The organism is Streptomyces sp. NPDC048417 (genome assembly GCF_040651615.1).
Taxonomy (GTDB): Bacteria; Actinomycetota; Actinomycetes; order Streptomycetales; family Streptomycetaceae; genus Streptomyces.
In genome coordinates, this window is the sequence record NZ_JBEZKI010000033.1 from 56717 (window position 1) to 113654 (window position 56938).

General features: G+C 72.0%; 49 protein-coding genes and 2 pseudogenes (2 of these 51 cut by a window edge). 28 read left to right on the top strand and 23 right to left on the bottom strand.

Features of this window, described 5'->3' with window-relative positions:
- Nucleotides 1-1807, top strand: the 3' portion of a protein-coding gene (locus AB0D59_RS40220; RefSeq protein ID WP_362576141.1) for an excinuclease ABC subunit UvrA. It extends 596 nt beyond the left edge of the window; 1807 of the gene's 2403 nt are visible here — the last part of the coding sequence; its start codon lies off the left edge, out of view; the stop codon is at nt 1805-1807.
- 7 nt (nt 1808-1814) lie between these two features.
- Here AB0D59_RS40220 and AB0D59_RS40225 read toward each other — a convergent pair whose 3' ends face one another.
- Nucleotides 1815-3596, bottom strand: a complete 1782-nt coding sequence (locus AB0D59_RS40225; RefSeq protein WP_362576142.1) for a helix-turn-helix domain-containing protein — start codon at nt 3594-3596, stop codon at nt 1815-1817.
- A gap of 292 nt (nt 3597-3888) precedes the next feature.
- Between AB0D59_RS40225 and dnaK the strand changes: the two genes are divergently transcribed.
- The 10 genes from dnaK to AB0D59_RS40275 are packed head-to-tail and all read left to right on the top strand — an operon-like array spanning nt 3889 to nt 13591.
- Nucleotides 3889-5787, top strand: coding sequence for a molecular chaperone DnaK (gene dnaK, locus AB0D59_RS40230; RefSeq protein ID WP_362576144.1), 1899 nt, complete (start codon nt 3889-3891; stop codon nt 5785-5787).
- An 8-nt stretch (nt 5788-5795) separates the two neighbouring features.
- A complete protein-coding gene (locus AB0D59_RS40235; RefSeq protein WP_362576145.1) occupies nt 5796-6407 on the top strand; it encodes a nucleotide exchange factor GrpE in 612 nt (203 codons plus the stop codon).
- 6 nt (nt 6408-6413) lie between these two features.
- Nucleotides 6414-7367, top strand: coding sequence for a J domain-containing protein (locus AB0D59_RS40240; protein ID WP_362576147.1), 954 nt, complete (start codon nt 6414-6416; stop codon nt 7365-7367).
- A complete protein-coding gene (locus tag AB0D59_RS40245) occupies nt 7364-7771 on the top strand; it encodes a chaperone modulator CbpM (RefSeq protein WP_362576149.1) in 408 nt (135 codons plus the stop codon). The genes AB0D59_RS40240 and AB0D59_RS40245 overlap by 4 nt, the downstream gene beginning before the upstream one ends.
- A complete protein-coding gene (gene clpB, locus AB0D59_RS40250; RefSeq protein ID WP_362576151.1) occupies nt 7762-10401 on the top strand; it encodes an ATP-dependent chaperone ClpB in 2640 nt (879 codons plus the stop codon). The genes AB0D59_RS40245 and clpB overlap by 10 nt, the downstream gene beginning before the upstream one ends.
- Entirely contained in the window at nt 10398-10844 is a 447-nt protein-coding gene (trxA, locus tag AB0D59_RS40255; protein WP_362576153.1) for a thioredoxin, read from the top strand. Before clpB ends, trxA begins: the two co-directional genes overlap by 4 nt.
- A gap of 5 nt (nt 10845-10849) precedes the next feature.
- Nucleotides 10850-11113: a UBP-type zinc finger domain-containing protein gene (locus AB0D59_RS40260; protein ID WP_362576155.1), complete on the top strand. Its 264-nt coding sequence runs from the start codon at nt 10850-10852 to the stop codon at nt 11111-11113.
- Entirely contained in the window at nt 11113-12927 is a 1815-nt protein-coding gene (locus AB0D59_RS40265) for an FAD-dependent oxidoreductase (protein WP_362576157.1), read from the top strand. The genes AB0D59_RS40260 and AB0D59_RS40265 overlap by 1 nt, the downstream gene beginning before the upstream one ends.
- Entirely contained in the window at nt 12915-13190 is a 276-nt protein-coding gene (locus tag AB0D59_RS40270; protein ID WP_362576159.1) for a hypothetical protein, read from the top strand. The genes AB0D59_RS40265 and AB0D59_RS40270 overlap by 13 nt, the downstream gene beginning before the upstream one ends.
- A gap of 41 nt (nt 13191-13231) precedes the next feature.
- Nucleotides 13232-13591, top strand: coding sequence for an Hsp20 family protein (locus tag AB0D59_RS40275; RefSeq protein WP_362576265.1), 360 nt, complete (start codon nt 13232-13234; stop codon nt 13589-13591).
- On the opposite strand, the gene AB0D59_RS40280 is transcribed toward AB0D59_RS40275, so the two are convergent.
- The gene (locus tag AB0D59_RS40280) at nt 13489-13977 is read right to left on the bottom strand and encodes a GNAT family N-acetyltransferase (protein ID WP_362576161.1); all 489 of its coding nucleotides are present in this window, start codon (nt 13975-13977) and stop codon (nt 13489-13491) included. The genes AB0D59_RS40275 and AB0D59_RS40280 overlap by 103 nt on opposite strands.
- Before the next feature lie 87 nt (nt 13978-14064).
- Between AB0D59_RS40280 and AB0D59_RS40285 the strand changes: the two are divergent.
- Together AB0D59_RS40285 and AB0D59_RS40290 are read left to right on the top strand one after the other, a co-directional pair.
- A pseudogene (locus AB0D59_RS40285) lies at nt 14065-14277 on the top strand (zinc-binding dehydrogenase); the annotation flags it as partial.
- Between the two features lie 1342 nt (nt 14278-15619).
- Nucleotides 15620-16990 carry an MFS transporter gene (locus AB0D59_RS40290; protein WP_362576163.1) on the top strand — a complete coding sequence of 457 codons (1371 nt, stop codon included), beginning with the start codon at nt 15620-15622 and terminating at the stop codon, nt 16988-16990.
- A gap of 24 nt (nt 16991-17014) precedes the next feature.
- On the opposite strand, the gene AB0D59_RS40295 is transcribed toward AB0D59_RS40290, so the two are convergent.
- From AB0D59_RS40295 to lnt, 4 genes are all read right to left on the bottom strand, one after another.
- Complete coding sequence (locus AB0D59_RS40295; protein WP_362576165.1) at nt 17015-18982, bottom strand: GAF domain-containing protein; 1968 nt, start codon at nt 18980-18982, stop codon at nt 17015-17017.
- A gap of 76 nt (nt 18983-19058) precedes the next feature.
- Nucleotides 19059-19871, bottom strand: coding sequence for a 3-hydroxybutyrate dehydrogenase (locus tag AB0D59_RS40300; protein ID WP_362576167.1), 813 nt, complete (start codon nt 19869-19871; stop codon nt 19059-19061).
- A gap of 54 nt (nt 19872-19925) precedes the next feature.
- Nucleotides 19926-20405 carry an NUDIX domain-containing protein gene (locus tag AB0D59_RS40305; protein ID WP_362576169.1) on the bottom strand — a complete coding sequence of 160 codons (480 nt, stop codon included), beginning with the start codon at nt 20403-20405 and terminating at the stop codon, nt 19926-19928.
- A 67-nt stretch (nt 20406-20472) separates the two neighbouring features.
- Nucleotides 20473-22086, bottom strand: a complete 1614-nt coding sequence (gene lnt, locus AB0D59_RS40310; protein WP_362576171.1) for an apolipoprotein N-acyltransferase — start codon at nt 22084-22086, stop codon at nt 20473-20475.
- 183 nt (nt 22087-22269) lie between these two features.
- Between lnt and AB0D59_RS40315 the strand changes: the two genes are divergently transcribed.
- Nucleotides 22270-23298, top strand: a complete 1029-nt coding sequence (locus tag AB0D59_RS40315; RefSeq protein ID WP_362576173.1) for an O-antigen ligase family protein — start codon at nt 22270-22272, stop codon at nt 23296-23298.
- 97 nt (nt 23299-23395) lie between these two features.
- On the opposite strand, the gene AB0D59_RS40320 is transcribed toward AB0D59_RS40315, so the two are convergent.
- On the bottom strand, nt 23396-23956 hold the full coding sequence (locus AB0D59_RS40320) for a hypothetical protein (protein ID WP_362576175.1): 561 nt from the start codon (nt 23954-23956) through the stop codon (nt 23396-23398).
- Nucleotides 23957-24055: 99 nt separating this feature from the next.
- Entirely contained in the window at nt 24056-24847 is a 792-nt protein-coding gene (locus AB0D59_RS40325) for an aspartate/glutamate racemase family protein (protein ID WP_362576177.1), read from the bottom strand.
- Nucleotides 24848-24886: 39 nt separating this feature from the next.
- On the opposite strand from AB0D59_RS40325, the gene AB0D59_RS40330 reads away from it, so the two are divergent.
- Entirely contained in the window at nt 24887-26080 is a 1194-nt protein-coding gene (locus AB0D59_RS40330; RefSeq protein ID WP_362576179.1) for a glycosyltransferase, read from the top strand.
- 15 nt (nt 26081-26095) lie between these two features.
- On the opposite strand, the gene AB0D59_RS40335 is transcribed toward AB0D59_RS40330, so the two are convergent.
- The gene (locus AB0D59_RS40335; protein WP_362576181.1) at nt 26096-27433 is read right to left on the bottom strand and encodes a TerD family protein; all 1338 of its coding nucleotides are present in this window, start codon (nt 27431-27433) and stop codon (nt 26096-26098) included.
- 276 nt (nt 27434-27709) lie between these two features.
- Between AB0D59_RS40335 and AB0D59_RS40340 the strand changes: the two genes are divergently transcribed.
- The 4 genes from AB0D59_RS40340 to AB0D59_RS40355 all read left to right on the top strand — a co-directional run bounded on the left by AB0D59_RS40340 (nt 27710) and on the right by AB0D59_RS40355 (nt 32149).
- Nucleotides 27710-28165 carry a DUF6643 family protein gene (locus tag AB0D59_RS40340; protein ID WP_362576182.1) on the top strand — a complete coding sequence of 152 codons (456 nt, stop codon included), beginning with the start codon at nt 27710-27712 and terminating at the stop codon, nt 28163-28165.
- Nucleotides 28166-28207: 42 nt separating this feature from the next.
- Entirely contained in the window at nt 28208-28633 is a 426-nt protein-coding gene (locus tag AB0D59_RS40345) for an MOSC N-terminal beta barrel domain-containing protein (RefSeq protein ID WP_362576184.1), read from the top strand.
- A gap of 295 nt (nt 28634-28928) precedes the next feature.
- Nucleotides 28929-29534: a hypothetical protein gene (locus tag AB0D59_RS40350; RefSeq protein WP_362576186.1), complete on the top strand. Its 606-nt coding sequence runs from the start codon at nt 28929-28931 to the stop codon at nt 29532-29534.
- Between the two features lie 176 nt (nt 29535-29710).
- Nucleotides 29711-32149 (top strand): right-handed parallel beta-helix repeat-containing protein, encoded by a 2439-nt coding sequence (locus AB0D59_RS40355; protein ID WP_362576187.1) that lies wholly within the window; start codon nt 29711-29713, stop codon nt 32147-32149.
- Here AB0D59_RS40355 and AB0D59_RS40360 read toward each other — a convergent pair whose 3' ends face one another.
- Nucleotides 32150-34414, bottom strand: a complete 2265-nt coding sequence (locus AB0D59_RS40360) for a hypothetical protein (protein ID WP_362576267.1) — start codon at nt 34412-34414, stop codon at nt 32150-32152. It abuts the gene before it with no gap.
- 518 nt (nt 34415-34932) lie between these two features.
- On the opposite strand from AB0D59_RS40360, the gene AB0D59_RS40365 reads away from it, so the two are divergent.
- Both AB0D59_RS40365 and AB0D59_RS40370 read left to right on the top strand, forming a co-directional pair.
- Entirely contained in the window at nt 34933-35748 is an 816-nt protein-coding gene (locus tag AB0D59_RS40365; protein WP_351712876.1) for a DeoR/GlpR family DNA-binding transcription regulator, read from the top strand.
- A gap of 67 nt (nt 35749-35815) precedes the next feature.
- Nucleotides 35816-36274 carry an SRPBCC family protein gene (locus AB0D59_RS40370; RefSeq protein ID WP_362576189.1) on the top strand — a complete coding sequence of 153 codons (459 nt, stop codon included), beginning with the start codon at nt 35816-35818 and terminating at the stop codon, nt 36272-36274.
- Nucleotides 36275-36323: 49 nt separating this feature from the next.
- Here AB0D59_RS40370 and AB0D59_RS40375 read toward each other — a convergent pair whose 3' ends face one another.
- Nucleotides 36324-37448 (bottom strand): PLP-dependent cysteine synthase family protein, encoded by a 1125-nt coding sequence (locus AB0D59_RS40375; protein WP_362576191.1) that lies wholly within the window; start codon nt 37446-37448, stop codon nt 36324-36326.
- A gap of 359 nt (nt 37449-37807) precedes the next feature.
- On the opposite strand from AB0D59_RS40375, the gene AB0D59_RS40380 reads away from it, so the two are divergent.
- A complete protein-coding gene (locus tag AB0D59_RS40380) occupies nt 37808-38131 on the top strand; it encodes a hypothetical protein (RefSeq protein WP_362576193.1) in 324 nt (107 codons plus the stop codon).
- 183 nt (nt 38132-38314) lie between these two features.
- A pseudogene (locus AB0D59_RS40385) lies at nt 38315-38716 on the top strand (ATP-binding protein); the annotation flags it as partial.
- Between the two features lie 312 nt (nt 38717-39028).
- On the opposite strand, the gene AB0D59_RS40390 reads toward AB0D59_RS40385, so the two are convergent.
- From AB0D59_RS40390 to AB0D59_RS40405, 4 genes are all read right to left on the bottom strand, one after another.
- On the bottom strand, nt 39029-41590 hold the full coding sequence (locus tag AB0D59_RS40390) for an FtsX-like permease family protein (protein ID WP_362576195.1): 2562 nt from the start codon (nt 41588-41590) through the stop codon (nt 39029-39031).
- Nucleotides 41587-42336 (bottom strand): ABC transporter ATP-binding protein, encoded by a 750-nt coding sequence (locus AB0D59_RS40395; protein ID WP_362576197.1) that lies wholly within the window; start codon nt 42334-42336, stop codon nt 41587-41589. Before AB0D59_RS40395 ends, AB0D59_RS40390 begins: the two co-directional genes overlap by 4 nt.
- Entirely contained in the window at nt 42333-42623 is a 291-nt protein-coding gene (locus AB0D59_RS40400; RefSeq protein WP_362576199.1) for an SHOCT domain-containing protein, read from the bottom strand. The genes AB0D59_RS40395 and AB0D59_RS40400 overlap by 4 nt, the downstream gene beginning before the upstream one ends.
- Before the next feature lie 183 nt (nt 42624-42806).
- Entirely contained in the window at nt 42807-44279 is a 1473-nt protein-coding gene (locus AB0D59_RS40405; protein ID WP_362576201.1) for a ketol-acid reductoisomerase, read from the bottom strand.
- 89 nt (nt 44280-44368) lie between these two features.
- Here AB0D59_RS40405 and ilvY point away from each other — a divergent pair, with 89 nt between their 5' ends.
- Complete coding sequence (ilvY, locus tag AB0D59_RS40410) at nt 44369-45223, top strand: HTH-type transcriptional activator IlvY (protein ID WP_362576203.1); 855 nt, start codon at nt 44369-44371, stop codon at nt 45221-45223.
- Between the two features lie 4 nt (nt 45224-45227).
- Here the strand turns inward: ilvY and AB0D59_RS40415 are convergent, their stop codons facing one another.
- Both AB0D59_RS40415 and AB0D59_RS40420 read right to left on the bottom strand, forming a co-directional pair.
- Entirely contained in the window at nt 45228-46463 is a 1236-nt protein-coding gene (locus AB0D59_RS40415; RefSeq protein ID WP_362576205.1) for an ROK family protein, read from the bottom strand.
- A 149-nt stretch (nt 46464-46612) separates the two neighbouring features.
- On the bottom strand, nt 46613-47263 hold the full coding sequence (locus AB0D59_RS40420; RefSeq protein ID WP_362576207.1) for an alpha-ketoglutarate-dependent dioxygenase AlkB: 651 nt from the start codon (nt 47261-47263) through the stop codon (nt 46613-46615).
- 68 nt (nt 47264-47331) lie between these two features.
- Between AB0D59_RS40420 and AB0D59_RS40425 the strand changes: the two genes are divergently transcribed.
- Entirely contained in the window at nt 47332-48462 is a 1131-nt protein-coding gene (locus AB0D59_RS40425; protein WP_362576209.1) for a methyltransferase, read from the top strand.
- Nucleotides 48463-48576: 114 nt separating this feature from the next.
- Here the strand turns inward: AB0D59_RS40425 and AB0D59_RS40430 are convergent, their stop codons facing one another.
- Together AB0D59_RS40430 and AB0D59_RS40435 are read right to left on the bottom strand one after the other, a co-directional pair.
- Nucleotides 48577-49455: a class II fructose-bisphosphate aldolase gene (locus AB0D59_RS40430; RefSeq protein ID WP_362576211.1), complete on the bottom strand. Its 879-nt coding sequence runs from the start codon at nt 49453-49455 to the stop codon at nt 48577-48579.
- 2 nt (nt 49456-49457) lie between these two features.
- A complete protein-coding gene (locus AB0D59_RS40435; protein ID WP_362576213.1) occupies nt 49458-50351 on the bottom strand; it encodes an SIS domain-containing protein in 894 nt (297 codons plus the stop codon).
- Between the two features lie 123 nt (nt 50352-50474).
- Between AB0D59_RS40435 and AB0D59_RS40440 the strand changes: the two genes are divergently transcribed.
- Nucleotides 50475-51254: a DeoR/GlpR family DNA-binding transcription regulator gene (locus tag AB0D59_RS40440; protein WP_362576215.1), complete on the top strand. Its 780-nt coding sequence runs from the start codon at nt 50475-50477 to the stop codon at nt 51252-51254.
- A gap of 17 nt (nt 51255-51271) precedes the next feature.
- Here AB0D59_RS40440 and AB0D59_RS40445 read toward each other — a convergent pair whose 3' ends face one another.
- The 3 genes from AB0D59_RS40445 to AB0D59_RS40455 all read right to left on the bottom strand — a co-directional run bounded on the left by AB0D59_RS40445 (nt 51272) and on the right by AB0D59_RS40455 (nt 53453).
- Nucleotides 51272-51667, bottom strand: a complete 396-nt coding sequence (locus AB0D59_RS40445; protein WP_362576217.1) for a luciferase family protein — start codon at nt 51665-51667, stop codon at nt 51272-51274.
- A gap of 182 nt (nt 51668-51849) precedes the next feature.
- Nucleotides 51850-52779, bottom strand: coding sequence for a carbohydrate kinase family protein (locus tag AB0D59_RS40450; protein ID WP_362576219.1), 930 nt, complete (start codon nt 52777-52779; stop codon nt 51850-51852).
- Nucleotides 52776-53453 (bottom strand): class II aldolase/adducin family protein, encoded by a 678-nt coding sequence (locus AB0D59_RS40455; protein WP_362576221.1) that lies wholly within the window; start codon nt 53451-53453, stop codon nt 52776-52778. The genes AB0D59_RS40450 and AB0D59_RS40455 overlap by 4 nt, the downstream gene beginning before the upstream one ends.
- Before the next feature lie 57 nt (nt 53454-53510).
- On the opposite strand from AB0D59_RS40455, the gene AB0D59_RS40460 reads away from it, so the two are divergent.
- Together AB0D59_RS40460 and AB0D59_RS40465 are read left to right on the top strand one after the other, a co-directional pair.
- Entirely contained in the window at nt 53511-54158 is a 648-nt protein-coding gene (locus tag AB0D59_RS40460; RefSeq protein ID WP_362576223.1) for a TetR/AcrR family transcriptional regulator, read from the top strand.
- Nucleotides 54159-54319: 161 nt separating this feature from the next.
- Complete coding sequence (locus AB0D59_RS40465) at nt 54320-55474, top strand: MFS transporter (RefSeq protein WP_362576225.1); 1155 nt, start codon at nt 54320-54322, stop codon at nt 55472-55474.
- 42 nt (nt 55475-55516) lie between these two features.
- Here AB0D59_RS40465 and AB0D59_RS40470 read toward each other — a convergent pair whose 3' ends face one another.
- A protein-coding gene (locus AB0D59_RS40470; RefSeq protein ID WP_362576227.1) for an alpha/beta-hydrolase family protein crosses the window boundary here: on the bottom strand, nt 55517-56938 show its 3' portion. The gene runs 198 nt beyond the window's last position; the window shows 1422 of its 1620 coding nt (coding positions 199-1620); its start codon lies off the right edge, out of view; its stop codon occupies nt 55517-55519.

The following is a 56938-nucleotide window of genomic DNA, read 5'->3' on the forward strand; positions in this document are numbered from 1 at the left end:
CCGACCGTGGCGCAGGCTCAGGAAGAAGGACCGGGACTGGCTGCTGTACACGGACGAGCAGCCCTCCGTCTACATCGAGCCGGAGGAGGACCGCGTCGACTACGGCTACCAGGGCAAGTTCTGGAGCGCCCGCAAGCACGTCATGCACGTCCTCGCCGACTCCAAGAGCGAGAAGATGCGCGAACGGGCGCTCCGGTTCGTCAGGAGTGTGCCCTGCCCGGAGTGTCACGGCAGCGGACTGCGGCCCGAGGCGCTCGCCGTGACCTTCGTCGGACGTTCCATCGCCGAGATCAACGCGATGCCGCTCACCGAGGTCGTGGCGCTGCTGCGGCCCGTCGGGGGGCGGTCCGAGGCCGACGCCACCACGTCGACCGCCCGATCCGGGGAGACGACCGAGGTCGCGGTCCGGATCTGCGGCGATCTGGTCGCGCGGGTCGACGTACTGCTCCACCTGGGCCTCGGATATCTCAGCCTCGGGCGCCGCTCGACGACCCTGTCGCCCGGCGAGGCGCAGCGCCTGCGGATCGCCACCCAGCTGCGCTCGGGGCTGTTCGGCGTCGTCTACGTCCTCGACGAACCCTCCGCGGGCCTGCACCCGGCTGACGCCGAACCGCTGCTGGACGTGCTGGACCGCCTCAAGGCGGCGGGCAACTCGCTGTTCGTCGTGGAGCACGACATGGACGTCGTACGGCGGGCGGACTGGGTGGTCGACATCGGCCCCGGCGCGGGCGAGGGCGGCGGACGCGTGCTGTACAGCGGCCCGGTCGCCGGTCTTGAGCGGGTCGGCGAGTCGGCCACGAGCCAGTACCTGTTCGGGCACGCCCAGCCGCTCGGTCACCGCCCGCGCACACCGCACGGCTGGCTGCACCTGAGCGGCGTCTCCCGCCACAATCTGCACGACGTGTCCGTCGACGTACCGCTCTGCGTACTGACGGCGGTGACGGGCGTGTCCGGTTCCGGAAAGTCGACGCTGGTGACGCAGGTGCTCGCCGAGGTCGTCCGCGGCCACCTCGGACTCGCACCCGAGGAGCCCGACGAGGCGCAGCTGGAGGTCGACGTCCAGGACGCGTCGGGGGTCGAGTCGTTCGACCGGCTGGTCCGGGTCGACCAACGGCCCATCGGCCGAACTCCCCGGTCCAACCTGGCCACGTACACGGGGATGTTCGACGCGGTGCGCAAGCTGTACGCGGCGACGGACGAGGCCAGGGCGCGCGGCTACTCGGCCGGACGGTTCTCCTTCAACGTGCCCGAAGGGCGGTGCGAGACCTGCCAGGGCGAAGGATTCGTCGCGGTGGAACTGCTGTTCCTGCCCGGCACCTACGCGCCGTGCCCGACCTGCGAGGGCGCCCGGTACAACGCCGAAACGCTGGAAGTCGCCTACCGCGGCAAGAACATCGCGGAAGTGCTGGCGCTGTCCGTCGACTCCGCCGCCGAGTTCCTGTCCGCCGTCCCGGCCGCCTCCCGCAGTCTGGAGACGTTGCGCGAGGTGGGACTTGGGTACCTGCGGCTGGGCCAGCCCGCGACGGAACTCAGCGGTGGTGAGGCACAACGCATCAAACTGGCCACCGAACTGCAGCGAGCCCGCCGCGGGCACGCGCTCTACCTGCTCGACGAGCCAACGGCGGGGCTGCACCCCTCGGACGCCCCGCCGATCATCGCGATGGCGGTGATGAACCACAAGGCCCCCATCTTCTGGCGCGACGCGACCTCGCTGGATCAAACCGAGGAAGGGCGACCCACCCACTGCAGCGCTGTAGCAGGGCGGCCCGCCCAACTGCTGCTGACGCCGATCGCACGAAAGTTCTAGTGAGGTATCAGCCGGGGCCGCCCAGCACGATCTTCCACACTCGGGTCGCCACCTGGAGGTTCAGCCGGTCCTCGACGTTCGCGAGGTCGCTGCCGCTGATGTCGCGGATGCGCTGGAGCCGATAGCGCAACGTGCTGCGGTGGATCGCGAGGGATTCGGCGGTCTCGTCGTAGTTGCCGCCGCAGTCGAAGTACCGGGACAGGGTCTCCACCATGGCCGCGTGGTGCCGGGAGTCGTAGTCGATGAGCTGCCCGAGCCACTCGTGGACGAACGTCTCCAGTTCCCGGTAATCGTTGCCAGGTCCCAGGATGCGGTAGAGGCCGAGCTCGTCGAAGAACGTCGTGCCGTAGCGCTCGCGGGAGTGGCGGCGCACTTCCAGGGCACGCTGCGCCTCCTCGTAGTGGTGGGGGATCTCGTCCAGAGAGTCGCAAGGGGCGCTCACCCCGATCGTCCCGGACCGTGTCCCGGTCTCCCGGGCGAGCGCCTCGTACAGCGCGCGGGGGTGCGGCCTGTCGTCGGCGACCAGGACCACGTGGTCGGAACGTCGGGTCAGCAGCGAGCGCATACCCACGGCAGACGCCGCCCGTCCCACGGTCTGCGCGAAGGAATCGTCCGCAGTCCGGTTCGGCCACTGCACCACGACGATGTAGTGGCTGCGGTGCAGGTCGTGTCCGACTGCCTCGGACCGGGCGTAGGCGCTCGCCTCGTCCGTCCCTGCCAGGAGGTCGTCGACCAGCTCGCGGTGCAGCCTCAGCTCCACTTCGGCCAGATTACGCAGGTGCGCCAGCTCCGGGGCGAGCGACGCGGCGGCGTGTTCCAGCGCCAGCACGGTGTGCTCGTCGGCCTCGTCCCGGGCATCGACCAGGGCCAGCACGCCCAGGATCTCGCCGTGCGGGCGGACCAGAGTGATCAGCCGGTCCTTTATCCGCACCGGCCCGACCTCCCGGGCGACGGCGTGCAGCATTTCGTCCTGGCGCACGGGGTCCGGTTCGGGATAGGGGTCGGGGCGGCTGGGGCCGGACCAGGACCTCAGCCGACCGAAGCGGTCCTCGACCAGCGCGGGGAGTCCGGTGAGCCTGTGCAGTGCGCGGGTGACGGCTTCCTCGCCGCCGCTCGAGGCAGCGACGTCGGCCATGAGCGCGTGAACGGCCCGCTGGTACCCGAGCTCAGCCACGACGGAGATCAGCTGCCGCTGGAGGGCTGTGCGTTCGTCCCTGAGTCGGTACAGCTCCAGCGCGTCCTCGCGTTGGTGGCGGTGCGCGAAGGCGACTGACAGTGCAGCAGCGGTGTGCCGGACGATCGTGGCGAGCCGGAATAGCTCGGCCTCGGATGGCCGGGAGCAGGACGTCACCACGAGGTAGCCGTGGGGTCCCTCCGGTCCGCGTAGCCCCAGGGCCCGGCCCCAGGGCCTGCCGGGTACGGTCACAGGGCCGTCCTGCCCGGCCAGCTCCCGCACCCTCCGGCCCAAAGCCAAAGCATGCGTCTGCCCGTTTTTCGGGCTGGGGACCAGGTCGTCGTCCATCTTCAGGTATCCGGCCTCGGCGCGGTATGGCCCCGCGGCGGCTATGTGGTCCATGGCCAGTCGCAGGATCTCGTCTTCGTCCGGGGTGTCGAACAGGGTGCGGGAGAGCACCATCAGGTCGCGGGGGTCATGGTCGGCTGGGGTGCGAGCGGGTGGGCGGGGCTGTCTGCGCGCGGCCGTGGGGTGCCACCGGGCGCTGCCCCGCGAAAGGCTGCCCGCCCGGTCGGGGCAGCGGTGGTACGGGCTGTGCGCCCGACTGCCGGCCATGGGATCACTCCGTTCTCCCCGAGCCTTCAGGGAGGCGAGCGGTATTTCGTATACCCGCTTCCGGCCCGGCTTATCCGAGATGTCCGGATGCTTTCTCTCGTCCTCGTGGGGCGACCGGACCCGGGCATTCCTGACTCGCCAGGCGCAGGCGTGGAGCCACCCGGTTCGCCACCCTGGGGAGTGCTCGAGACCCTCCGCGCGCACCGGCAGGAAACCGGCGGAGATCCCGCCTCTACCTGAGCGAACGTGATCCGGAGAGTCGACGCAGGCGTCGTACCGGGAGGAGTTCCTCATGGCCAAGGCAGTGGGCATCGACCTGGGCACCACCAACTCGGTGATCGCCGTGTGGGAGGGCGGCGAGCCGTCAGTCGTGCCCAACAGCGAGGGCAACCGCACGACACCGTCCGTGGTGGCCTTCACCGACACCGGGGAACGTCTGGTGGGCCAGCTGGCCCGGCGCCAGGCGATCCTCAACCCGAAGGGCACCATCTACTCGGCCAAGCGGTTCATCGGCCGGCACTTCGACGAGATCTCCGAGGAGGCCAGGGCGGTCGCGTACGACGTCGTCGAAGGCGACGGCGGGGCGGCTCGCTTCAAGGTGCGCGACAAGCTCTATGCGCCTGAGGAGATCAGCGCGCAGGTGCTGCGCAAACTCGCCGACGACGCCTCCAAGCAACTCGGGGAGCGGGTCACGGAGGCGGTCATCACGGTGCCCGCCTACTTCAACGACGCTCAGCGCACCGCCACCAAGGACGCCGGACGGATCGCGGGACTGGAGGTGCTGCGGATCATCAACGAGCCGACGGCGGCCGCCCTCGCCTACGGCATGGACAAGAAGGAGCACGAGACCGTCCTCGTGTTCGACCTGGGCGGCGGCACCTTCGACGTGAGCATCCTCGACGTCGGCGACGGCGTGGTGGAGGTGCGCTCCACCGCCGGCGACAGCCACCTGGGCGGCGACGACTTCGACCGGCGTCTGGTGGATTACCTCGCGGACGACTTCCAGAAGGAGAACGGCATCGACCTGCGCAAGGACCCGCAGGCGCTGCAACGACTGTTCGAGGCGGCGGAGAAGGCCAAGACCGAGCTCAGTTCGGTGACGCAGACGCAGGTCAGCCTGCCGTTCATCACCGCCGACGCCTCGGGCCCCAAGCACCTCACCGACTCGATCATGCGGTCCACGTTCGAGCAGATCACCGGCGACCTGGTGGAGCGCTGCCTCGGACCGGTCCAGCAGGCGATGGCCGACGCCAAGGTCGGCGAGAGCGACATCGACGAGGTCATCCTCGTCGGCGGTTCCACGCGTATCCCGGCGGTCCAGTCCCTGGTCCGCCGACTGACCGGCGGTAAGGAACCCAACATGAGCGTCAACCCCGACGAGGTCGTGGCCCTGGGCGCCGCGATCCAGGCCGGGGTGCTCAAGGGCGAGGTCAAGGACGTCCTGCTGCTCGACGTCACACCCTTGTCGCTGGGCGTGGAGACGCGCGGCGGAGTGATGACGAAGATCGTCGAGCGGAACACCACCATCCCGGTACGCCGCAGCGAGACCTTCTCCACTGCGGAGGACAACCAACCGGCCGTCGATGTGGTGGTGCTGCAGGGCGAGCGTGAGTCCGCGGCCGACAACCGCGTGCTCGGCCGGTTCCAGCTCACCGACATCCGGCCGGCACCGCGGGGCGAACCACAGATCGAGGTCACCTTCGACATCGACGCCAACGGCATCCTCAACGTCAAGGCCCGCGACCGGGACACCGGCAAGGAACAGGGCATCACCATCAGCGAGAGCTCCAACCTGGACCGCAGTGAGGTCGAACGCATGGTCCAGGAGGCCGAGCGCAACCAGGGCCAGGACCATGCACTCCGCGAGGCCGTCGACGCCCGCAACGAACTCGACGCCATCGCGTACCAGGTCGAGAAGCGCCTCGCCGAACTGGGCGACGCAGCGCCGGCGCACGAGAAGGCACGCGCCGAGATGCTCGTGTCCGACGCCCGGGCGGCGGTCAAGGAAGAGGCGGGCGTGGAGCGTGTGCGGCCCCTGACCTCCGAACTCCAGCAGGTGCTCGCCGGGCTGGCGGCCCATCAGGGCGCCGCTGCCACGGGCGGTCCCGGCCAGGACGCCGCAACCGGTGGTCCCACCGGCGGTGGTGGCGGTGACGACGACATCATCGACGCCGAATTCGACAAGGGCTGAGGCGCGCCATGCCCACCCACCCCCAGGAACCCGACCGGGCAGCGTCGGATCGGGTCGAACCGGTCCCGGAAGGCGGCGTACGCCCTCCGCGCGCGGATTTGCCCCAACCGGGCCCGCCGACCCGGCCGGAAGCGGCGAACGGCGAACCGGGACCCGACGCCGCCGGCCCCGTGACTGCCGAGGACGAGTACACGACCGCGATCCAGGAACTGGAGGACCGCTGGCGGCGCGCACTCGCCGACCTCGACAACCTTCGCAAGCGCCACGCCAGGGAACTGGAGCGCGAACGGGCGGTCGAGCGGTCCCGCACGGCGGCCGCCTTCCTGCCCGTCCTCGACAACCTCGAACTCGCCCTGACCCACGCCGGCGCCGATCCGGGCGCGATCATGGAGGGCATCCGGGCCGTACGCGACCAGGCGGTGAACGTCCTCGAACTGCTCGGCTACCCGCGGCACGCGGAGACCGGCGTCGCCTTCGACCCGGCCCGGCACGAGGTGGTCGGCGTCGTCCAGGACCCCGACGCCCCACCGGGCACGGTCGTCGAGGTGTTGCGCCCCGGCTACGGGAACGGCGAGAGGCAACTCAGGCCGGCCGCGGTGACCGTCGCGAAGCGGGAGTGACCGGTCATGGCACGGGACTACTACGAGGTTCTGGGCGTGTCGCGGAGCGCGAGCCAGGACGAGATCCAGCAGGCGTATCGCAAACTCGCCCGCAGGTACCACCCCGACGTCAACAAGGACCCCGGGGCGGAGGAGCGTTTCAAGGACCTCAACGAGGCACACAGCGTACTGTCCGATCCCAAGACCCGGTCCCGCTACGACCGCTTCGGCGAGGACTTCCGCAAGATCCCCGAGGACTTCGACGAACGGGTCGCGGCCGGAGCGGGCGGCGGCTTCCGCGGTCGGAGGACCGCGGGCGCGGGCGGTCCTCGCGTCCGGTACGCCACCGGCCTCGGCGACGACTTCGGCGCGGAGGGCATTGACATCGAGGACCTGTTCGGCTCCATGTTCGGAGCCGGCGCCACCCGAGGCGGCGTCCCCGGAGCGGACCAGGAGGCCGAGCTGCCGCTCACCGTCGAGGAGGCATACAGGGGCGGCCGTCGCACCGTCACGCTCGCCGGTCCCACCGGGCAGCCGCGGCGGTACGAGGTCGACGTGCCGCCGGGCGTCACCGACGGGCAGCGCATCCGGCTGGCGGGCGAGGGCGGCCGGGGCAGTGGTGACGCCGCCGCGGGCGACCTGTACCTGCGGGTGCGTGTCCAGCCCCACCCCCGGTTCCGGCTGGACGGCCGCGACGTGCACATCCAGGTCCCGGTCGCCCCCTGGGAGGCGGCCCTGGGTGCGACCGTGCCGGTGCCCACGCCCGGCGGCGGCACGGCCAAGGTCACGGTGCCCGCGGGTTCGTCCAGCGGCCGGCGGCTGCGGCTGCGTGGCGAGGGCATGCCGAACTCGCGCGGCGCGAACGGCGACCTGTACGCCGAACTCCGCATCATGGTGCCGCCCACCCTCGGCGACCGGGAGCGCGAACTGTTCGAGGAGCTCGCCGCCACTTCCTCGTTCGACCCCAGGAGGACGCGATGAACGACCGACCCGCGGGAACCGCAGGCATCGGCCGGGCCGGCGGGGGCGCCCGTCCGGTACGAACGGGCGTCGACATCACCGCCTCGACGGCTGTCCGGTACGCGCTCGTGCCCGCCCCCAGGCTCTCCCTCGACACCGTGGCCCGTCGCTCGGGCCTCCACCCCGATCTGATCCGCCGGTTCGTCGCCCTCGGCCTTGTCGACGCCGAGCGCGACGCCGCGGGGCACCTGGTGTTCGACCCCACGGCCCCGGCCGTTCTCGCCCGCATCCAGCGGCTGCGCACCGGACTCTGCCTCAACTACGCATCCATCGGCCTGGTGCTCGACCTGCTCGACCGCATCAGCCTGCTCGAAGCCGCCCTGCGCGGCCGCGGCACGAGGAGTGAAACACCCCCATGGACATGAACCGTCTCACCCAGAAGTCCCAGGAAGCCCTCCAGGAGGCCCAGACCGCGGCCGTCGGCATGGGGCACACCGAGGTCGACGGTGAACACCTGCTGCTCGCACTTCTCGATCAGGAGGACGGTCTGATCCCGCGGTTGCTGCAGCAGGCCGGCACCGAGCCGAAGGAACTGCGCGCGGCCGTGCGTGAGGAACTCTCCCGCCGCCCGAGGGTCACCGGCCCCGGCGCGGCACCCGGCCAGGTCTTCGTCACCCAGCGCCTCGGCCGCCTGCTCGACGCCGCCGAACGGGAGGCCAAACGCCTCAAGGACGAGTACGTGTCCGTGGAGCACCTCCTGCTCGCCCTGGCCGAGGAGAGCTCTTCGACCGCCGCCGGACGCCTGCTCAAACAGGCCGGCATCACCAGGGACTCGTTCCTGAGCTCGCTCACCCAGGTCCGCGGCAACCAGCGCGTCACCTCCGCCAACCCCGAAGTGGCCTACGAGGCTCTGGAGAAGTACGGCCGCGACCTGGTCCTCGAGGCTCGGTCCGGGCGGCTGGACCCGGTCATCGGCCGTGACGCGGAGATCCGCCGCGTCACCCAGATCCTCAGCCGCAAGACCAAGAACAACCCCGTCCTCATCGGCGACCCCGGCGTCGGCAAGACCGCCATCGTCGAGGGCCTGGCCCAGCGCGTCGTTCGGGGCGACGTCCCTGAGGGCCTGCGCGACAAAACGGTGTTCGCCCTCGACATGGGCTCCCTGGTCGCCGGCGCCAAGTACCGCGGCGAGTTCGAGGAACGCCTCAAGGCCGTGCTGTCCGAGGTGAAGGCCGCCCAGGGGCGCATCCTGCTCTTCGTCGACGAACTCCACACCGTCGTAGGAGCGGGCGCCGCCGAAGGGGCCATGGACGCGGGCAACATGCTCAAGCCGATGCTCGCCCGCGGCGAACTCCACATGATCGGCGCCACCACCCTCGACGAGTACCGCAAGCACATCGAGAAGGACGCCGCCCTCGAACGCCGCTTCCAGCAGGTCCTGGTCGACGAGCCGAGCGTGGAGGACACCATCTCCATCCTGCGCGGACTGCGCGAACGCCTGGAGGTGTTCCACGGCGTGAAGATCCAGGACAACGCGCTGGTCTCCGCGGCCACCCTCAGTCACCGCTACATCACCGACCGGTTCCTGCCCGACAAGGCCATCGACCTCGTCGACGAGGCGTGCGCCCGGCTGCGTACCGAGATCGACTCGATGCCCGCCGAACTCGACGAGATCACCCGCCGCGTCACCCGCCTGGAGATCGAGGAAGCGGCCCTGTCCAAGGAGACCGACCCCGCCAGCAAAACCCGCCTGGAGGAGCTGCGCAGGGAACTGGCCGACCTGCGCGGCGAGGCCGACGCCAAACACGCCCAGTGGGAGGCCGAACGGCAGGCGATCCGCCGCGTGCAGGAGCTGCGCCAGGAACTGGAGCAGGTCCGCCACGACGCAGAGGAGGCCGAACGCGCCTACGACCTCAACCGCGCCGCCGAACTCCGCTACGGCCGCCTCCAGGACCTGGAGCGCCGACTCGCCGCGGAAGAGGAGCAACTGGCCGCCAAACAAGGGCAGAACCGGCTGCTGCGCGAGGTCGTCACCGAGGAGGAGATCGCCGAGATCGTCGCCGCCTGGACCGGCATCCCAGTCGCCCGCCTCCAGGAGGGCGAACGGGAGAAACTGCTGCGCCTCGACGAGATCCTGCGCGAGCGCGTCATCGGCCAGGACGAAGCCGTCAAGCTCGTCGCCGACGCCGTCATCCGCGCCCGCTCCGGCATCCGCGACCCTCGCCGCCCCATCGGCTCGTTCATCTTCCTCGGCCCCACCGGCGTCGGGAAGACCGAGCTGGCCAAGACCCTCGCCCGGACCCTGTTCGACTCCGAGGAGAACATGGTCCGCCTCGACATGAGTGAGTACCAGGAGCGGCACACCGTCAGCCGGCTCATGGGCGCACCGCCCGGATACGTCGGCTACGAGGAAGGCGGCCAGCTCACCGAGGCCGTACGCCGCAAGCCGTACTCGGTCGTGCTGTTCGACGAGATCGAGAAGGCGCACACCGATGTCTTCAACACCCTGCTGCAGATCCTCGATGACGGCCGCATCACCGATGCGCAGGGCCGCACCGTCGACTTCCGCAACACCGTGATCATCATGACGTCCAACATCGGCTCCGAGCACCTCCTCGACGGCGCCACCGCCGAAGGTGAGATCAAGCCCGACGCCCGCGCCCTGGTGATGGGCGAGCTGCGCGGGCACTTCCGCCCGGAGTTCCTCAACCGCGTCGACGACATCGTGCTCTTCAAACCGCTCGGCGAGCGGCAGATCGAGCGGATCGTGGAGCTGCAGTTCGACGAACTGCGCCAGCGGCTCGCCGAACGCCGCATCACCGTCGAACTCACCGACGCCGCCCGGGAAGCGATCGCCCACCAGGGCTACGACCCGGTGTACGGGGCCCGACCACTGCGCCGCTACATCTCCCACGAGGTCGAGACACTGGTCGGACGCGCCCTGCTGCGCGGCGACGTCCAGGACGGCGCGACGGTCCGCGTCGACGCCGAGCACGGAGAACTGGTGGTCACCTACGACCAGCCCGAGGACGTGAAGGGAGCGCGGGCGGCATGAGCACGATGCAGGCGACGACCGTCAGTTGTCCCCACTGCGGACGCACCAACCGAGTGCCCGTGGCCGCGGAGGGCCGCCCCAAGTGCGGCCACTGCAAGCAGCCCCTACCGTGGATGGCGGACGCGGGCGACGACGACTTCACCGAGGTCGCCGAGCGAGCCGACGTCCCCGTCGTGGTCGACCTGTGGGCCACCTGGTGCGGCCCCTGCCGCATGGTCAGCCCCGCGCTGGAGAAGGTCGCCACCGATCTCGCCGGCCGCATCAAACTCGTCAAGGTCGATGTCGACAAGAACCCGCGGCTGTCGCAGCGTTTCGAGGTCCGGGCGGTACCGACACTTCTCGTCCTCGACCGGGGCGAGACGGTCGCCCGGCAGGCGGGGGCGGCGCCCGCCCCCGCTCTGCGCCGGTGGGTGGAACAGTCGATCACGGCCCGGGAAGGGTGATCCGGATGACCCTGCACGCGGACCCTCACCTCGCGCTTGTCCGGCCGGTCCAGCCGCTGACCCCAGAGGGGTGTCAGGAGTGTCTGCTGCTCGGCTCCTCGTGGGTCCACCTGAGGCTCTGTCTGACCTGCGGGCACGTCGGCTGCTGTGACTCCTCGCCGAACAAGCACGCGCGTAGGCACGCAGCTGCCGTCGTCCATCCGATCGTGCAGTCGTTCCAGCCCGGCGAGGATTGGCGCTGGTGCTACGTTCACGAGGCGTTCGTCTGATGTCCGGCGACCAGTCGCTGCCGGGCGGAGAACCGGTGCCTCAGGAAGCGAGCGAGGCTGTCTTCTGGGAGACCCCGGACATCTACGGCGCGTATCCGCGCCTTGCGGAGGACCAGACAGCACGTCTGGCGGAGCACGGGCAACGCCGGAGCATGGCTCCGAACGACGTGCTGATCCAGGAGGGGGAGCGCTGCGAGACGTTCTTCGTCGTCCTCAGCGGTACCGTCGCCGTCGTCGAGGACTACGGCACTCCCGAGGAGCACGTGCTGCGCGTGCACGGCCCCGGTCGCTTCGTCGGCGAACTCGGTCTGCTGCACGGACAGGTGGCCTTCTACACCGCTGTCGCCAGGGAGCCGGGCGAGGTCCTCGTCGTCTCCTTGGACCAGTTGCGCCACCTGGTGTCCAAGGACTCCGCCATCGGGGACGTCGTGCTGCGCGCCTGTCTGGGCCGTCGCGCGCTGCTCGTCGGACAGGGCGCCGGCTTCCGTATCATCGGCTCGCGCTACTCCCCCGACACCCGGCGGCTGCGCGAGTTCGCCATCCGCAACCGGCTGCCGCACCGTTGGATCGACCTGGAGACCGACGAGGAGGCCGAGGACCTGCTGCGCCGCTTCGGCGTCGGCCCGGAGGAGACACCGCTCGTCATCTGGCGGGACACCACCCTGTTGCGCAACCCCAGCAACGCGGAACTGGCCCGGCTCATCGGCCTGCCGTCACTACCCGCCGGAAACCGTCACGGCGATGTCCTCATCGTCGGCTCGGGACCCGCCGGCCTTGCTGCCGCGGTGTACGCCGCCTCCGAGGGCCTGAGCACCACGGTGGTGGAGGCGATGGCCACCGGCGGCCAGGCCGGCACGTCGTCCCGCATCGAGAATCTGCTCGGCTTCCCCGCCGGCATCTCCGGCGCCGAACTCACCGAACGCGCCGTGCTCCAGGCCGACAAGTTCGGCGCCAGGATCAGCATTCCGGTGGAGGCGACCGGTCTCCTTCTCAAGGGCGAGGACCACTACGTGGTGGCGTTCGCCGACGGCAGCGAGATCGCCGCCCGCGCCGTCGTCCTGGCCACGGGTGCCCGCTACCGCCGGCTTCAGGTGCCCGGCATCGAACGCCTGGAGGGAACGAGCGTCCACTACTCGGCGACCTTCTACGAGGCCCAGCAGTGCCGCACCGGCCCGGTTGCCGTCGTCGGCGGAGGCAACTCGGCGGGCCAGGCGGTGCTGTTCCTCGCCGGGTACGCGCCAAAGGTGCACCTGCTGGTCCGAGGACCCGGCCTTGAGGCCAGCATGTCCCGCTACCTGGTCGACCAGGTCGAGCGCCATCCGCGGGTGGAGGTCATGCTGCAGACCGAGGTCACCGAGGTCATCGGCCAGGAGGTGCTGGAGGAGCTCGACGTGGTCGACAACCGCACGGGCGGGCACCGCCGACTCGCGGTACGGGGCCTGTTCGTCTTCACCGGCGCCGACCCCCACACCGAGTGGCTCGCCGGCATCATCGCCCTCGACTCCCGCGGTTTCGTCATCACCGGCCCGGAGGCCCAGGAAGCCTGCGCCTACCCCGAGGTGTGGCACGGCCGCGGGCGCTCGTGCATGACCCTGGAGACCAGCCTGCCCGGGGTCTTCGCGGTAGGGGACGTCCGTAGCGGCTCGGTGAAGCGGGTGGCCTCGGCGGCCGGTGAGGGCGCGATGGCCATCCACTTCGTGCACCGGCACCTGGGGCACTCGGCCGCGCCCGGCACCACGGGCACGTCCGCTGCCGCGGGCGGCTCGGACGTCTCCCCTCGCCTACGTCACAAGGAGTCCGCATGGCTCGCATGACGAATGACGGACGCTGGGATCACGAGACGGAAGAAGGAGGCGATGACCATCCCCGTGCGGCGCTACCGCGGTGGCGGTCTGCAGGAAAGACCCGTCTGGGCACCCACCCCTCTCAATCCCCTGGTCGAGTCGACGAACTGCTCAACCAGATGAGCGGCCTGCTGGAGTCGACCGTGGGCGCAACACCCGCGGTTGCGTGGACGCCTCTCGCGGACGTGCCGGAGTCCGAGGACGCGTTCCACATAGAGATCTCCCCGGCGTGAAGAGCAAGGACATCGACGTCGAGGCCAACGGTCCCGAACTCGTGGTCACCGAAGAGATCAAGGAGCGGGAACGCAAGGGCGTCCTGCGCCGCAGCACCCGCCGCGTCGGAGCCTTCGAGTACCCTTTGCGGCTGCCCGGAGAGTTGGACACCCGCAAGATCAAGGCCGACATGCAGGACGGAGTGCTCAGCCTCACCGTCCCCAAGGCCGACGTCGCAAAACCGCGGCACGTCGAGATCAGCGAGACGAGGGAAAGCACCGAGAGCCCGGCCGGAATGACGCAGGAGACGGCAGGACCTTATTCCGAAGGAATGCGAAACTCGAATTCGGGACGGTCCCACGGCACGGCGGGCGGCTTCGCGAACGCGGTCCCGGTCCGCACCGCACCAACGCGGTGGTAGAAGTCCTCGGCAGGAAGATGCGACACGACCTTGACACGGTCGAGCCCGGCGGCACGGGCCTCGGACAGCATGTGCGCAACGAGCAGCCGTCCGATACCGCGTCCCTGCACTTCGTCGGCGACGAACAGCAGGTCGAGCTCCGGTGGAGCGAGGACGAGCGAGTAGAACCCGAGGACCCGGCCTCCATGCTCGTCGGCGCCGACGGCCACAAAGGCGCGGTGGGTCTCGATGTAATCAGGACCGACCCGGTAGCCCGCCACTGCGGCCGCGTACTTACCCTCGTAGGCGCCTGAGCCACGCACGAGCCGCGTGAGCCGTTTGGCATCCAGCGCGACGGCCCTCCGTATCGTGATCGGCCGGCTGATCGGAGAAGTGCGTGAACTCATCGGGAGAGTATTTCGCACCGGGGAGTGCCTTCGTGCGGCGGGTCGGCTGCTCGGGCAACGCGCCGGCCACCTTCAACACCGGCGGACGGCCAGATCGCCCGGCTCAAAGGAGCGGCCCGGGTGATCGGCAGCGCCGGTTCGCCGGAAAAGGTAGCCCACCTGACCGGGAAACTCGGCTTCAACGCGGCCTTCGACTACCACGACGGCCCTGTCCTCGATCGACTGCGCGAAGCCGCCCCCGACGGCATCGACGTCTACTTCGACAACGTAGGCGGCGAGCAGCTGCGAGCGGCCATCGAGGTCATGACGAGCCGCTCCTCCGGTTCCCGCGCGGCTTACTTCTCCTCATCCGATCGTCGCCGCGCTCAGAGACATGGAGCATCCAGAAGGTCCGCCTCCGGGCAAGTGGGTGGAAGCTATTCTCGCAGAGGGATCACACCCCAACTCGCGGAGCCGGAAGCCGGCGGGTGACGCCTTGGTGGTTCCGGAAACCGAGCGCCGCCAGAACTTGAGCGGCCACGTACATCCCTGCCACCTCGTGCCGCGTCCGCTCCACACCGATACGCCCCCGGTCCCCGCGCAGCGCCCCGCTCAGCCGCTCACGGGCCCGCCCGTCACACACAACTGGAACCCCGACAGCTTTCCCAGATCATGCAGCCCCGCACACAACGCGGCGAACCCCCGCGCGCGCCCGGCCAGGATCGTCCGCCAGCCCCAACCCCCGCGTAATACACCGACGCTGTCCCTCCGAGAGATACCGGTCCCACAGGAACCACGGCCGCCGCATCAAGCAAATGCCGAACCAGCGGATACGGCGGCAGCGCAGGATCCAGCCCCCGGACCTTCCCCCACGCCGATTCATCCACCCCACCCAACGGCCTTCCCCTCACCCCAGGACCTCCCACAGCCATACACCCAGTAGCCGATCACCCAACCACGCCCCACTGACAACCCCTCAAAACAAGGACAGCCGCTACGGTCGCTCCGTGCAACAGCACTTGACTCCCGCGGCACGACCGAGCCGGGCAAAGAAACGGCAAGCCGGCCACTGATGCGCAGGTCAGCAAGTGTCGTCCCCGCCGACGTGGGGGTGTTTCGATGGCGGTGCCCGCCCTCGTCGTCGTCCGTGGCGCTGTCCCTGCCGTGAGCCAGCGTCGTCCGGAGATCATGGAGAGGCAAGCAAAATGGGCTGGGACGAACGCGCACCGCGCCCAGGCGCAGCACCTTTCCCATGCCCACGGCGGCTGAGCGACAAGGCCGGGCTCGGTCTCTCAGCCCGGTCACCTACCACGCAACGACTCCGAGCCGATCAATCCCAGATGCCCGAGTTCAACGGAGCGTAGTCAGCACCAAACCAGCACGGGACAGGTGAAGACGGGTGATGACGTGGGTTTTTAGTCAGCACCAAACCAGCACGGGAGTCAGCACCGCACCGTCAAATCACCTCGAATTACGCGTCTCGGACAGCACTCGTTTCGACCATCTCCGAGCCTATGAACCGCCCTTCCGTGGACCGGCATGGTGGCCGCACGCATAGCCAACCCCCGAACTATGTTGCCCCACCACATGTGCCCCTGACCTGCATCTTCCTACCGTGTGCCGACACCTACCCGTCCCCACCGCACACAAGGAAGTGGCGCACATGGCCCCCGGAACCACCGCTCCCCCACCCTCCGCCAGCCTCCCCCGCATCGTCGCCGCGAGCCTCATCGGCACCACCATCGAGTGGTACGACTTCTTCCTGTACGGATCCGCGGCCGCCCTCGTCTTCAACAAGCTGTTCTTCCCCGGGTCCGACCCCCTCGTCGGCACACTGCTGTCGTTCCTGACCTACGCCGTCGGGTTCGCCGCCCGGCCGCTCGGGGCACTGGTGTTCGGGCACTACGGGGACCGCCTCGGGCGCAAGCGACTGCTGGTGCTGAGTCTGCTGCTGATGGGTGGTGCGACCTTCGCCATCGGACTGCTGCCGACGCACGCGACGGTCGGCGGCGCCGCGCCCGTGCTGCTGACCCTCCTGCGGCTGGTGCAGGGGTTCGCGCTCGGCGGTGAGTGGGGCGGCGCCGTCCTGCTGGTGTCCGAGCACGGGGACGCGCGCCGGCGCGGGTTCTGGGCGTCGTGGCCGCAAACCGGGGCGCCGGCCGGGCAGTTGCTCGCGACCGGTGTGCTCTCGCTGCTCACCGCCGTGCTGTCGGACGACGCCTTCGTGAGCTGGGGCTGGCGGATCCCGTTCCTGCTCTCCGGTGTCCTGGTCGCCGTCGGTCTGTGGGTCCGCCTCTCCGTCGACGAATCACCCGTGTTCCGGGAGGCGTTGGCACGGTCCGAGGCCCGGCGGAGTGCCGGCACACCCGAACAGCCGCCGCTCGTCTCGGTGTTGCGACACCACTGGCGTGATGTGCTGGTGGCGATGGGCGCGCGGATGGCGGAGAACATCAGCTACTACGTCATCACCGCCTTCATCCTCGTGTACGCCACCACGTCCGCCGACGTCTCCAAGCAGACCGCCCTGAACTCCGTGCTCATCGGTTCCGCCGTGCACTTCGCCGTGATCCCGGCGTGGGGCGCGCTGTCCGACCGGGTCGGACGGCGGCCCGTCTATCTGCTGGGCGCGGTCGGGATCGGGCTGTGGATGTTCCCGTTCTTCGCCCTGGTCGACACCGGGCGGTTCGGATACCTGGTGCTGGCGGTGACCGTCGGTCTGGTGCTGCACGGCGCCATGTACGCGCCCCAGGCCGCCTTCTTCGCCGAGATGTTCGCGACCCGGATGCGCTACTCCGGCGCTTCCGTCGGTGCCCAGTTCGCCTCCGTCGCCGCCGGGGCACCGGCCCCGCTGATCGCCACCGCGCTCCTGTCCGACTACGGCAGTTCGACCCCGATCGCGCTGTATGTGATCGCGGCCTGTCTGCTCACCCTGGTCGCGGTGGCCGCCGCCAAGGAGACCCGGCGGCGGGACCTGGCCGACGACGGCACCGGGACCGACGCGGCGAGCAGCAGGGCCGACGCACACACCGGGTGAGCGTGCGCCGCTGGTCCCCGGGGATCAGCGGCTCTCCGGTAGCGCCGCCAACCGGTGCAGGCGCAGGGCCAGTTGGATCTCCAGGACGCGTGCGGGGCTCTGCCAGTCGTCGCCGAGGAGGCGGGCCACGCGCTCCAGCCGCTGGGCCACCGTGTTCACATGGACATGGAGATCGTCCTTCGTACGGACCGGGCTCATCCCGGAGGCGAAGTAGGCGTCGAGGGTGCGCAGCAGTTCCGTACCGCGTCGTGTGTCGTACGCGACGACCGGGCCGATGGTGCGTTCGACGAATCCGGTGACGTCCCGTTCGCCGGCGAGGAGCAGGCCGAGGAAGCCGAAGTCCTCGGCGGCGGCGCCGTCCCCGCCCCGGCCGAGGAGGTGGAGCGCGTCGAGGCAGCGGCGGCCCTCGGCATACCCGGCGGCCACGGTGTCGGGCCGGAGGGTGAGGTCGGCGACGGGCGCGGAGGCGCCGACGGTCACCGGCTGGTGGACGGCGGTGCCGAGCTGGCGGGCGGTGCGCCTGGCCACGTCGGCGGCGGTGTCGCCGGGGTCCAGGGGCAGCAGCAGGACGGTGCCGCCGTCACGGGCCGCGGCCAGGCCGTGCCCGGTGGTGGCGAGGTGGGAGGCGGCCGACCAGAGCCGGCGGCGGGCAGCCGCCTCCTCCTCGGCACCGGCCGCCGGGCCGCCCAGCCGGGCGGCGAGCACGACATGGGTGGCGTCGAGGTCGGCGTGCAACCGGGCGGCTCGGTCGAGCAGTTGGCGCGGATCGCGGTCGCGCGCGTCGAGTAGGTCGTCCAACAGCTCGCCGCGCACCCGTTGTTCGGCCTCGGCGGCGGAGCGGCGGGCCAGCAGGAGCAGCGAGGTGACCATCGCGGCGCGTTCCAGGGTGCGCTGGTCGACGGGGTCGAGGCCGGGGTGGCCGCGCAGCACCAGCGCGCCGAGCAGTTCGCCGCCGGCGGCGACCGCGGCGATCCAGTCGTCGCCGTGCCGGACCGCGTGCCCTTCCGCGCGCGAGGTCGCCAGCGAGCGGGCGTCAGCGGTGTCGGTGAACTCGACGGTGCCGCCGAGGACCTGGGAGACGGCGGCGGCCACGTCATGAACTCCGCCGCCGCGCAGTACGAGTTCGGCGAGCCGGTCGTGGACCTCCGAGGCCCGTTCGATGACCGCGCTGCGGTCCTTGATGATTTCGTTGGCCCGCTCCAGGCCGGCCATGGCCGCACGGGTCTCCGTGAGCAGGTTCGCCCCGTCGATGGCGGCCGCGGCCAGCGCGGCGAAGGAGCCGAGCAGTGCGATCTGCTCCCGTTCGAAGACACGCGCCCGCCGGTCCGCCGCGAACAGCACGCCGATGACGTGCGGCCCCAGCATGAGCGGCACCCCGAGGATGGCGACCAGGCCCTCGTCGCGCACCCCCGTGTCGATGGTGAGGGTGTGCTGGAAGCGGTCGTCCCTGAAGTAGTCGTCGGTGACGTAGGGCCGCGCGGTCTGTGCGACGAGCCCGCCGAGCCCCTCCCCCATGCCGAGCCGCAGCTGCTGGAAGCGGGCCGCGACGGAGCCCTCGGTGACCCTCATGTAGGTGTCGCCGCGTGCCGGGTCGTTGAGGCTCAGGTAGGCGACGTCCGTGCCGAGCAGGGAGCGGGCGCGCTGGACGATCGCCTGGAGTACGGCGTCCACGTCCCGCAGTCCCGCCAGGTCGTGCGCGGTCTCGAAGAGCGCGGACAGCTCCGCCTCGCGCCGCCGTCTGCCCTCCAGTTCGGTGCGGACCCGCAGCGCGAGGAGTCTGGCCCGCTCCAGTTCGGCGATCAGCTCGGGCGGCCTGCCTTCGGCACGGGCGACCAGCAGCGGCTGCTCGTAGGCCTCCGCCGAGGCGCCCCTGGCCAGCAGTTCGAGGTACGCCGAATCGGCGCCGGAGACCAGCTCGGCACCCTCGCCGAGGGCGCCGGCCGCTTCTGCCGGGGCCGGCCACCTGGCGGACTGCACGTGATTGCGCGACATGGTCACAGGATTCCGCATCGCGACCGCGGCCCGTCGGGCCTGTGGAAAACTCGCGGACCGGTGGCAGCCCGGCGCTTCAGTGGGCTGTCCAGCCGCCGTCGAGCACCAGCGAGGTGCCCGTGACGAAGGACGCCTGGGGGCCGCAGAGATAGGCCACGGCCTCGGCGACCTCCTCCGGTTCGACGAGCCGTTTCACGGCGGTGTCCGTCAGGAGCACCTCGGACAGCACCCGTTCCTCGGGGATGCCGTGCGCCCGGGCCTGGTCGGCGAGCTGCTTCTCGACCAGTGGGGTGCGCACATAGCCGGGGTTCACACAGTTCGAGGTCACGCCATGGGGTGCGCCCTCAAGGGCGGCCGTCTTGGAGAGTCCCTCCAGACCGTGTTTGGCGGCCACATAGGCGGACTTGAAGGCGGAGGCGCGCAGTCCATGGACGGAGGACACATTGACGATCCGCCCCCAGCCCTGCCCGTACATGTGCGGCAGCGCGCCCCGGATGAGCCGGAACGGGGCCTCCAGCATCACCGTCAGCACGGTGTGGAAGACGTCCGGCGGAAACTCCTCGATGGGGCGCACCAGTTGGATGCCGGCGTTGTTGACGAGGACGTCGGTGCCTGCGGCGGCGCGCTCGGCCGCGTCCAGGTCGGTGAGGTCGAGGACGTACGGCTCGACGGCGCCGGCCGCCGGGCCGACGGCCCGTCCGGCCGCCTCGGTCAGTTCGGCCAGCCCGGCCGCGTCCCGGTCCACGGCTCTCACCTCGGCTCCGGCGGCCGCGAGGCGCAGCGCGCAGGCGCGGCCGATGCCGCCGGCGGCACCGGTGACCAGGGCGGTACGACCCCGCAGGTCGAGGGAGGGCGGGTGGGGGCCGGGGAGGGCGCTGGGCGAACTCATGATCCGACCCTAGGCGGCCCTCCCCCGAGACCACATAGGCTCAGCGCACATACTTCAGCTGAAAGCCGTAGCGTCGAACCATGTGGGTGCATCCGACATGGCCTGCTTGATCCGGAACACACCGAACTCGTTCAGCTCCGGCAGGGCGTCCACGTCGAACCAGGCCACCTCCAGCGACTCGTCGTCGTTGACGCGGGCCTCGCCGCCGACGGCACGGCAGCGGAAGGTGATGTCCATGTACTGGCAGACATCGCCGTTCGGGTAGGTGACGGGGTTCAGCGCCTGGACCAGGACCACCCGCTCGGCGACACAGCGCACCGCCGTCTCCTCGAAGACCTCCCGCACGGCGCAGGCCGCGGGCTGCTCCCCGGGATCAGGAATGCCACCGATGACCGACCACTTGCGGGTGTCGGTCCGACGGCCCAGGAGCACTCTGCCCTCGTCGTCGAAGACGACGGCGGTGATCCCGGGCAGCCACAGCAGCTGGTGGCCGGCGGAGGCCCGGATCGTATGGATGAAGTCAGGAGTGGCCATGCGCCGACCCTAACCGCCTGCTTCCCCCGAACCGGCCGAGGCCACGGGGCGTACAGCGGGTGTACGGCTACGCGCCACCGGCGCGCCGGGAGCGCAGCCCCGACCCGATCGCCCAGCCGATCCCGCCCGCCGCGACCAGCACCAACGCGATCTCGGGCAGGATGCCCAGCTTGGTCGCGGGGGTCTCGGAGGTGCGCAGCGGCACTTTCTGGACCAGGTAGGCGGGCACGAACATGCCGGTCTTCTGGGTGATCTTCCCATCCGGCATGATGATCGCGCTGACGCCGCTGGTCACCGGCACGGTGACGGTCCGGCTGTGCTCGACGGCGCGGATCCGGGACATGGCGAGCTGCTGGTAGGTCATCTCGCTGCGGTCGAACGTGGCGTTGTTGCTCGGCACGGAGATCATCTCAGCGCCGTGCGTCACGGTGTCCCGCACGTCCCAGTCGAAGGCTGCCTCGTAGCAGGTGGCGAGGCCGACCTTGGTGCCGTCGATGTCGAACACACCGGGCTTGGTGCCCCGGCTGAAGTCCTGCCGGACCATGCTTGTCCAGTTCTTGTTGATGGCGCCGACCAGACCGCGCAACGGGAGGTACTCCCCGAAGGGCTGGATCTGCCGCTTGTCGTACGTCGCCGTCGGGCCCTTGACCGGGTCCCACAGGATCTGCTCGTTGAGGAGCTTGCCGCCCCGCTCGACGACCCCGCCGACCGAGATGGGCACGCCCATCGCCGTGGCGGCCTCGTCGATCACGGCGGCCGCGTCGGCATCGGCGAACGGGTCGACGTCGGAGGAGTTCTCCGGCCACAGCACGAAGTCCGGCTTGGCCACCTTGCCCGCCTTGACGTCGGCGGCCAGCTTGAGCGTCTCCTTGACGTGGTAGTCGAGCACGGCCTGCCGCTGGGCCGCGAACTCAAGGCCGGCCCGCGGCACATTGCCCTGAATGACCGCGACGGTGACGGAGCCGTCCTCCGCCTTGTCACTCACCAGCGTCCGGGCGGCGACCGCGCCCACCACGGGGACGGCCACGCTCAGCAGGGCCGCGGCCGCCGCCCCGCGCCGGATCTCACGCGTGCGGCGCCCCTCGATGGCCAGGCGCACCACCTCGTACAGACCGAATCCGCACAGGACGACCGCGAAGCCGAGCACGGGGGTGCCGCCCACCGCGGCGAGCGGCAGGAAGACGCCCTCCGCCTGACCGAAGGCGATCTTGCCCCAGGGGAAGCCGCTGAACGGTACACGCGCGCGTGCCGCCTCACCGGCGATCCACACGGCGGCCGCCCACACCGGCCAGGCAGGCAGTCTGGAAACAGCGCCGACGCCCACACCGACCAGGGCGACGAAGATCGCCTCGATGGCCACCAGCGCGAGCCACGGCCCGGGGCCGACCTCGACGCCGGTCCACACCAGCAGGGGCAGCAGGAAGCCGAGTCCGAAGAGATAGCCGAGGCCGAGGGCCGCCTTCCAGGTGCGGCCGCGCAGCACCCACCCGAATCCTGCGAAGGCGGGCAGGGCCAGCCACCACAGGGTGCGCGGCGGGAAGCTGACGTAGAGCAGCACTCCGCTGAGCGCGGAGGCGGCGGCCGGGACCAGACGGCGTAGCAGCCGCAGGCCGCGGTCGCGGGGCGCGAGGCGCGGTGTGAGCTGGTCCGACTGGTCGACGGAAGTTGCGGTGGCGGTCACTCCGGGAGTGTACGGCGGCCGTCTCGCGGCCGACAGCGCGGTCTCGGCACGCAGGAATCACACCGTTCCCGCGCAAGTCGTCCACAAAGCGGGCATCACCGGTTACGGTGAGCCGAGGCGGGCGGCGGGGCCTGCCACAGGTCGGGGGACCGGGTACGGGGGGCGACGGTGGGGTCGACCGGGATGACGTCCGCTGCCGGGACGGACGCGGACAACGACAGACGAAACGTTTCTGACGCGGTGGGCGTCGTGGTGCTCGGGGCGTGCGCCGTATGGCCGCTGCTCTCGGCGGCCGGGCGGGACGGACGGCCCGAGGGCGTGCTGCTGGCGGTGCTCGCCGTGGCCGCGGGCTATGCCGCGGGCCGGATGTCGGGGTCGCTGTGGCCGGTGGCCGCGCCCTGCGTCGGCGCGCTGGCCGGGCTGGCCCTGGCGGTGGCGACGCCCGAGGTGGCCGCGGGCCCTCAGTTCACGACGCCGGTCGGCCATGCCGGTGCCGTCGCGGCGCTGCTGGTTCTCGCGACGGGTGGCGTGTGCTGTGCCGCCTGGGCGACACCGATTCCGGCGCTGCGGTTCGGGCTGCGGACGCTGGCCGCCGGGATCACGGTGACCGGGGCGGCCATGGGCTCGGCGATGGGGTGCGCGGCCAGTGCCGCCGTGCTGCTGTGCTCCCTGGCCGCCGGCCGGCTGCGCCGCCGGGGCCCGGGCATCGCGGGGCTGGCCCTGGCGGCCACGGTGGTGACCGGCACGGTCTGGGCGGTCGCCGCGAACGTCCTGCCCGCCGGCCTGACCACCGCCCTGTCGGGCCCTCTCACCGAACGCCGCGTCCGGCTGTGGCGGGACGCCCTGCATCTCGCCCGCCACAACAGCACCCTGGGCGTCGGCCCCGGCCGGTTCGACGAGCTCAGCGGCACCGCGTCCGAGGCCCTGCTGCCCGACGGCAAGCCGCACTCCGCGCCGCTCCAGCAGGTCGCCGAACAGGGGCTGGTCGGTGCCCTCCTGCTGGCCGCCGCGTTCTGCTGGATCCTCTACGCCCTGTGGCGCTCGGCCCGCTCCACGCCGGTCGTGCTCACCGCGGGCGCGGCGCTCACGGCACTGGCCGCGGTCGCCGCGGTCGGCGACGCGCTGAGTTTCACGACGGTGTCGGCGGGCGCGGGCCTGCTGGCGGGCCTGGCGACGGCCCGGCCATGGGTGGCGGGTGTCCCACAGAGCTGAAACCGACCAGAGCTGAAACCGGCGTCCAGCCGACGTCCGGCCGACGTCCATATGTCCCGCACCCATGTGGCCGAGCCACACAGCCCCGTCGGCTACCTCAGTGCGCGGTACCGGGCGTGATGGTCCGCAGGCGTTCCCTGATGACCCGGACCGCCGACTCGGCGTTGTCCACGGTGATCGTGAAGGTGTGGCCGTCCCACAGCCGCAGGACGATGCCCTCGCCGCGGCGGACCACGACGGCCGTGCCCTTCTCGGGCCGCCAGCGGTAACCCCAGCCGCCCCAGTGACGCGGGGTGATCTGTGGGGTGAAGTCGGCGCCGACCACATGGGAGAGCGGGATACGGCGGCGCGGTACCCCTATATGGCCGCACCGGACTTCGAGGCACTCCTTGTCGAGCTTCAGGTCGACATGCACGAAGGCGAGGGTGCCGAAGAGGACCAGCAGCCCGGCTGCGATGCAGCCCACGACAGCCATCACCAGCGGGGCGATCCCCGAGGTCCAGGCGGAGTCCACGGCCAGTTCGACGCCGAGCGCCATGCAGGCGGCGCCGACCAGCGCCAGCAGCCACTGGACCCGGTTGGTGGCCCGCCCCGTCCAGACATCCGGGTGCGGGGCGTCCTTCTCGTCCAGGGAGCGGTCGTGGGGGTGGTCCCTCATATCTACGAGATTACTCAGGTTTCGCTGCGCGGGCACCGCGTTGCGGAGGGTGACTGCTCATATCGGCGGTATATCGGCGGTATCCGCAGCCCGGAGGGTTCACTGGGACGCGGCGGGGCTGGCCGTCCGCAGCAGGCGGGCCTCGGCGTAGCCGAGCGCGGCCTCGGGGAGCTCGCCCTCGCGGCCGTTGAGCAGCACCGTCACCGTGCCGGTGGCGGGCGCGTCGGGGGCGGGCTGTGCACCGACCCGGCGCAGCGCCTGGGCGGCCACCGCTCCGGCGGAGCCGTGCAGGACGACGGGCGCGCCGCCGGGACGCTGCACGGCGGCGCGGATACGTTCCGCCAGAAGTTCGTAATGGGTGCAACCCAGGACGACGGTCCTTACATCGTCGGGCGTGAGCTCGGCCGCCGCGCTCACGGCGGCGTCGACGGCCACCTGGTCGGCGTGCTCCACGGCCTCGGCGAGTCCCCAGCAGGGCACCTCGGTGACCGGCACGCCGTCGGCGAAGGATTCGATCAGCCCCCGCTGGTACGCGCTGCCGGTGGTCGCGGGGGTCGCCCAGATCGCGACCGGGCCGCCGGCTGCCACGGCCGGCTTGATCGCCGGGACGGTGCCGATGACGGGGATGCCGGGTTCCAGGCGGGCGCGCAGTGCGGGCAGGGAGTGCACGGTCGCCGTGTTGCAGCCGACGATCAGCGCGTCGGGGCGGCGGGCGACCGCGGCCTCGGCGACCGCCAGGGCGCGCTCGGTGATGCCCTCGGGGGTGCGTGGTCCCCAGGGCATGCCCTCGGGGTCGAAGGAGAGGACGAGATCCGCGTCGGGGCGCAGCCGCCGTACCGCTGCCGTGGCCGCCAGCAGACCGATGCCGGAGTCGATGAGCGCGATCTTCACCCGGCCACGATAGACGATGGGCCGTTGGGGGCAGGTCCCATGGGGCAGACTGCGCGGGTGAGCGCCATCGTGTGGACCGCCGCCGTATCCCTCGCCGCCTGGCTGTGGCTGCTGCTCTGCCAGGGTTTCTTCTGGCGCACCGACGTCCGGCTGCCGCCCCGGCACGATCCCGGGGAGTGGCCGGATGTGTGCGTGGTCGTGCCGGCCCGGGACGAGGCGGCCGTACTGCCCCTGAGTCTGCCGTCGCTGCTGGCGCAGGACTATCCGGGGCGGGCGGAGGTGTTCCTGGTCGACGACGGCAGCACGGACGGCACCGGGAAGCTGGCCCGGGAGCTGGCCGCGCGCCACGGGGGGCTGCCGCTGACCGTGACCTCGCCCGGCGAGCCGCCGGCGGGCTGGACGGGCAAGCTGTGGGCGGTACGGCACGGCATCGCTCTGGCACGCGCGCGTGGCCCCGAGTACCTGCTGCTGACGGACGCGGACATCGCACACGAGCCGGACAGCCTGCGGTTGCTGGTGGCGTCCGCGCGCGCCGGGGGCTTCGACGTGGTCTCGCAGATGGCGCGGCTACGGGTGGCGAGCCGGTGGGAGCGGCTCGTGGTCCCCGCGTTCGTCTACTTCTTCGCCCAGCTGTACCCGTTCCGCCGGATCGGCCGGAAGGGGTCGCGTACGGCGGCAGCGGCGGGCGGCTGTGTGCTGCTGCGCGCCGATACGGCGGAGAAGGCGCGCATCCCGGACGCGATCCGGCACGCCGTGATCGACGACGTGGCGCTCGCCCGTGCGGTGAAGGGTTCCGGCGGGCACGTCTGGCTGGGGCTGGCGGACCGGGTGGACAGCGTGCGGCCCTATCCCCGGCTGCACGACCTGTGGCGCATGGTCTCCCGCAGCGCGTACGCGCAGCTACAGCACAGCCCGCTGCTGCTCCTCGGTACGGTCGCCGGTCTCACGCTGGTGTACCTGGTCCCCCCGGCCGCGGTGCTGACGGGCGCGGTCACCGGCAGTCCGGCGGCGGCGCTCGTCGGGGCGGCGGCCTGGCTGGTGATGACCGCGACGTACCTGCCGATGCTCCGCTACTACCGGCAGCCGCTGTGGCTCGCCCCCCTGCTGCCGTTCACCGCGTTCCTCTATCTCCTGATGACGGTCGACTCGGCGGTGCAGCACTACCGCGGGCGTGGGGCGGCCTGGAAGGGCCGTACGTACACGCGTCCCGACGCCGTGGCCGACGAGGGCTGACCTCCGCCCGCACCGTCACTTGCGGCCGGGCGTCCAGTTCATGCCCCAGCCGTAGGCACGGTCGACGGTCCGCTGCGGGCTCACCCCGCGCTCCGGGACCAGATAGCGCGCCTCGCGCTGCACGACCAGGTCGCCGCCGGTGTTGGTGAGCAGGGCGAGCGCGCACACGGTCGAGGGGACCGTGCACTCGTCCAGGGAGAAGTCGATCGGGGAGCCGTGCTGGGGCTGGAGGGTGACGGTGGCGTGCAGGTCGGCGAAGGACCTGGCGCCCTGGTAGATCGTGACGAAGACCAGGATGCGCCGGAAGTCCTGTTTGTGGTCGAGGTTGACGGTGAGGTTCTCGCCGTCGGCCACCGCACCGGTGCGGTCGTCGCCGTCGAGATGGATGTACGGCGGCCTGCCGAGCGAGCCGAAAGCGTTGCCCAGCGCCTGGACGACGCCCTTGCGACCGTCGGCGAGTTCGTACAGGGCGCACAGGTCGAGATCGAGGTCGGACCCGCCGGACCGGCCGCCCCAGCCCGGGGACTGCTTGCGGACCTGCCAGTTGAGGTTGACGCGCAGCGTGCCCGAGGTACCGCCCTGTTTGGCCAGGGAGACGGAGGGTGCCGCCTTGGTGAGCGTCACCTTGGACAGGCGCACCGGCGGGGGCGGCGGGACGGGCAGGCCGCCGGCGGTCGGCGCCGGGGGCTGCGGGAAGGGGAGACCGCCGGGCGGCGGGGGCGTCGGGGCCGGTGCCCGCGAGGCGGCTAGGGGTGCGGTCACCGTGGGCGTGACCGGCGGGGTGGAGCGGGGCGCGGACGGCGGCGCCGGATCCTGTGGCTCGTCCACCGTGATCCCGAAGTCGGTGGCGAGTCCTTCGAGCCCGCTGCTGTAGCCCTGTCCCACGGCACGGAATTTCCAGCCGCCCTGGCGCCGGTACAACTCACCGAGGACGAAAGCGGTTTCCACCGTGGCGCCGTTACTGTCGAACCGGGCGAGCTCATTCCCGTTCGCCGCGTCGCGGACCTCGATGTAGAGGCCGGGGACCTGGCCGAACGTGCCGCCGTCGGCCGAGGCCGCCAGGACGATCTTCTCGATCGGGGCCTCCACGCGCGCGAGGTCGACGAAAAGGGTGTCCGTGACCTGGTCGCCGGAGTGCCGTTTGCCCTCGTGGCGAACCGCGCCCGAGGCGTGCGCGGGCTGGTTGTAGAAGACGAAGTCGTCGTCGGAGCGCACTTTTCCGGCGACCAGCAGCAGCGCCGAGGCGTCCGCGTCGGGGGCACCGGGACCGGAGCGCCAGCCCAATTCGACACGCAGCGCCGTGGTCGGCACCGGCGTATTGGATCCTTTCGGCATTGTCATGTCCGCCCCCATCGCGTCGGCATGCCGGGCACGCCCGGCGGTCCCAGATCATCCCTACCCGCACAACCTATTCCCGGGGACAGGGAAGTCCCATCAGCCGCACAGGAAGATCCCTGTCCAACTGCGGGTAACCACCGCGGAACTCGGCCTTTACACGATCAGAACGTTGATTGCCGTCCTTTTTTGCCGAGTTCGCTCGGATTGGGGATCCGGCGTCACTGCCGACACGGAAAACAACCCTCTTATCGGTCTCCCCAACCAGCACATCGTGGGCTTAACTTATGTGCCATGACCTCCCCCCGCTCCACCTATGGCGGCGGCTACTACTCCGCCTCCTTCCCGGACACTCCGATCTACGACTCCCTCGTGGCCGAGCGGGGCACCCCGCAGATCGCCCCGATCCGGGTCCCTCCCGCCTACGACGCGCCCAGCAGCCTGAACCTGCCCGCGCTCCCGTCGGCACTGCCCGCCCTCCCGGCGGGCCCCTCCCAGCCGGCCCCCGGCTACGGCTACCCGCAGATGCAGCAGCCCGCTCCGCTGCAGCAGGCGCCCACGGCGTACATCCCCCAGCAGGCGACGGCACCGCGCGGCTACCCCGGGCAGCAGCAGCCACAGCAGCCGCGCCCGATGATGGGCGGCACCGGGTACGAGGCGATGCGCCCGGCGGCTCCGCGCCCCGCGCCGACGGCTCCGTACCAGGACCCGTACAACAACCAGCAACAGCAGCAGTACCGCGGCTACTGATCGGCATCCCCTGATGTCGGTGCCGCCCGGCACGATGGCGTCATGGGGATCGCCGAACCACGGTCGGTGCACGTTCACCCGGTCAAGACGCTCCGGGGCCTCCCGCCCCGGCAGGCCGTCGTGGAGCCCTGGGGGCCGGCCGGTGTCCACCGCCGGGCTCTGATCGACGACGGGGGAAAGGTCGTCACCCGGCGCGCACAGCCGCGTCTCGCACCGGCCGCCGCCGAGCTGCTGTCCGGTGGCGGCATGCGCCTGCCCCCGCCCGGGCAGGCCCCGATGGCGGAGCCGGCGGCCGCAGTGCCTGCGGTCGTCCATGGCACACAGCAGGATCGGTTCTCCCGGCCCGGACCACGCACGCGTGGTGCGACGACCACCTGGGAACCGACGCCCGCCGCGTCCGCACGGACGCCCCCGCCGCCCGATCGACCCGGCCTACGTGTTGCCGGGCGAGACCGTGCGCCTCGTTGACGGTTGCCCCCTGCCGAACACCGCACAGGCTCCGCTCGACGCCCGCGACTCCCCTCATGGCGCGGGACGGTCACGCCGACGAGGGCCCGCTCCCGCTCAACCTCCCCCGAGCCGCCTTCGACTTCGACTCGAGTGATCTCCGCTCCCACGGGAACCCAAGGCCTCGGCCCGGTCGTTGGGGTCGTGAGAAGTTCCTGAGAGCCCTGGCCGGGGTGATTTCGCTCTCTCTTCGGCCGGGCTCGCGGGTGAACGGCTCGGGCGGGGGTTATCACGGAGCGGAAGGGGGTGGTGGACGGTGCGAGCGATCCGCGGCCTGTGGCGCTGGCGGCGCAATCCGCTGCGCCGCGCGACCGATCTGGTCGAGGCCTGGGTGGCCCTGGTGGCACTGCTGTTGATCGTGGTGGCCGCGCCCGTACTCGGCTCGCTCGTCGGCGCCGCCGCCCAGGACGCCCTCCAGCGGTCCGTGCGGCAGCAGCAGCACGACCGGCATCTGGTCACCGCCACCGTCGTACGGAAGCTGAGCGGCTCCCTGGTCGAGCCCGACCCGGACGCCACCAGCGCCCACGACACCCGCAGCCGCGTCCTCGCCGACTGGACCGCACCGGACGGCACCCGGCAACACGGCGCGGCCCTGACGGCCCTCAAGTCACCGCACGAGGGCGACCACTTCGGCGTCTGGACGGACGGGCACGGCCTACTGACGGCGCGCCCGCTGGACTCCGCCACCGCGACGACCCATGCCGTACTGGCCGGGTTCGGCGCGACCCTGCTCACCGCGGGTCTGGTCGAGAGCGCCAGAAAGATGATCGTCTGGCGTATGGTCCGTCGCAGATACGCACGTTGGGACCAGGCCTGGGACCGGGCGGGCCCGGACTGGGGCAAGGCCGGCACCGGCAGCTGAGAGCCTTTGTCCCTCTGGTCAATGCACCACCTCGGCGCACGCTACGGTGGACCGGCCGAAGGGCATTCGGTATCGACCCGCGCGCGAGCGGACCGCAGGGGCCGGGCATCCTCCGAGGTGGCCGACCCGAAGGCGAGCAAGCGATCTGTACGACGAGGTGGGGGCTCAGCAACGCCATGGCACAGGGCACGGTCCAGGTGACGCACACCGGCACATCGAGGTGGCGGCGCCGCACGGGTGAGTACGCGTCGCTCGCCGCCGCCCTGGAGGCCGCCGCGGACGGTGACGTCCTGACGGTCGCGCCCGGCACCTACCGGGAGAACCTCGTCGTCCAGCGCTCGGTGACGCTGCGCGGCCCGGAGGGCTCGCCCGGCTCGGTGCGCATCGCGCCCGCGGACGGAGTGCCGCTGACGGTCCGGGCCTCGGCGGTCGTACAGGACCTGCATGTCGAGGGCCAGGACGCGGCCGCGCCCGCGCTGCTCGTCGAGGAGGGCACGCCCGAGCTGCTGGACGTGCGGATCGTCACCCGCTCCGCCGTCGGCATCGAGGTGCGCGGCGGGGCGCGGCCGACCGTGCGGCGGTGCACCGTGGACAACCCGGCCGGCATCGGCATCGCCGTACTCGACGGCGGCGGTGGGGTGTTCGAGGAGTGTGAGGTCGTCGCGGCCGGTCAGGCGGGCGTGGCGGTGCGCGGCGGCGGCCACCCGCGGCTGGAGCGCTGCCGGATCCACCACGCCTCGGGGACGGGGGTGACGGCGACCGGCGAGAACTCCGCGCTGGAGGCCGTGGGATGCGAGATCTACGAGGTGCGCGGCTCCGGTGTGCAGGTCACCGCGCGCGCCACGGCGCACCTCACCGACTGCGATGTGCACCGCACCACCGCCGACGGCGTGACGCTCGACACCGACGCGGTGCTCACCCTCGCCGACTGCCGTATCCACGACATCCCGGAGAACGCGGTCGACCTGCGTTCGCGCTCGGTGCTGACGCTGACACGCACGACCGTGCGCCAGTTCGGGCGCAACGGGCTGTCGGTATGGGACCCGGGCACCCGCGTGGACGCCAACCAGTGCGAGATCTTCGACAGCACGGGCGACTACCCGGCGGTGTGGGTGAGCGACGGCGCCACCGTCGTCCTGGACTCCTGCCGGGTGCACGACGTGCCGGACGCGCTGTTCGTGCTGGACCGCGGCTCCCGCGCGGACGTCGTCGACAGCGACCTCTCCCAGGTGCGCAACACGGCGGTGTCGGTGAGCGACGGGGCGACCGCGCAGCTGGACGACTGCCGGATCCGGGACGCGGCCACCGGCGCCTGGTTCCGCGACCACGGCAGCGGCGGCACCCTCAACAACTGCACGGTGGACGGCACCCAGACCGGAGTGATCGTCACCAAGGGCGCCGACCCCACCATAGAGCGCTGCACGGTGGACTCCCCGGCCGAGGCGGGCTTCTACGTGTCGGCGGGCGGCCGCGGCACCTTCCAGAACTGCCGGGTCACCGGCAGCGCCGGCTACGGGTTCCATGTGATCGACGGCTGCCGTACGACGCTGCGCAAGTGCCGTACGGAACGGTGTGCGCGCGGGGGTTACGAGTTCGCGGACGGCGGCCCGGACGCGGGCTCGGGCACCGGCCCTGTGGTGGAGGACTGCACCAGCGACGAGAGCGGCAGCCTGCGGCCGCCCGCGGCACACGAGCCGGTCGTGCAGACCGCACACCAGACCCCCGGCCTGCTGGGTGCGATCCCCGGCCAGCGCAGCACCGAGCAGGAACCGCTCCTGACCCCGGCCGCGCCCCAGGAGCCGGCCCGCACCTCCCAGGCCGTGCTCGGTGAACTCGACGCGCTGGTCGGCCTGGAGAGCGTCAAGCGCGAGGTGCGTGCGCTGACCGACATGATCGAGGTCGGCCGGCGCCGCCAGCAGGCCGGTCTGAAGGCCGCCTCGGTCAAGCGGCACCTGGTCTTCACCGGCTCCCCCGGCACCGGCAAGACGACGGTCGCCCGGCTCTACGGCGAGATCCTCGCCTCCCTCGGGGTGCTGGAGAAGGGCCATCTGGTCGAGGTGTCCCGGGTCGACCTGGTCGGCGAGCACATCGGCTCCACGGCGATCCGCACCCAGGAGGCCTTCCAACGGGCGCACGGCGGTGTGCTGTTCATCGACGAGGCGTACGCGCTGTCGCCGGAGGACGCCGGGCGGGACTTCGGCAAGGAGGCCATCGACACGCTGGTGAAGCTGATGGAGGACCACCGGGACGCCGTGGTGGTGATCGTCGCGGGTTACACGGAGGAGATGGAGCGCTTCCTTTCGGTCAACCCCGGGGTGGCGTCCCGGTTCTCCCGGACCATCACCTTCAGCGACTACGGCCCGGACGAACTGCTGCGGATCGTGGAACAGCAGGCCGACGAGCACGAGTACCGGCTGGCGCCGGGCGCCTTCGAGGCGCTGCGGACGTACTTCACGGTGCTCCCCAAGGGCCCCGCGTTCGGCAACGGCCGTACCGCCCGGCAGACCTTCGAGGCGATGGTCGAGCGGCACGCGAGCCGGGTCGCCCAGCTCAGCGACCCGAGCACCGACGACCTCACCCTGCTGTACGCGGAGGACCTCCCCGAACTCGGCTGATCAGCCCGCCGGTTGCGGGCGCTGCCCGGGCAGTTCCGGGCGCAGCCGCGCCAGCAGTTCCTCCCGTTCCTCGGCGAAGACCGGGTCCGCCTGGTAGTCGGTGTGGCCCAGGATCGGGGCCGGAAGCGGGTGCCCCGGGGTACGTCCGTAGGCGAGAGGGTCCTTCAGGGGAGTGTGGTCGACCGCCGGGCCGCCGTCACCGGGGATCCGTACAGGGCCGCCGATGGGGTCGGTGAGGCGGTAGAGGTTGCGCCAGCAGGCGACCTCGCGGTGCAGGAAGCCGAGTTCGGCCGGACCGAAGTGGGCGGGGAACCAGCGGCCGTAGAGGCGCTCCAGCGGGGAGCCGTACGTCAGCAGGGCGACGCGCTTGCGGACCGACGGGGTCAGTTGCCAGGCCGCCGCGGCCGCGAGGACGCTGCCCTGGGAGTGGCCGGAGATGACCAGCCGGCCTCCGGTGCCGCGGGTCCAGGTGTCCATGCGCCAGGTCAGGTCGGGGACCGCGCGCTCGGCGTAGCAGGGCGGCGCGAAGGGGTGGGCGGCGCGCGGCCAGAAGGTGCCGACGTCCCAGAGGATGCCGATGGTGCGCCGGGCGGAGGCGTCCTTGTAGGCGCGCCGGCCCCAGGTGACGAAGAGTATGAAGCCGAGCCCGACCAGCCAGGAGCCGAGCGCCTGGGAGGCCTGGGCCGCGCCGTGTACCAGGGCGTAGGTCCGGTCGGCGGCCGCGTCCGGGGTCTTGCCGGTGGCGAGCGCGCCCACCAGCGCCCCGGCGCCCAGCACCAGCGTGGCCGCGCAGAGCACGGTGACGACGAATGGCGTCCGGTCGGTGAGGGCGGCCATGGCACGGACCCCGGCGATACGGCGGGTACGTGCCGTGTCCTCCGGCTCGCCGGCGTGGCCGACGGCGACGGCGGCGCGTTCGGCGTGGCCGAGCCGCGAGGTGCGCCAGGAGAGCCAGGCGACCGCGGCGAGCAGCACCACGAGGACGGGCGGGATCACCGAGGCCTGCCAGGTCAGCAGTACCGGCGGCCCGGCGAGGGAGGTTCCGGTGCCGTCCAGCCAGTCGGAGACCCGCTGGGCGACCCCGCCCGAGATCACCCCGCCCAGCGCGCAGGCGAGCAGCGCGACGGCCGGCCCGCCCAGACCGCGCATCGCGGCGCGCGGATCGGGGAGCCGGCGGTGCAGGTCGTGCGCGACGACCCCGAGGACGATCACCAGCACGCCCTGGGCCAGGGCCAGGCCGCCGAAGGCGGGGTCCCCGGCGAGCCGCCCCACGGAGCGCCAACCCGGCCGGGACCAGCCGGCGTACAGCGCGACGAGGATCAGCAGGGCGAGCGCGCCGAGCGGCAGGCGTCGTACCAGATGCCGGTCGAGCTCCTGGTCGAGGAGGTTCTCGCTGCGGCCCCGGCGGCAGACCACCCACACCGCGGCGACCGCCAGGGCGGCCAGTGCACCGAACAGCAGCCACCCTGCCGTGTCGAGTACCGCGGGTCCGCCGGCCCGGCGGTCGAAGGCGGCCGCCGGTGCGAGGACCGCGGCGGCGACCGTGAGCAGGCCCGCCGTGGTGTGGGCGGCGCGCAGCCGGGCCACCAGCCGGCGCCCGTACCAGAAGCCGGGGCTGCCGAGGGAGGTGTGCCCGGGCTCGGCATCGTGGGCCAGGGGGCGGGTGGATTCGTAGGCGCTCCAGGTGCGGTGCGAGAGGTACCAGAGCAGGCCGGTCAGCGCCGTGGGCACCACGGCGGCCAGGGCGAGCCGGCGGCCGGGGGCGCTCCACCAGCCGCCGTCGGAGCCGGCGGGTGAGAGGAAACCGAGCCAGGAGTGCCTGCGGGCGCAGGCGGTGACGCCCGCGCACTGCCAGGCGGCCAGGTCCAGGGCGACCTCGCAGGCGGCGGCGACCAGCAGGACCGTCAGGGTGAGCCCGGCGAGCCGGACCAGCAGGCCGTAGAAGCGGACGGTGCGCGGCCGGTCCTGGGCGGCGGGGCGCATCCAGTGGGCGAGGTTGACCACCATGAACGGCAGGAGCAGCAGCCACAGGGCCCGGGAGGCGTTGCCGGAGGTGAGGTTGCACCAGACGTACGCCTCGGGCACCGGACGGTCCCGGTAGTCGCCGGGCCGGGACTCCGCGTCGACGTCCTCGGCGCGCCGGAAGACGGCGGCCGTGTCGTCGCCGGTGATCCGCACCGTGCGCGGGTCACCGAGCATCTTCTCCGGCGTGCTGCCGCCGACCCCGTGGACCAGCAGTTCCAGGTCGATCTCCGGTACGGCCAACCGCCCGACGGAGCCGGTCTCCCCGCCGGTGAGCCGCTGGACGGAACCACCCTGCTCGGCCGTCAACCGCCCGGCCTGACCGGTCGTCTCCACCACGAGCCGCTCGGCCGCCGGCCGCTCGGCCGGGTCGCCCGGCGTGGCACCGGGCGGTTGGGCGGGTGCGGTCTCCGTCGCCGCCGGCCGCTCCGCGAGGTCGCCGGCAGTACGTTCCTGCGCGCGTTCCACTCTTCTCGCACTTCCCCCGTGACGCGCCGATGGTCTGTGTCCGTGCGGGTTCCAGGATCTCCGATTCCGGTGTGACGCACACCACTCGCCACGGAATCTCCCCGTTGTGTGTGACACCCGGTGGAACACGTGGTGACCGAATGACATGTGCGCACCGACACAGGGAGTGGCGCAACCGGCGTGGTCCCGTGAAAGGATGGGGCGCCCACGCACCGGAGCCGGGCGGAATGTCCTGGTCGGAGCCGGTACGCAGGGCGTGTCGGACGGCTTGAGGCGAGAGGACCGGAGCGTACGTGAGCGAGAACCAGAACCTCCTCGCGGAGCAGCGCCGCGCCCTGATCCTGGACGAGGTCCGGCGCCGGGGTGGCGTTCGGGTCAACGAACTGACCCGCAAGCTCGGCGTCTCGGACATGACCGTACGCCGGGACCTGGACGCGCTGGCGCGGCAGGGCGTGCTGGAGAAGGTGCACGGCGGCGCGGTACCGGTGGTCGAGGCGAGCACCCACGAGCCGGGGTTCGAGGCCAAGTCGGGGCTGGAGCTGACCGCCAAGGAGGACATCGCCCGGGCCGCCGCCGAACTGGTCGTACCGGGCACGGCGATCGCCCTGTCCGGCGGTACGACGACGTACGCGCTGGCCCATCAACTCCTTGAGGTCCCCGATCTGACCGTGGTGACGAACTCGGTGCGGGTCGCGGACGTCTTCCACGCGGCGCAGCGGGTCTCCGGGCAGCGGCAGGGAGCGGCGACCGTCGTCCTGACCGGCGGGGTGCGCACCCCGTCGGACTCGCTGGTCGGCCCGGTGGCGGACCAGGCGATCGGGGCACTCCACTTCGACCTGCTGTTCCTCGGGGTGCACGGCATATCGGTGGAGGCCGGCCTGTCCACGCCGAACCTCGCGGAGGCGGAGACCAACCGGCGCCTGGTGCAGTCGGCCCGACGGGTCGTGGTGGTCGCCGACCACACCAAGTGGGGCACGGTGGGCCTGAGTTCGTTCGCCAAGCTGGAGCAGGTCGACACACTGGTCACGGACGCCGGGCTGCCGGCCGCGGCGCGTGCGGAGATCTCCGAACACCTGCGCCGCCTGGTGGTGGCGGGCGAAACCGACTGAGGGTGCAGACAGCTGACGGGCCGTCAGCTACCTTTTCGGGACAGCGTCTCACGAGGAGGTCGGCCCGGTGGCTCACCAACTGCGCCCGGTGGGACTCGACTTCGTCGAGACCGCACCCGTACGGCTCGTGTTCGGGCGGGAGATGACGGCAGCGCCGGAGACGGTCTTCCGGGCCCTGGCGGAGGACGTGCCGGGCTGGTCGCAGTGGCTCACCGGGGTGAAGTCGGCCCGCCGGACGGAGCACGGCCGTGAAGTCCGGCTCCAGGGCGGCGTGCGCTTCGAGGAGACGGTGATCGCGTCAAAGGCGCCCGAGGTGTACGTCTACCGGGTCGACGTGGCGAACGTACCGGGCGCGAGGGCATGGCTGGAGGAGTGGCGCCTCATAGCGTCCGGCACCGGGACGCGGGTGCGGATGACGTTCGCACTGGACGGTACGGCGCTGTTCCGGGCGATGTGCCGACTGGCGGCGCCGGGCATGGGCCGGGCGATCCGCGAGGGGATACGGGCCTTGGACAGGAGGCTGTGAACGCCGCGGTCCACAGCGCCCACAGCTTCAGGCGGCGCGGCACGCCCGTTCATTCCGGCCACACCCCGGTCGCCAGCAACGCCTCGATCGCAGCCGCGCAGGGAGCGATGTCCAGCCCCTGCTCCTCCAGCCAGGAATCCGAGTAGTACTTGTCGAGATACCGGTCCCCCGGATCGCACAGCAGTGTCACCACGCTCCCCGTGCGCCCCGCCGCCACCATCTCGGAGACGATCTTCAGCGCACTCCACAGCCCGGTCCCGGTGGAACCGCCCGCCTTCCGCCCGATCGCCCGCTCCAGCGCCCGCACCGCCGCCACGCTCGCCGCGTCCGGCACCTTCATCATCCGGTCGATGGCCCCGGGCACGAAACTGGGCTCCATCCGCGGCCGGCCGATGCCCTCGATCCGGGACCCGCAGTCGCAGGTGACGTCCGGATCGCCGGTGGTCCAGCCCTCGAAGAAGCAGGAGTTCTCGGGGTCGGCGACACAGATCCGGGTATCGCGCTGGGTGTAGTGGACATAGCGCGCCAGGGTCGCGGACGTACCGCCGGTCCCCGCCGTGGCGACGATCCACGCCGGCTCCGGGAACCGCTCCAACTCCAGCTGACGGAAGATGGATTCGGCGATGTTGTTGTTGCCGCGCCAGTCCGTGGCCCGTTCGGCGTAGGTGAACTGGTCCATGTAGTGGCCGCCGGTCTCCACCGCGAGGCGCGCGGACTCCTCGTACATCTTCCGGGGGTCGTCCACGAAGTGGCACCGGCCGCCGTGGAATTCGATGAGCCGGCACTTCTCGGAGCTGGTGGTCCGCGGCATGACGGCGATGAAGGGCACGCCGATCAGCTTGGCGAAGTACGCCTCGGAGACCGCCGTCGAGCCGCTGGACGCCTCGATCACGGGACGGCCCGGCCGGATCCAGCCATTGCACAGACCGTAGAGGAAGAGCGAGCGGGCCAGCCGGTGCTTGAGGCTTCCTGTGGGATGGGTCGACTCGTCCTTGAGGTAGAGGTCGATGCCCCACGCCTCGGGCAGCGGGAAGCGCAGCAGGTGGGTGTCCGCCGAGCGGTTCGCGTCCGCCTGGACCTTGCGGACGGCTTCTTTGAGCCAGTCGCGGTACCCGGCGTCGCTGTGGTCGACGTCGAGGGTGGCGCCGGTGCGGATCTGCGGGGTGGTGCTCACGGCGGGCTCCTTACGCTGGGCGCCGACGGCGTCCGAGCGCGGCCGGCACACCGATCATAAACACCTTTCACACAGCTTCTCACCTGCATAAACGCATCTTTGAGCGCCTCAAAGGCCCCCTGTGGCACGGTGGCTCGAATCCTTCGGGGGGCGCATTGCCGCGAGTGCTCCGGGCGCCCCCTGCCCGGCGGCCCGTGCGCACTGGTGCTCCTCGTCGAGGGCGGGCAGACTGCCACCGGACGGGACGAACGTCCCGAACGGGGGCGCACACTGGATCACGTACACGAGCCGGAGCGCGCCGGCCGGGGCCACAAGCTCGCGGGCCGGTGACCGAGGTACTCGAAAAGGGGCGGGGCAGAATGGCGGAGCCGGAGTTCACGGCGAAGGGCGTGCGGATCGACAAGCGGCTGCGTTCGCTCACCCGGGCCGGGCAGGTCCGGATAAGGGACGGCAGGCTGCAACTGCTGACCAGCTACGGCAGCGAGATCGACAGCGCGCCCGTGCAGGCGGTACGGGCCTCGAAGCCGTGGTTCGCGTCGGAGGACCGGGCTCTGGCCGACCTGAACGGCCAGCGCTACTCCCTCACCCTCGGCGACCACGATCCGGCGCCGGGCGAGCCCGGGCCGCCCGCGGCGCGCCGCTTCATCGAGGCGGTACGGCGGGCCGCCGGGCGTGACCACTGAACCACGGCGAGTTGCGGGACCATGCGCATTGGGTCACGCTTGTCTCACGTCACTCTGGGTTTACCGGCGATAACGCTGCGAACCAGCCCGCCGGCCACAACAGCAGGCGGCCCCATGGACGGCGGCGCCCTGCTGGATCCGTTCTCCGTGTTCTTCCGGACCTCACGTCGGGGAGTCGCAGTCGTGATCGAACACCCAAGCAGACACTGCTCGGTGGAGCTCCAAGCCCTGCCCGCGCGGATCGGACAGATCCGCAGAATCGTATCTGCACAGTTGCGCTACTGGCATCTGGACCCGTTGATCGACCGGGCCGCGCTCGGTGTGACCGAGTTGCTGACCAACGTCCACCGACACGCCCAACCCGACAAGAACTGCACCGTGGAGATCGAGCTCCAGCTCGACCGGCTCACGGTGTCGGTCCGTGACCACGATCCCCGTCTGCCGGTGGTCGAGGACGGCACGGACGTCGCGCCGATGGCCACCTGCGGCCGGGGCCTGGCGATGGTGGCCGCGGTCAGCGAGAGCTGGGGAGTACGGCCGCACGACGACGGCAAGGTCGTGTGGTTCACCCTGCCCGCGCCGACCGCCACACCGAAGGCGGACCGCCCGCAGCGCCGTACGGCCGAGCCGGCAACCCGGCATGTCGTCGCGGCGGGTCCGGTGGCCACCGGTGCGCCCGCTGCCGGGCACGCGACCGCCGGCGCCCCCGCCACCGAACCGGTCGGCGTCAGTGCCTCCGCTGCCGCACTCACGGCCGCCGGAGCCTCCGCTGCCGTACCCGCGACCGCCGGAGCCTCCGCTGCCGTACCCGCGACCGCCGGTGCCCCTGACACCGCACGCGCTCCCGCCCGCTCGGCTGTCGCCAGTTGAGCGGGCGGTGAGTTTCCTTTCCGGGCGCTACTCCACGGCGATGGCCCGCAGCACGTCCAGGCGGGCCGCCCGCCGGGCCGGGCGCAGGCCAGCCAGAGCTCCCGCCGCCACGCCCACCAGCGCGACGACGGCCAGCTGGACGGGCGGGACGGCGAAGGCGAACGCCGTGTCGCTCGTGCCGTCCGAGGCCCTCACCAGGACCCAGCCGAGGAAGGCGCCGAGGCCGAGCCCGCCGGCCGTGCCGAAGGCGGCGACCAGGACCGACTCCCAGCGGACCATGGCCCGCAGTTGGCGGCGGGTCTGGCCGACGGCCCGCAACAGGCCCAGTTCCCGGGTGCGTTCGTGGATCGCGAGGGTCAGCGTGTTGGCGATACCGAGCAGGGCGATGAGGACGGCGAGTGCGAGCAGCGCGTAGACCAGGGTGAGCATCATGTCGATGCCGCCGGCCGAGGACTGCGCGTACTCGTCCCGGGTCTGCACCTGCGGGTTGCCGTACCGTGCGGCCACTTTCGCCACCGCCGCCCTGCCCGTGGCGGCGCTCACTCCGGGCCTGAGGGTGACGGCCACCAGGGTGTCGGAGTCCTGGATGCGGTGCGGGGCCCAGGCGGCACGGGTGATGACGTAGTCACCGGCGAGCTCGGACCGGCCGTAGACCGCGCGGACGGTGAAGTCCTGCCGCTTGCCGTCGGTGAAGGTGAGCCGGGCGGTGTCGCCGGTGTGCAGGTGCTGCCGGTCGGCCTCCGTCCGGGTGAGGGCGATGCCGTCGGTACCGAGCCGGGTGAGTGAACCCTGGACGGTGCCGAGGTCGAAGGTGCGGGCGAGGGCGGCGGGGTCGGTGACCGTCAGTGCCCGTCCCCTGCCCTCCACTTCGGCGACCCCGCGGCCGAGTCCGACGGCGGTGTCCACCTCCGGGAGGCGCTGGAGCACCGGTGCCAGGCGGGGGCTGAGTCCGCTGCCGCCCGCGCCGAAGGACGGGTTGCTGACGGCGAGGTCGCCGGCGAAGGACCGGGAGACCGTCTGGTCCATGGTCGCCTTCAGGGACGCGCCGAACACGGTGAACAGCGAGACGACGGCCACGCCGATCATCAGTGCGCTCGCGGTGGCGGCGGTCCGCTTGGGGCTGCGCAGCGCGTTGCGGCGGGCCAGCGCGCCGGTCACTCCGCGCAGCCGGCCGAGCGGGCCGCCGAGCAGGCGTACGGCCGTGGTGGCGGCGACCGGGCCCAGGATCACGAAGGAGACCAGGGCCAGCAGCGCGCCGAGTCCCGCGAGCCAGACGGACGGAAGGGCCAGGACGCCGGTGAGGGCGAAGGCGACGGCCAGGGCGCCCAGGCCGGCTCCGACGACCGCACGGAGGCCGGACGCGCCCGAGGAGTCGACGGCGGTCTCGCGCAGGGCGGCCAGCGGGGCGGTGCGTCCGGCGCGTACGGCCGGCAGCAACGCGGAGCCGAGGCAGACGACGACACCGACCGCGAGCGGGAGGGCCATCGAGAACGCCTTGACCACCAGGTCGCCGCCGGGGAAGGGGAATCCGATCGCAGGGAAGAGCGCCTGCAGCCCGGCGGCGATCCCGATGCCGCCCGCGAGCCCGGCGGCGGACGCCACGACGGCCACGGCGCTCGCCTCTGTCAGGGTCGTCGCGGTCACCTGGCCGCGGGAGGCGCCGAGGGCGCGCAACAGGGCGTTCTCCCGGGTGCGTTGGGCGACGACGATGGCGAAGGTGTTGTGGATGGAGAAGGTCGCGACCAGCAGGGCGATCCCGGAGAAGACGAGCAGGAGGGTCGTGAAGACGGTCAGGAACCGGCTGGAGATCATGTCGGTGTTCTCCTGGGCCGACTCCTGGCCGGTGATCGCCTCGACTCCCTTGGGAAGCACCGGAGTCAGCCGGTCGACCAGCTCCTGCTGACCGACCCCCGGTCCGGCCCGCACGAGGATGCCCGCAGCCTCGCCGGGCCTGGCGGTGAGGTACTTCTCGGCGTCGGCCCGTGTCATGCCGGTGAAGGTCACCTGGGCCATGCCGTCCTCGCCGCCGAAGGTCGCGAGGCCGACGATGGTCACCTCGACCGGGTCGGGGGTGCGCAGCACGGTCGTGTCGCCGATCTTCAGGCCGCCCTTCTTCGCGGCACCTCGGTTGACCACGACCTCTCCGGACCGGGCGGGGGCACGGCCCTCGGCGATCCGGTAGGAGTTGAGCCCCGGGTCGGTGATCCAGTTGCCGGCCAGCGTGGGCGGCCCCTTGCCGCCGATGGGTTTGCCGTCGGCGCCGACCAGTTGGCCGGCGCCCTGGATGTCCGGGGCGGCGGCCGCGACGCCGGGCACCTGCTCGACGGTCCGCGCCAGGGAGGTCGGCACGGGCTGTCGTACGCCCTGGGCCTCGCCCGGTGTGGTGATGGCGTCGGCGCCGCGCACCACGGCGTCCGTGCCCCTGGTGGCCTCGCCGAACATCGAGTCGAAGCTGGCGCGCAGGGTGTCGCCCATGACCAGGGTGCCGGCCAGGAAGGCGACCCCCAGGAACACGGCGAGGAAGGTGCCGGCGAACCGGCGCCGGTGGGCGCGCAGCGAGGACAGGCTCAGTCGTACGGACGCGTTCATGACCGCACCTCGAAGGCCTTCATCCGGTCCAGGACGGTGTCGGCGGTCGGGGACTCCATGCGGTCGACCAGGCGCCCGTCGGCGAGGAAGACGACCTCGTCGGCGTGGGCGGCGGCCACCGGGTCGTGGGTGACCATGACGACCGTGCGGCCCGTCCGCCGTACCGCGTCGCCGAGCAGGCCGAGGACCTCGGCGCCGGAGCGGGAGTCGAGGTTGCCGGTGGGCTCGTCGGCGAAGACGACCTCCGGGCGGCCGGCGAACGCCCGTGCCACGGCCACGCGTTGCTGCTGGCCGCCGGAGAGTTCGCTGGGGCGGTGGTGCAGCCGGTCGCGCAGCCCGACGACCTCGACGAGTGCGTCGATCCACTCCGGGTCGCCGCGCCCGCCCGCCAGGTCCAGCGGCAGGGTGATGTTCTCCGCGACGGTCAGCGTCGGCACCAGGTTGAACGCCTGGAAGACGAAGCCGATCCGGTCGCGGCGCAGCAGGGTCAGCCGCCGGTCGTCGAGCGAGCCCAGTTCGGTGTCGCCGATCCAGGCGGTGCCCGAGGTGAGGGTGTCGAGGCCGGCCGCGCAGTGCATCAGGGTGGACTTGCCGGAGCCCGACGGGCCCATGATGGCGGTGAAGCGTCCTTCCGGGAACGCCACGTCCACGCCGTCCAGGGCGCGTACGGCGGTGTCGCCGGAGCCGTACGTCTTCACGGCGCCCATGACCCGGGCCGCGGCCCGTACCTCGGTGGTCGTGGTCATGCCGCGCCGCCCTTGCCGATGCGGCCGAACTGCTCCTCCAGAACGGACAGTCGCCGCCAGTACTCGTCCTCGTCGATCTCGCCGGAGGCGAAGCGGCGGCCGAGGACGGCGAGCGGCGAGTCGCCGGCCGGGCGTCCGGCGTCCGCCGGGCGCCAGGGGCCGCCGCGCCCGCGCCACGCGGTGCGGCGCAGGACGGTGACGACGCCGATCACGACGGCCGCCCAGATCAGCGGGAAGAACAGGATCCACGGGCCGGGCCCGCCGTCCCAGTTCGCCAGGGTCTCCATCTCGGTTCAACTCCCTTGCCGAAAGGTCTCGGTGTGTTGCATCGAGACTGGCTCCGGGGAGGGGTCCGGGTCGTCGTGCGGCCGGCGGCAGTCGCCGTACCTCCCGGGGAGTACACGGCGGGGGTGGGGCTGCTCCCGCCAGGGTTGGCGTTCTGTAAACCGGGCCTTCGCCGTCGACTGGGGTCAGCCGACCGAGATGTCGACCGACGGCCGGAGTTTCGCGGCGGCGGACAGGGCCTCGTGGGCCGGGTGGGTGTCGAAGTTGGTCAACAGGGTCTGGTCGGCAGGGAGTTCGGCGTTCGGGTAGGCGATCTGCTCGAAGGACGCCTGGAAGCGGGGGCCCCAGCGGCGGGTGCCGAGGCGGGCCGTGCGGGAGCAGTTGTCGACCATGTACGCCACGTCCCGGGCGTGCATGTAGGGCAGCAGTGAGTCGACCGCCTCGATGACGGACTCGTTGACGATCTCGGACCAGGGGTGGCCGCGCTCGGCGAACTCGTCGATCTGCGCCATCATCGCGGCGACGAACACACCGGCGGTGAACGGCTCGACCGACAACTCCCGTTCGCCACGCCGGGCGCGGACCCGCTCCCCCGCCGCCCACATCGGGGAGCCGCCGATCCGGCTCATCTCCCGCTTCCCGAGCCGCCGTTCGGCCAGGATGACACTGCGCAGCTCGGTGCCGTCGGCCACCTCGTCGTAGATCTCGGCGACGAGTTCACGGGCCGGCCCGTACGTCGCCGTGTACGCGCGGTCGAAGACCTCGCGCCCGGCGGCGTCGAGGTCCTCGCGGACGGCCCGGAGTCCGGCCCGGGAGATCGTCCGGGCGATCGGACCGGTCACGTTCTCGCAGGACCGCTCGTAGGCCGTCACCTCGTCGTCCCCGGCCAGCCGGTAGTGGCTGTACAGGCTCTCCACGATGCCGTGCACGGCACCGAGCAGAATGGCGCGTTCGCCGACGATGTCGGAGCGGTACTCGCTCGCCAGCGTGGTGCGGAAGGTGTACGGCGCTCCGAGCGCGACCGACCAGCCGAGGGCGAGGTCGGTGGCCCGGCCGTCCGGGTCGGCGTGCACGGCGAAACTGCTGTTGATCCCGGCGCCGTTGATCTCGGCGCCCTGTTCGTAGAGGCGGCGCACGGAGTCACCCATGCCCTTGGGGCAGACGGCGATCACGCCGTGCCCGGCGGGGAAGTCGCCGCCGGTCTCCCGCAGATGGCCGAGCAGGAAGCCGTGCGAGAGCCCGATGACCGCGCCAGGCTTGAGCGCGGCGAAGATCTCCTCGTGGTGGGCGGCGAGCGCGGCGTCGGCGATCAGCAGCAGGAGCAGGTCGCTGTCGGCGGCGACGGCGAGCCAGTCGCCGAGGGTGCCGTTCTCCTCGGTGAAGCCGTGCGCGCGGGCGTCGGCGGCCGAGGCGGAGCCCGGGCGCAGCCCGACCGCGACCGTGATGTCCGTACCGGCGAGGGAGTCGCGCAGGTTGCGCGCCTGGGCGCGACCCTGGGGGCCCCAGCCGAGGACTCCGATCCTGCCGACCCCGGCGAACGCCTGGGGCAGCAGCGGGAAAAGGTGCCGGCCGCCGCGCAGGATGGTCTCCGTGCCGCCGGGCACGTCCATGGTTTCGAGTGCGAAGACACGGGAGGTGTGAGTGCTCGTGAGGGTCATGGTCGAGTTGTAGGGTCCCGGCGAGTATTGCGGCAAGCGCAACTTTCGCAGCGTACCGTTGCGGATCATGAAAGGACCTGGTCACAGGCGTGCGGGACGATCACCGTGAGCTGCGGCTCTTCCTCCATCTGACGCAGTCGCTGAACTTCGGGCGGACCAGCCTGGACTGCCATGTCAGCCCGGCGACACTCACCCGGACCGTCCAGCGGCTGGAGGCCGACCTGGGCCACCGGCTGTTCGACCGGGGACCGCGCGGGGTGTCGCTGACGGCGGAGGGCCACCGCTTCCGCGAATACGCCGTGCGGGCACTGGAGTTGTGGCGGGCCTACCGCGACGAACACCCCGATCCGGCCGAACTCGTCGGCAGGCTGACGGTGTTCGCCACCGTGACCGCCTGCCAGGCCCTGCTGCCCGACCTGTTGGCGCCGTTCCGGGTCGCACATCCCCAGGTGCGGCTCGATCTGCGGACCGGGGACGCGGCGGCCGCGCTGGCCCGGCTCGACGAGGGCGAAGCCGACGTGGCGGTCGCCGGGATCCCGGCGCGGCTGCCGGAACCCCTGGTCAGCCGGACGGTCACGGTCACCGACCTGGTTCTGGTCACCGCGCGCGACCGGCCGGATCCGGGCCTCGACGGCCCGTTCGTCCTGCCGCACCGCGGCCTGGTGCGCGAGGCGGCCGACCGCTGGTTCCGCGCGCGGGGCGGGCCCGCGGACATCGCCTGCGAACCGGAGGGCCACGAAGCCCTGTTGGCCCTGGTCGCCCTGGGCTGCGGCACGGGTGTGGTGCCGCGACTGGTGCTGGACCACAGCGCGGTACGGGACCGGCTGGCGGTGGTCCCGGCCGCTCCGGCGCCGGAGCGGTTCCCGATCGGGTTGTGCGTGCGGCGGCCCGATCTGCGGCGGCCGCTGGTGGCGGCGCTGTGGAGCCTCACGGCTCAGTGGTAGGCCGTCACCGCAGCGCCCCCAGCGGATCGTCCAGCACCGGCTGCCACGCCAACTCGGCGGCTCCCACCAGGCTGTTGTGGCTCAGCGTGCACGGCAGGATCGGTACGCCACCGCTCTGGCCCCACAGGCTGCGGTCGGCGACGACGGCACGCAGCCGCTCGGGGTCGGCGTCCAGCAGGGTGCGGTGCAGGCCGCCGAGGATGATGCGGTCGGGGTTCAGGATGTTGACCAGGCCGGCCAGGCCCAGGCCGAGGCGGTCGATCAGGGCCTCGGCGGCCCTGCGAACGGCCGGGTCGGCGTAGTGGTCGCGGACCAGGTCCTCGGCCTGCCGGAGCAGCGACACCTCGGGGCCGGGTTCGCGGCCCGCCTCGATGAGCAGGGCCAGCGGATCCGCCTCGACGTCCAGGCAGCCCCGGCTGCCACAGTGGCAGGGGCGGCCCTCGGGGTTGACGGTGAGGTGGCCGACCTCCAGGGCCAGTCCCGAACTCCCCGTGTGCAGACGGCCGTCGAGGACGAGCGCGCCGCCGACGCCCCGGTGCCCGGTGGCCACGCACAGCAGATCGCGGGCGCCCCTGCCCGCGCCGTGCCGGTGCTCAGCGAGCGCGGCGAGGTTCACGTCGTTGCCCGCGAAGGCCGGCCCGGTGATTCCGGCCGCGCGCACGCACTCCGCGAAGATCCGGCGCACCGGCGCGCCCACCGGCCAGGCCAGGTGGAGGGGGTTGAGGGCGAGGCCCTCCGGTTCGGCGACGGCGGACGGTACGGCGAGACCGGCGCCGACGCAGCGCAGGCCGGTGGTGCGGAGCAGGTCGGCGCCCGCCTCCACCACCGAGCCGAGCACCTTCGCCGGGTCGGCGTCGACGGTCTCGCAGCCGGGGGCGGTGGCGACGATCCGGCCGCCCAGGCCGACCAGCGCGGCCCGGAAGCCGTCGGCGTGGACCTGGGCGGCGAGGGCGACGGGGCCGTGTTCGGCGACCTCGAGGCGGTGCGAGGGGCGGCCCTGCGAACCGGCCGCGGCGCCCGGGTGCGCGTCGACCCTGATCAGGCCGAGCGCCTCCAGCTCGGCGGCGACGGCGCCGGCCGTGGCCCGGGTGACGCCGAGTTCCGCGGTGAGTACGGCGCGGGTGGGAGCGCGGCCTGTGTGCACGAGTTCCAGTGCGGGGCCGAGTGCACCGCGCCCTCGGTCCAACCGGGTCTTCGAGGTCCCTTCCCCCGTCGGGCGGGGGGCCGACTTGCCGCTCATGAGAGCGAGTCTCCCATGATCCGTAGCTTTGCTCGGTCGCGAGCGTCGTGCGCGCAGTGCGGCATCGTCGTGGCTGGTCGCGCCCACGCGGCGGAGCCGTACATCGATTCAGTCCCGCGCCCCTGAAGGGGCGCTTCCCGCGAGGCGTCTCAAAAACCGCTCACCCTCAGCGTGACGTTCAGACGGCCGGTCAGGCCCAGCTCCGCCGGTGCCGTGCCCGGGTACACCCTCGGCACTCCGTGATAGGCGAGCCGCGACTCGCCCCCGAACACGAACAGGTCTCCCGAGCGCAGTTCCACGTCCGTGTACGGCTTCGTCCTGGTCCCGGTGTTCCCGAAGCGGAACACGCAGGTGTCCCCCAGGCTCAGCGACACCACCGGCGCGTCCGACTTCTCGTCGGCGTCCCGGTGCATGCCCATCCTGGCGTCGGCGTCGTAGAAGTTGATCAGTGCGATGTCGTACGACAATCCGCCCACCGCCTGCGGGCCCAGCGCGTCGGTCACCGCACTGCGGGCCAGTTCGTCGAGCCAGGCCGGGAAGGGCTTGACGGGCCTGCGGTCGCCGTCTACGACGGTGCGGGCGTAGGCGTACGGGTACCAGTGCCAGCCCAGGCAGACCTGGCGGGCGGTCATGGTGCCGCCCTGCGGAGTGCGGACCGTGCGCAGCCCGGCGGGTGGCCGGGCCCACTCCCGGCAGGCGTCCAGCAGCTCACGCTGCCGCCCCGCACTCAGCCAGTCGGGGACGTGCACGGCGCCCGGCGCGACCTGGGCGCACGCCCTCGGGAACAACTCGTCCTCCATGCCCCCCATCCTGCCCGACCGGGTCTGAGCTGCGGCTCCGCTAGCCTGGACGCACGATGAGCGACCGTATGACGACTGCGTGGGGCGAGTACGAGCTGTCCCGCTTCCCCCAGGATCCGAGCGACCGGCTGCGTGCCTGGGACGCCTCCGACGCGTATCTGCTGAGGCATCTGGCCGAGGAACGGACCGGGCTGTCCGGCACGGTCGTGGTCCTCGGTGACCGCTGGGGCGCGCTGGTCACCGCGCTGGCGGAACACCGGCCGACGCAGATCACCGACTCGTACCTGAGCCAGGAGGCGACCCGGGAGAACCTGGCGCGCGCGGGTGTCGAGACGGGCGCGGTGCGGCTGCTCACCACCCAGGATCCGCCGCCGGAGCGGGTGGACGTGCTGCTGGTGCGGGTGCCGAAGAGCCTGGCGCTGCTGGAGGACCAGTTGCTCAGGCTGGCGCCCGCCGTGCACGCGGACACGGTCGTGATCGGCACCGGGATGGTGAAGGAGATCCATACGTCGACGCTGCGGCTGTTCGAGCGGGTCCTCGGCCCGACCCGCACCTCGCTGGCCGAGCAGAAGGCCCGGCTGATCCACTGCGTCCCGGACCCCTCGCTTCGGCGGCCGGTGAATCCGTGGCCGTACAGCTACGAGCTCCCGGACGGGATCGGCGCGGTCTCCGGGCGTACGGTCGTCAATCACGCGGGGGTCTTCTGCGCCGACCGGCTCGACATCGGTACCCGGTTCTTCCTGCGGCATCTGCCCGAGGAGGGGCGCCGGATCGTGGACCTGGGATGCGGCAACGGGGTCGTCGGGACGGCGGTGGCGCTGGCCGATCCGACGGCCGAGGTGCTGTTCGTCGACGAGTCGTTCCAGGCGGTGGCCTCGGCGGAGGCCACCTACAAGGCCAACGGGGTGCCCGGTCACGCCGAGTTCCGGGTCGGAGACGGGCTGGCCGGGGTGGCGGCCGGGAGCGTGGACGTGGTGCTGAACAACCCGCCGTTCCACTCCCACCAGGCGACCACCGACGCGACGGCGTGGCGGATGTTCACCGGGGCGAAGCAGGCGCTGCGGCCGGGCGGCGAGCTGTGGGTGGTGGGCAACCGACACCTGGGCTATCACGTGAAGCTGCGCCGGCTGTTCGGCAACAGCCAACTGGTGGCGAGCGACCCGAAGTTCGTGGTGCTGAAGGCGGTCAAGCGGGACTAGTGCCGAGACAGGCGACGTTCGCCCCGCCGCGACGCCCGACACGCTCTCTCGCCGCACCGGCCGAAAGCCCAGGTACATCCAAGAGGCCGGGAGAACGCGCCGGACGCCGCTCCTTCACGGGCAGACGTCGCCTGCCGTGGGGCTGGTACCCAGGACGCCGATGATCCGCGTGACCTCCCGGGCCATCGCCTCCCTGCCGACGCTGAGGTACTTGCGGGAGTCGACCGCCTCGGGGTGGTCCGCGAGGAAGCGGCGGATCGCGGCGGTCATCGCCATGTTGAGCGCCGTGCCGACGTTGACCTTGGCGATGCCGCCGGCGACCGCGGCGACCAGGCCGTCGTCCGGGACTCCGGAGGAGCCGTGCAGGACGAGCGGTACGGGCACGGCGGCGGACAGGCGGGTGAGGAGGCCGTGGTCGAGGGCCGCGGTGCGGGTGGTCATGGCGTGTGCGCTGCCGATCGCCACGGCCAGCGCGTCGACCCCGGTGCCGGCCACGAAGGCCTGCGCCTCCCCGGGATCGGTGCGGGCGCCGGGCGCGTGCGCGTCCACCGGCGGGCGGCCGTCCTTGCCGCCGACCTCGCCCAACTCGGCCTCGATCCACAGGCCTTGGGTGTGCGCCCAGTGGACGGCCGTCGCGGTCGCGGCGAGGTTCTCGGCGTACGGCAGCCGGGAGGCGTCGTACATCACGGAGCTGAAGCCGGCCCCGGGCGCCTGCCGGAGCAGCTCGTCGCTCCGGACGTGGTCGAGGTGCAACGCGACGGGCACGCCGGCGCGTTCGGCGGCCGCGGTGGCTGCGCGGGCGAGCGGGAGCAGCCGTCCGTAGCGGAACTTGACGGCGTTCTCGCTGACCTGGAGGACCACGGGCGATCCGGCCGCCTCGGCGCCGGTGACGACGGCCTCCACATGCTCCAGGGTGATGACGTTGAACGCGGCGACGGCGGACCGGGCCTCGGCGGCCCGGGTCAGCAGCTCACCGGTGGCTGCGAGGGGCACGGTCACGCCTCCCCGGCCGGGGCGAGGATCACCGAGCGGGTGAGGTGGCGTGGCTTGTCGGGGTCGAGGCCTCGGGCGGCGGCGACGGCGACCGCGAGGCGCTGGGCGCGGACGAGTTCGGCCAGCGGGTCGAGGGCGCCCTCCATCCACAGTCCCCCGGTGGCGCGGACCTGTTCGGCGAGTCCGGCGGGCGCCGGGCCGAGCGTCCAGGTGGCCGTGGAGCGGGTGGTGATGCTGATCGGGCCGTGCCGGTACTCCATCGCCGGGTAGGCCTCGGTCCAGGACAGCGAGGCCTCGCGCATCTTCAGCCCGGCCTCGTTGGCGAGCCCGACGGTCCAGCCGCGCCCCAGGAAGGTGAACTGGGTGCACTCGACGAGCCCTGCCGGCAAGGGAGTCGAGAGCGCGGTGCGGGCGTCGGCCACCACCCTGTCGGTGTGCAGGCCGAGGTGGGCGCGCAGGAGGGTGAGGGCGCTGGTCGCGAACCGGGTCTGGACGACGGAGCGTTCGTCCGCGAAGTCCAGGACGACGAGGTCGTCGGCGGCCCGCAGCACCGGGGTGTCGGGGTCGGCGGTGATCGCGGCGGTGCGCACCCGACCCCTCAACTGCTCCAGCAGTTCGAGTACTTCGGTGGTGGTGCCGGACCGGGTCAGGGCGAGCACCCGGTCGTAGGAGCGTCCGTGCGGGAACTCCGAGGCGGGGAACGCGTCCGTCTCGCCCTGCCCCGCAGACTCGCGCAGTACCGCCGCCGCCTGGGCCATGAAGTACGACGTGCCGCATCCGACGATGGCGACCCGTTCTCCCGCCGCCGGCAGCGCCCCCGCGTGCCGCCCGGCCTCTTCCGCGGCGCGTATCCAGCACTCGGGCTGGCTGTACAGCTCGTCCTCGACATGCGTCATGCCGCACCCTCCCCGGATTTGATTGTTCTTGCAAGATAGAGGCAGCTTTCGAGCACAATCAAGCATTCGATGGAAGGCGGGGTGGGTTAGGGTCGCCGGGAGATCGAGGAACGGAGGCGGCGGATGTCGCGCGACGCCCGCTGGAAGGCGCTGCTTGAGCTGCTCGTGGAGCGTGGCCGGCTGGAGGTCGAGGAGGCGGCGGCCGAGCTGGCGGTGTCGGCGGCGACGATCCGCCGGGACCTCGACCAGCTCGCCGAGCAGCAGATGCTGGTGCGCACCCGGGGCGGGGCGGTGGTGCATGGGGTGTCGTACGAACTGCCGTTGCGCTACAAGACCGCCCGGCGGGCCTCGGAGAAGCAGCGGATCGCCAAGGCGGTGGCGGAACTGGTCGTGCCGGGCGAGGCGGTGGGGCTGACCGGCGGGACGACCACCACCGAGGTGGCCCGCGCCCTGGCCGTGCGCGGCGATCTCGGCACCGGCACACCGGCGCTGACGGTCGTCACGAACGCGCTCAACATCGCCAACGAGCTGGCCGTGCGCCCCCAGTTCAAGATCGTGGTGACGGGCGGGGTGGCGCGCCCGCAGTCGTACGAGCTCATCGGGCCGCTCGCGGACGGCGTGCTGGGTCAGATCACCCTTGATGTGGCGGTGCTCGGGGTGGTCGCCTTCGACGTCGTGCACGGGGCCGCGGCCCATGACGAGGCGGAGGCGGCGATCAACCGGCTGCTGTGCGAGCGCGCCGCCCGCGTGATCGTCGCCGCCGACTCCAGCAAGCTGGGCGGGCGGGCGTTCGCCCGGATCTGCGCGGCCGAGCTGGTGGACACGCTGGTGACGGACACGGCGGCGGCGCCGGAGGTGGTCCGCCCGTTCGAGGAGGCGGGGATCCGGGTCATGACCGTGTGACCCGGTGGCGGAATCTGTCACATACCGCTGGTGTCCGCGCTGACGAAGCCGGCGCCCCGCTGGTCGTTGCAGCCGAACACGGGCCGGTCGGCCGGGTCGGGCCAGCTCTGCCGGGCCTGGAGGGCGACGCTCACCAGAGTCAGCAGCAGATCGACGTCGCTCGCGGCGTCGAGTCGTATCGTCACCCACTGCGAGCCCGGGACGATGCGGATCGCCCCGGTGCTCCTGAGGTTCTTGGCGAAATGCCGGATGGCGTGGGTGGTGAGACGCAGGTCCACGTCGCGCTCCGAGTGGAAGTGCGCGATCTCGCCCTGCGACGAACTCACGGCCTGACCCAGACCACAGCTGGGTACCGCCTGGGTCAGGTCGGGCCAGGTCGCCAGTTGCGCAAGAGCGCGCGAGGCCAACGTCATGGGGCCATCATGGACCGCTCACTCTCCGGTAACCAACCAGCGAGCAGTTATTAACCGAGCTGTTGCCGGACTCTGTCCGAACACAAACACCTGGAACGAGTGAATATCCGCAGGATTTCAGTGATTCGAGGGACGAAAGGTACCTGTCGGATGTCCGGGACGGGCGTGGCCACCGTCACGCATTACGCACGCCTGACGCCGGTCGCCGCGAACGCGTCGGCGGCCGCGAGGTCGAAGTCCCCGTGGTCGCTGCCGAGGCCCTGGGCGACCAGTGCCGCCACGGCGTTGCCGAGCACCGCCGACTCCTGCGGGCTGCGGCCCAGCCCGGTGCCGTAGACGAATCCGGCGGAGAAGGCGTCGCCGCAGCCCGTGGTGTCCACGACGTCGATCTCGAAGGCGGGGACGGCCTCGGTGCCCTCCGCGGTGACCAGCAGCGCGCCGTCGGCGCCGCGGGTGACCGCGACCAGTCCGGCCCCGGCGCCGGCCAGCTTCTTCGCACCGGTCACCAGATCGTCCTCGCCGGAGAAGCCCAGCGCCTGGTCGTCGTTGGGGAGAAGGTGGTCGACGTACGGCAGGGCCGCCGCGATCTGCTCGAAGCTCCCGAGCACACCGGGTGCGAGGAGGTCCACGGAGGTCGTCACACCGTGCTCCTTGGCGAAGCGCAGGATGCGCGTGGCAGCCTCGACGCCGATCAACTCCGGTCCGCCGAGGTGGAGATGGCCGGCCTCGGCGAGAGCGTTCCAGGGCACGTCGTCGACGCCGTAGGTGATGTTGGCGCCGAGCAGATGGAGGGAGGGGCGGTCGCCGTTGGGGCGGATGGGCAGCACGCTCGCCGAGGTGGCGGTGTCGGTACGGCGGACGAGGAACCCGGTGTCGATTCCGGCCTTGGCCAGCAGCCGCACGAGCATGTCGCCGGTCGCGTCGGCGCCGATGGCCCCGGCGCTCTGCACGGTGGCACCGAGCTTGGCCAGGCTGAGCGCGGTGCCGCCGGCGGTCCCGGCGGCCGTCATCCTGATGTCCTCGACCAGCGTGGCGCCCTGCCCCTCGGGTATCGCGTCCACCGGCCGCACCAGCACGTCCAGCACATGCACGCCCATCGTGACGACCCTCATGGCCTGCCCTCCTCCAGGGATCGGGTGGTGCCGTAGTCGCGTGCGATCGCGGCCTCGATCACCGCGAGTTGCTGCTGCTCGTCGAGGACGCGGGGCGTTCCGATCGCCGCCGCGTGCTGGTAGACACCGCAGGCCCATTCGAGCAACAGGGCGTTCTCCACGGCCTTGTCGAGGGTCGGTCCGACGGTGACCGACCCGTGGCCGGACATCAGCGCGGCGCTGCGGCCGTCGAGCGCGGCGAGCACCGACTCGGCGAGTTCCGGCGTGCCGAAGGTGGCGTACGGCGCGACCCGCACGGTGCCGCCGAGGGCGAGCAACTGGTAGTGGATGCAAGGCAGTTCGTCGAGCACGCAGGAGAGGGCAGTGGCCATCGGGGCGTGGGTGTGGACGACCGCGCCGGCGCCGCGGCGCCGGTGGATCCCGAGATGCAGGTCGAGTTCGGAGGTCGGTTGCAGGGTCCCGGCGACGGCCTTGCCGTCGAGGTCGACCACCGTCACCTGGTCCGCGGTGAGTTGGGCGAGCACCGCCCCGGTCGCGGTGACCGCGACCCGGTCCCCCACCCGCACGCTGACGTTGCCCGCCGTTCCGATGAGCAGGCCCGCCGCTCCCAGACGACGACAGGCGTCCGCCACCGCGGCCCGCTCCTGGACCAGCGCGGAGGTTGAGTCCGTCATGGCCGCGAAGGTAACGTAAACCTGAACCAAAGTCACGTTCAGATTCAGGAGCCCTGGGTGACCGAGCAGCCCGCCGAGGAGAACGCGGTCGTCCTGCGCCGGACACCCCGACAGGCCCGCAGCAAGGCCCGGTTGGCACGGGTGCTGAAGGCCGCGGAGCGCGTTCTGGTCAGCGAGGGCGTTCAGGCGCTGACCACGACCCGGGTGGCAGCGGAGGCCAAGGTGTCGGTCGGCTCGCTGTACCAGTACCTGCCCGACCGGGACGCGATCATCGACGCGCTGGCGGCGACGTACTTCTCCCGGCTCGAAGAGGTGATGGACGACCTCGTCCGCGCAGCGGCCGCCGAGCGCTGGGACGACCCGGTGGGCGTGCTCATCGACGGCTTCGCGGCGCTCTACCGCGCCGAACACGGCTTCCGGGCCCTGTGGTTCGGCAACGGCCTGACCGACCGGACCCGGGAGGCGGACCGCGAGCACAAGCGCCGGATGGCCGACGGAGTGCGCCGGACACTGCTCGCGCTCGGGGTCGTCGGCGACACGGAGGCACTCGGCCGGGCCTGCCAGGCCGCCGTCCTCGCCGCCGACGCCCTCGCCCAGGAGGCCTTCCGCCGCGATCCCGAGGGCGACACGGCCCTCCTCGACGAGGCGAAGCTGATGCTGCGCGGCTACCTGGCGGCAATCACGGAGCACCACAGAAACGCCTGAACGGGTACGCCCGACGGGCACGCCGGGCCGCGTGTCACCGGAACAGGTCACCTGGAACACGGCGGCCACCACAACAACCGACGCTCCCCTTGCGGCACCCCGGCGCACCCTCCTACGCTCATTTTGTGCCGCTAATAAACAAAACCCGTTCGCACAGCGTCGTGCCGGGTAGCACCGCCGCCCTCACCCGGCTCCGTGTCGCCATCACCGCGCTCTTCGCCATGGACGGCTTCGTCTTCGCCGGCTGGGTGGTCCGGATCCCCGACATCAAGCACCAGACCCACGCCTCGGTCGGCGCGCTGGGGCTCGCGCTGCTCGGCGTCTCGGCCGGCGCCGTGATCACCATGACCCTCACGGGCCGGCTCTGCCGGCGGTACGGCAGCCACCCGGTGACGCTGATCTGCGCGACCCTGCTCTCGCTGAGCGTCGCGTTGCCCCCGCTCACCCACTCGGTGGCGGCACTCGGCGCCGTACTGCTCGTGTTCGGCGCCGCGTACGGAGGTCTGAACGTGGCCTTCAACAGCGCGGCCGTCGACCTGGTCGCCGCCCTGGGGCGCCCGATCATGCCGAGTTTCCATGCGGCGTTCAGCCTGGGCGGCATGATCGGGGCGGGGCTGGGCGGCCTGGTCGCCGGCTCCCTCTCCCCCACGCGCCACCTGCTCGCCCTCACCGTGATCGGCCTGCTGGTCACGGCCGCCACCGCCCCGACGCTGCTGCGGTACGACACCCCGGTCCCCCGCACCGAGCGGCCCACCGACGCCGCCGCCCCGCGCCGCCTGGACACCCGTACCCGCCGCATGGTGCTCGTCTTCGGCCTGATCGCCCTGTGCACGGCGTACGGCGAGGGGGCGATGGCCGACTGGGGCGCGCTCCATCTCCGGCAGGACCTGGACGCCTCGCCGGGTCTCGCGGCGGCCGGTTACACGTGTTTCGCGCTGGCCATGACCATCGGCCGGGCGAGCGGCACGAGGCTCCTGGAGCGGCTCGGCCGGTCCAGGACCGTGGTCTTCGGCGGCGGGACGGCCGCGGCCGGCATGCTCCTCGGGTCCCTCGCCCCCTGGATCTGGGCGACACTGCTCGGCTTCGCGATCACGGGGCTGGGACTGGCCAACCTGTTCCCGGTGGCGGTGGAGCGAGCGGGTGCGCTGGCCGGTCCCTCGGGTGTCGCCACGGCGTCCACGCTCGGGTACGGCGGCATGCTGCTGGGCCCGCCGGCGATCGGTTTCATCGCCGGCTGGACGTCACTGTCGGCGGCGCTGACGAGCGTGGCGGTGCTGGCGGGGATCGCCACGCTGATAGGCGCGACGAGCAAGTGACGGACCGGGGAGACGGGGCTGTGCCGGTGAGGCGCCCGCTCCTCAGTCCAGCAGGCCCGGTTCCCATACCGATTCCAGCAGGCCGGACAGTCGCGCCGTGTCGGCTGCCGTCCAGCCCGGTGGCCGCGTGATCTCCACCCACGCGCTCGTCGGCATCGTGCCGTAGCGGTGGCCGTATCCGTCCGGCACGCTGTCCGCGCCGGCCAGGTCGCAGGCCACCTGCCAGAACGTGAGCAGCGGGTACCAGCGCATCGCCGGTGAGACGTCCCGGGCGCGGGGGCGGTCCAGCCAGTCCGGTTGGTGGAAGGCCAGGCCGGGTGACCACCAGACGACGGGGTCGGAGCCGTTCTGGAGGTAGACCGCGCGGGGCTCTCCCCAGGGCGCGGGCGGGATGCCGTAGTCCGCCGGCACCTGCGCGAAGCGCACCTGTGCACCGTCGTCGACCACCGGCCGCCACTCGGGGCTGCCCGGCCGCCGTTCCGCGGTGACCCGCTTCCACAGGGGGTTGTCGTAGGTCGGCCCGACGAACAGCGCGCCGTCGGTCTTCGAGGTGAGGGTGGCCAGGGAGCCGTCGAGGGCGGACTCCATGGAGAAGGAGCCGAGGCTCTCGCCGTAGACGAGGAGCCGGGGGCGGGAGTCGGCCGGGAGGGTCCGCCACTTGGCGTAGACGGCGTCGAAGAGGGCCCGCCCGGTGTCGGCGGCCTCGTCCTCGGTGAGCGCGGAGACCCAGCTGGGCAGGTAGGAGTACTGCATGGCGACCTGGGCGGTGTCGCCGTCCCACATGTACTCCAGGGGTTTGCTGCCCTGGTCGTTGATCCAGCCGGTGCCGGTGGTGCCCAGCACCGCGAGGATCTTCCGGGAGAAGCCGCCGGTGCGTTCGAGTTCGCGTACGGCGAGGGCGGCGCGTTCGTCGAGGGTGTCGGCGGTGCGCAGGCCGACGTAGACACGTACCGGGTCCTTGGCCGGCCGGCCGGTGAAGGCGGTGATGTCGGCGCGGGTCGTGGCCCTGCCGACGAAGTCGCGGCCCCGGGCGCCGAGGGTGTCCCAGTGGGCGGCGGACCGGGAAGTGCCGGAGAGGGTGGGCAGGCCGGGCTGGTGGACGCCCTCGGTGGTGCCCTGGTCGGCGAGGGACGCAGCGCTCTCGATGGCGTCCAGCGCCCCGCGCAGCAGGAAGCCCTGGACGACGCCGACGATCACGAACGCGACGAGGGCGACCCCGGTGGCGTACGCGACCGGGCGCGGGACGTGGACGCCGAGCGGGCGCGCGACGAAGCGGGTGCCGAGCCGTACCGTACGGCCGATCAGGAGCAGCACCGCGCCGACGAGCACGGCGACGACCGGGACCAGCGCCCACTGCCACCAGACCACCCGCGGGGGCAGGGTGACCGCGCGCCGGACCTCGCCCTCCCAGTGGACGCTCCAGGCGGTGACGGCGACCACCGCGGCCGCCCCGAGGGCCCCGAG

Bases quoted from the DNA above. Each gene is read 5' to 3' on its own strand.
- AB0D59_RS40225 (WP_362576142.1), bottom strand. From the start codon at position 3,596: ATGGCCGGCAGTCGGGCGCACAGCCCGTACCACCGCTGCCCCGACCGG.
- dnaK (WP_362576144.1), top strand. From the start codon at position 3,889: ATGGCCAAGGCAGTGGGCATCGACCTGGGCACCACCAACTCGGTGATC.
- AB0D59_RS40235 (WP_362576145.1), top strand. From the start codon at position 5,796: ATGCCCACCCACCCCCAGGAACCCGACCGGGCAGCGTCGGATCGGGTC.
- AB0D59_RS40240 (WP_362576147.1), top strand. From the start codon at position 6,414: ATGGCACGGGACTACTACGAGGTTCTGGGCGTGTCGCGGAGCGCGAGC.
- AB0D59_RS40245 (WP_362576149.1), top strand. From the start codon at position 7,364: ATGAACGACCGACCCGCGGGAACCGCAGGCATCGGCCGGGCCGGCGGG.
- clpB (WP_362576151.1), top strand. From the start codon at position 7,762: ATGGACATGAACCGTCTCACCCAGAAGTCCCAGGAAGCCCTCCAGGAG.
- trxA (WP_362576153.1), top strand. From the start codon at position 10,398: ATGAGCACGATGCAGGCGACGACCGTCAGTTGTCCCCACTGCGGACGC.
- AB0D59_RS40260 (WP_362576155.1), top strand. From the start codon at position 10,850: ATGACCCTGCACGCGGACCCTCACCTCGCGCTTGTCCGGCCGGTCCAG.
- AB0D59_RS40265 (WP_362576157.1), top strand. From the start codon at position 11,113: ATGTCCGGCGACCAGTCGCTGCCGGGCGGAGAACCGGTGCCTCAGGAA.
- AB0D59_RS40270 (WP_362576159.1), top strand. From the start codon at position 12,915: ATGGCTCGCATGACGAATGACGGACGCTGGGATCACGAGACGGAAGAA.
- AB0D59_RS40280 (WP_362576161.1), bottom strand. From the start codon at position 13,977: ATGAGTTCACGCACTTCTCCGATCAGCCGGCCGATCACGATACGGAGG.
- AB0D59_RS40290 (WP_362576163.1), top strand. From the start codon at position 15,620: ATGGCCCCCGGAACCACCGCTCCCCCACCCTCCGCCAGCCTCCCCCGC.
- AB0D59_RS40295 (WP_362576165.1), bottom strand. From the start codon at position 18,982: ATGTCGCGCAATCACGTGCAGTCCGCCAGGTGGCCGGCCCCGGCAGAA.
- AB0D59_RS40300 (WP_362576167.1), bottom strand. From the start codon at position 19,871: ATGAGTTCGCCCAGCGCCCTCCCCGGCCCCCACCCGCCCTCCCTCGAC.
- AB0D59_RS40305 (WP_362576169.1), bottom strand. From the start codon at position 20,405: ATGGCCACTCCTGACTTCATCCATACGATCCGGGCCTCCGCCGGCCAC.
- AB0D59_RS40315 (WP_362576173.1), top strand. From the start codon at position 22,270: ATGACGTCCGCTGCCGGGACGGACGCGGACAACGACAGACGAAACGTT.
- AB0D59_RS40320 (WP_362576175.1), bottom strand. From the start codon at position 23,956: ATGAGGGACCACCCCCACGACCGCTCCCTGGACGAGAAGGACGCCCCG.
- AB0D59_RS40330 (WP_362576179.1), top strand. From the start codon at position 24,887: ATGGGGCAGACTGCGCGGGTGAGCGCCATCGTGTGGACCGCCGCCGTA.
- AB0D59_RS40335 (WP_362576181.1), bottom strand. From the start codon at position 27,433: ATGGGGGCGGACATGACAATGCCGAAAGGATCCAATACGCCGGTGCCG.
- AB0D59_RS40340 (WP_362576182.1), top strand. From the start codon at position 27,710: ATGACCTCCCCCCGCTCCACCTATGGCGGCGGCTACTACTCCGCCTCC.
- AB0D59_RS40345 (WP_362576184.1), top strand. From the start codon at position 28,208: ATGGGGATCGCCGAACCACGGTCGGTGCACGTTCACCCGGTCAAGACG.
- AB0D59_RS40355 (WP_362576187.1), top strand. From the start codon at position 29,711: ATGGCACAGGGCACGGTCCAGGTGACGCACACCGGCACATCGAGGTGG.
- AB0D59_RS40380 (WP_362576193.1), top strand. From the start codon at position 37,808: ATGGCGGAGCCGGAGTTCACGGCGAAGGGCGTGCGGATCGACAAGCGG.
- AB0D59_RS40390 (WP_362576195.1), bottom strand. From the start codon at position 41,590: ATGAACGCGTCCGTACGACTGAGCCTGTCCTCGCTGCGCGCCCACCGG.
- AB0D59_RS40395 (WP_362576197.1), bottom strand. From the start codon at position 42,336: ATGACCACGACCACCGAGGTACGGGCCGCGGCCCGGGTCATGGGCGCC.
- AB0D59_RS40400 (WP_362576199.1), bottom strand. From the start codon at position 42,623: ATGGAGACCCTGGCGAACTGGGACGGCGGGCCCGGCCCGTGGATCCTG.
- AB0D59_RS40405 (WP_362576201.1), bottom strand. From the start codon at position 44,279: ATGACCCTCACGAGCACTCACACCTCCCGTGTCTTCGCACTCGAAACC.
- AB0D59_RS40415 (WP_362576205.1), bottom strand. From the start codon at position 46,463: ATGAGCGGCAAGTCGGCCCCCCGCCCGACGGGGGAAGGGACCTCGAAG.
- AB0D59_RS40420 (WP_362576207.1), bottom strand. From the start codon at position 47,263: ATGGAGGACGAGTTGTTCCCGAGGGCGTGCGCCCAGGTCGCGCCGGGC.
- AB0D59_RS40425 (WP_362576209.1), top strand. From the start codon at position 47,332: ATGACGACTGCGTGGGGCGAGTACGAGCTGTCCCGCTTCCCCCAGGAT.
- AB0D59_RS40435 (WP_362576213.1), bottom strand. From the start codon at position 50,351: ATGACGCATGTCGAGGACGAGCTGTACAGCCAGCCCGAGTGCTGGATA.
- AB0D59_RS40440 (WP_362576215.1), top strand. From the start codon at position 50,475: ATGTCGCGCGACGCCCGCTGGAAGGCGCTGCTTGAGCTGCTCGTGGAG.
- AB0D59_RS40445 (WP_362576217.1), bottom strand. From the start codon at position 51,667: ATGACGTTGGCCTCGCGCGCTCTTGCGCAACTGGCGACCTGGCCCGAC.
- AB0D59_RS40450 (WP_362576219.1), bottom strand. From the start codon at position 52,779: ATGAGGGTCGTCACGATGGGCGTGCATGTGCTGGACGTGCTGGTGCGG.
- AB0D59_RS40455 (WP_362576221.1), bottom strand. From the start codon at position 53,453: ATGACGGACTCAACCTCCGCGCTGGTCCAGGAGCGGGCCGCGGTGGCG.